Annotated in this window: 53 protein-coding genes, 1 pseudogene and 1 riboswitch; of the genes and pseudogenes, 26 read left to right on the forward strand and 28 right to left on the reverse strand. The window is 67.4% G+C overall.

What is annotated here, in order from left to right; all coding sequences use genetic code 11:
* On the forward strand, positions 1–208 hold a 208-nt coding region (locus tag ASE61_RS08135; RefSeq protein WP_156407021.1), incomplete at its 5' end, for a DNA translocase FtsK.
* Between the two features lie 17 nt (positions 209–225).
* Here ASE61_RS08135 and ASE61_RS08140 read toward each other — a convergent pair.
* The 18 genes from ASE61_RS08140 to ASE61_RS08225 form a co-directional block, all read right to left on the reverse strand.
* Positions 226–1,050, reverse strand: a complete 825-nt coding sequence (locus ASE61_RS08140; RefSeq protein WP_061966402.1) for an inositol monophosphatase family protein — start codon at positions 1,048–1,050, stop codon at positions 226–228.
* Positions 1,047–1,889: an endonuclease/exonuclease/phosphatase family protein gene (locus tag ASE61_RS08145; protein ID WP_061966403.1), complete on the reverse strand. Its 843-nt coding sequence runs from the start codon at positions 1,887–1,889 to the stop codon at positions 1,047–1,049. The genes ASE61_RS08140 and ASE61_RS08145 overlap by 4 nt, the downstream gene beginning before the upstream one ends.
* 14 nt (positions 1,890–1,903) lie before the next feature.
* A complete protein-coding gene (locus ASE61_RS08150; RefSeq protein ID WP_082617300.1) occupies positions 1,904–2,767 on the reverse strand; it encodes a carbohydrate ABC transporter permease in 864 nt (287 codons plus the stop codon).
* Complete coding sequence (locus ASE61_RS08155; protein WP_061966404.1) at positions 2,764–3,642, reverse strand: carbohydrate ABC transporter permease; 879 nt, start codon at positions 3,640–3,642, stop codon at positions 2,764–2,766. The genes ASE61_RS08150 and ASE61_RS08155 overlap by 4 nt, the downstream gene beginning before the upstream one ends.
* A 10-nt stretch (positions 3,643–3,652) precedes the next feature.
* On the reverse strand, positions 3,653–4,942 hold the full coding sequence (locus tag ASE61_RS08160; RefSeq protein WP_061966405.1) for an ABC transporter substrate-binding protein: 1,290 nt from the start codon (positions 4,940–4,942) through the stop codon (positions 3,653–3,655).
* A gap of 53 nt (positions 4,943–4,995) precedes the next feature.
* On the reverse strand, positions 4,996–6,033 hold the full coding sequence (locus ASE61_RS08165) for an ABC transporter ATP-binding protein (protein ID WP_061966406.1): 1,038 nt from the start codon (positions 6,031–6,033) through the stop codon (positions 4,996–4,998).
* A gap of 155 nt (positions 6,034–6,188) precedes the next feature.
* The gene (locus ASE61_RS08170; protein ID WP_061966407.1) at positions 6,189–7,475 is read right to left on the reverse strand and encodes an acyl-CoA thioester hydrolase/BAAT C-terminal domain-containing protein; all 1,287 of its coding nucleotides are present in this window, start codon (positions 7,473–7,475) and stop codon (positions 6,189–6,191) included.
* 10 nt (positions 7,476–7,485) lie between these two features.
* A complete protein-coding gene (locus tag ASE61_RS08175) occupies positions 7,486–9,057 on the reverse strand; it encodes an ABC transporter substrate-binding protein (RefSeq protein WP_061966408.1) in 1,572 nt (523 codons plus the stop codon).
* A complete protein-coding gene (locus ASE61_RS08180; protein ID WP_061966409.1) occupies positions 9,054–10,076 on the reverse strand; it encodes an ABC transporter ATP-binding protein in 1,023 nt (340 codons plus the stop codon). The genes ASE61_RS08175 and ASE61_RS08180 overlap by 4 nt, the downstream gene beginning before the upstream one ends.
* Positions 10,073–11,062 (reverse strand): ABC transporter ATP-binding protein, encoded by a 990-nt coding sequence (locus tag ASE61_RS08185; RefSeq protein WP_061966410.1) that lies wholly within the window; start codon positions 11,060–11,062, stop codon positions 10,073–10,075. Before ASE61_RS08185 ends, ASE61_RS08180 begins: the two co-directional genes overlap by 4 nt.
* A complete protein-coding gene (locus ASE61_RS08190; RefSeq protein WP_082617301.1) occupies positions 11,059–11,961 on the reverse strand; it encodes an ABC transporter permease in 903 nt (300 codons plus the stop codon). The genes ASE61_RS08185 and ASE61_RS08190 overlap by 4 nt, the downstream gene beginning before the upstream one ends.
* A complete protein-coding gene (locus ASE61_RS08195) occupies positions 11,958–12,932 on the reverse strand; it encodes an ABC transporter permease (protein WP_061966476.1) in 975 nt (324 codons plus the stop codon). The genes ASE61_RS08190 and ASE61_RS08195 overlap by 4 nt, the downstream gene beginning before the upstream one ends.
* On the reverse strand, positions 12,932–14,386 hold the full coding sequence (locus ASE61_RS08200) for a flavin-containing monooxygenase (protein WP_061966411.1): 1,455 nt from the start codon (positions 14,384–14,386) through the stop codon (positions 12,932–12,934). Before ASE61_RS08200 ends, ASE61_RS08195 begins: the two co-directional genes overlap by 1 nt.
* Positions 14,383–15,339, reverse strand: a complete 957-nt coding sequence (locus ASE61_RS08205) for a LysR family transcriptional regulator (protein ID WP_061966412.1) — start codon at positions 15,337–15,339, stop codon at positions 14,383–14,385. Before ASE61_RS08205 ends, ASE61_RS08200 begins: the two co-directional genes overlap by 4 nt.
* Before the next feature lies 1 nt (position 15,340).
* Positions 15,341–15,922 carry a peroxidase-related enzyme gene (locus ASE61_RS08210; protein ID WP_061966413.1) on the reverse strand — a complete coding sequence of 194 codons (582 nt, stop codon included), beginning with the start codon at positions 15,920–15,922 and terminating at the stop codon, positions 15,341–15,343.
* Positions 15,919–16,398 carry a hypothetical protein gene (locus ASE61_RS08215; RefSeq protein WP_061966414.1) on the reverse strand — a complete coding sequence of 160 codons (480 nt, stop codon included), beginning with the start codon at positions 16,396–16,398 and terminating at the stop codon, positions 15,919–15,921. The genes ASE61_RS08210 and ASE61_RS08215 overlap by 4 nt, the downstream gene beginning before the upstream one ends.
* Before the next feature lie 124 nt (positions 16,399–16,522).
* Positions 16,523–17,350, reverse strand: a complete 828-nt coding sequence (locus ASE61_RS08220) for a DUF2182 domain-containing protein (protein ID WP_156407022.1) — start codon at positions 17,348–17,350, stop codon at positions 16,523–16,525.
* Positions 17,347–18,126, reverse strand: a complete 780-nt coding sequence (locus tag ASE61_RS08225; RefSeq protein WP_061966416.1) for a DUF899 domain-containing protein — start codon at positions 18,124–18,126, stop codon at positions 17,347–17,349. Before ASE61_RS08225 ends, ASE61_RS08220 begins: the two co-directional genes overlap by 4 nt.
* Before the next feature lie 116 nt (positions 18,127–18,242).
* Here ASE61_RS08225 and ASE61_RS08230 point away from each other — a divergent pair, with 116 nt between their 5' ends.
* Together ASE61_RS08230 and ASE61_RS08235 are read left to right on the forward strand one after the other, a co-directional pair.
* Entirely contained in the window at positions 18,243–19,463 is a 1,221-nt protein-coding gene (locus ASE61_RS08230) for a hypothetical protein (protein WP_061966417.1), read from the forward strand.
* A 34-nt stretch (positions 19,464–19,497) separates the two neighbouring features.
* Positions 19,498–20,136 carry a glutaminyl-peptide cyclotransferase gene (locus tag ASE61_RS08235; RefSeq protein ID WP_061966418.1) on the forward strand — a complete coding sequence of 213 codons (639 nt, stop codon included), beginning with the start codon at positions 19,498–19,500 and terminating at the stop codon, positions 20,134–20,136.
* Between the two features lie 143 nt (positions 20,137–20,279).
* On the opposite strand, the gene ASE61_RS08240 is transcribed toward ASE61_RS08235, so the two are convergent.
* Positions 20,280–21,443 carry a M20 aminoacylase family protein gene (locus tag ASE61_RS08240; RefSeq protein ID WP_061966419.1) on the reverse strand — a complete coding sequence of 388 codons (1,164 nt, stop codon included), beginning with the start codon at positions 21,441–21,443 and terminating at the stop codon, positions 20,280–20,282.
* A 182-nt stretch (positions 21,444–21,625) separates the two neighbouring features.
* Between ASE61_RS08240 and ASE61_RS08245 the strand changes: the two genes are divergently transcribed.
* A complete protein-coding gene (locus ASE61_RS08245; protein WP_061966420.1) occupies positions 21,626–22,330 on the forward strand; it encodes an SDR family oxidoreductase in 705 nt (234 codons plus the stop codon).
* Between the two features lie 20 nt (positions 22,331–22,350).
* Here the strand turns inward: ASE61_RS08245 and ASE61_RS08250 are convergent, their stop codons facing one another.
* Genes ASE61_RS08250 through ASE61_RS08260 form a run of 3 tightly spaced genes read right to left on the reverse strand, consistent with a single transcriptional unit; the run spans position 22,351 to position 25,313 of the window.
* A complete protein-coding gene (locus ASE61_RS08250; RefSeq protein ID WP_061966421.1) occupies positions 22,351–23,868 on the reverse strand; it encodes a tripartite tricarboxylate transporter permease in 1,518 nt (505 codons plus the stop codon).
* Between the two features lies 1 nt (position 23,869).
* Complete coding sequence (locus tag ASE61_RS08255) at positions 23,870–24,295, reverse strand: tripartite tricarboxylate transporter TctB family protein (RefSeq protein WP_061966422.1); 426 nt, start codon at positions 24,293–24,295, stop codon at positions 23,870–23,872.
* Positions 24,296–24,341: 46 nt separating this feature from the next.
* The gene (locus ASE61_RS08260) at positions 24,342–25,313 is read right to left on the reverse strand and encodes a Bug family tripartite tricarboxylate transporter substrate binding protein (RefSeq protein WP_061966423.1); all 972 of its coding nucleotides are present in this window, start codon (positions 25,311–25,313) and stop codon (positions 24,342–24,344) included.
* A 209-nt stretch (positions 25,314–25,522) separates the two neighbouring features.
* Between ASE61_RS08260 and ASE61_RS08265 the strand changes: the two genes are divergently transcribed.
* From ASE61_RS08265 to ASE61_RS08285, 5 genes are all read left to right on the forward strand, one after another.
* Positions 25,523–26,974: a bifunctional 2-methylcitrate dehydratase/aconitate hydratase gene (locus tag ASE61_RS08265; protein WP_061966424.1), complete on the forward strand. Its 1,452-nt coding sequence runs from the start codon at positions 25,523–25,525 to the stop codon at positions 26,972–26,974.
* A gap of 6 nt (positions 26,975–26,980) precedes the next feature.
* Positions 26,981–27,913, forward strand: a complete 933-nt coding sequence (prpB, locus tag ASE61_RS08270; protein ID WP_061966425.1) for a methylisocitrate lyase — start codon at positions 26,981–26,983, stop codon at positions 27,911–27,913.
* Positions 27,914–28,017: 104 nt separating this feature from the next.
* Complete coding sequence (locus tag ASE61_RS08275) at positions 28,018–28,968, forward strand: Bug family tripartite tricarboxylate transporter substrate binding protein (RefSeq protein WP_061966426.1); 951 nt, start codon at positions 28,018–28,020, stop codon at positions 28,966–28,968.
* Positions 28,969–29,208: 240 nt separating this feature from the next.
* Positions 29,209–29,694: a tripartite tricarboxylate transporter TctB family protein gene (locus ASE61_RS08280; protein ID WP_082617313.1), complete on the forward strand. Its 486-nt coding sequence runs from the start codon at positions 29,209–29,211 to the stop codon at positions 29,692–29,694.
* 3 nt (positions 29,695–29,697) lie between these two features.
* The gene (locus tag ASE61_RS08285; RefSeq protein WP_061966428.1) at positions 29,698–31,227 is read left to right on the forward strand and encodes a tripartite tricarboxylate transporter permease; all 1,530 of its coding nucleotides are present in this window, start codon (positions 29,698–29,700) and stop codon (positions 31,225–31,227) included.
* On the opposite strand, the gene ASE61_RS08290 is transcribed toward ASE61_RS08285, so the two are convergent.
* A complete protein-coding gene (locus ASE61_RS08290) occupies positions 31,224–31,940 on the reverse strand; it encodes a GntR family transcriptional regulator (protein WP_061966429.1) in 717 nt (238 codons plus the stop codon). The genes ASE61_RS08285 and ASE61_RS08290 overlap by 4 nt on opposite strands.
* Positions 31,941–32,203: 263 nt before the next feature.
* Here ASE61_RS08290 and ASE61_RS08295 point away from each other — a divergent pair, with 263 nt between their 5' ends.
* The 10 genes and pseudogenes from ASE61_RS08295 (at position 32,204) to ASE61_RS08335 (ending at position 40,545) form a co-directional block, all read left to right on the forward strand.
* A complete protein-coding gene (locus ASE61_RS08295; RefSeq protein ID WP_082617303.1) occupies positions 32,204–32,941 on the forward strand; it encodes a 5-formyltetrahydrofolate cyclo-ligase in 738 nt (245 codons plus the stop codon).
* A riboswitch (cobalamin riboswitch) is annotated at positions 32,937–33,136 on the forward strand. It overlaps the preceding gene by 5 nt.
* 121 nt (positions 33,137–33,257) lie before the next feature.
* Positions 33,258–35,204 carry a TonB-dependent receptor plug domain-containing protein gene (locus tag ASE61_RS08300; RefSeq protein ID WP_244492760.1) on the forward strand — a complete coding sequence of 649 codons (1,947 nt, stop codon included), beginning with the start codon at positions 33,258–33,260 and terminating at the stop codon, positions 35,202–35,204.
* Complete coding sequence (locus ASE61_RS08305) at positions 35,201–36,058, forward strand: ABC transporter substrate-binding protein (RefSeq protein ID WP_082617305.1); 858 nt, start codon at positions 35,201–35,203, stop codon at positions 36,056–36,058. Before ASE61_RS08300 ends, ASE61_RS08305 begins: the two co-directional genes overlap by 4 nt.
* On the forward strand, positions 36,055–37,068 hold the full coding sequence (locus ASE61_RS08310; protein ID WP_061966431.1) for a FecCD family ABC transporter permease: 1,014 nt from the start codon (positions 36,055–36,057) through the stop codon (positions 37,066–37,068). The genes ASE61_RS08305 and ASE61_RS08310 overlap by 4 nt, the downstream gene beginning before the upstream one ends.
* Before the next feature lie 71 nt (positions 37,069–37,139).
* Positions 37,140–37,661: pseudogene (locus ASE61_RS08315) on the forward strand (ATP-binding cassette domain-containing protein); the annotation flags it as partial.
* The gene (locus ASE61_RS27475; protein WP_320409860.1) at positions 37,637–37,855 is read left to right on the forward strand and encodes a hypothetical protein; all 219 of its coding nucleotides are present in this window, start codon (positions 37,637–37,639) and stop codon (positions 37,853–37,855) included. The pseudogene ASE61_RS08315 and the gene ASE61_RS27475, both read left to right, overlap by 25 nt.
* Before the next feature lie 73 nt (positions 37,856–37,928).
* Positions 37,929–38,567: a lysophospholipid acyltransferase family protein gene (locus ASE61_RS08320; RefSeq protein WP_061966432.1), complete on the forward strand. Its 639-nt coding sequence runs from the start codon at positions 37,929–37,931 to the stop codon at positions 38,565–38,567.
* The gene (locus ASE61_RS08325) at positions 38,564–39,514 is read left to right on the forward strand and encodes a phosphatidate cytidylyltransferase (RefSeq protein WP_061966433.1); all 951 of its coding nucleotides are present in this window, start codon (positions 38,564–38,566) and stop codon (positions 39,512–39,514) included. Before ASE61_RS08320 ends, ASE61_RS08325 begins: the two co-directional genes overlap by 4 nt.
* Positions 39,511–39,900 carry a hypothetical protein gene (locus ASE61_RS08330; RefSeq protein WP_061966434.1) on the forward strand — a complete coding sequence of 130 codons (390 nt, stop codon included), beginning with the start codon at positions 39,511–39,513 and terminating at the stop codon, positions 39,898–39,900. The genes ASE61_RS08325 and ASE61_RS08330 overlap by 4 nt, the downstream gene beginning before the upstream one ends.
* A gap of 3 nt (positions 39,901–39,903) precedes the next feature.
* The gene (locus tag ASE61_RS08335; RefSeq protein WP_061966435.1) at positions 39,904–40,545 is read left to right on the forward strand and encodes a CDP-alcohol phosphatidyltransferase family protein; all 642 of its coding nucleotides are present in this window, start codon (positions 39,904–39,906) and stop codon (positions 40,543–40,545) included.
* 15 nt (positions 40,546–40,560) lie between these two features.
* Here ASE61_RS08335 and ASE61_RS08340 read toward each other — a convergent pair whose 3' ends face one another.
* From ASE61_RS08340 to ASE61_RS08360, 5 genes are all read right to left on the reverse strand, one after another.
* On the reverse strand, positions 40,561–41,706 hold the full coding sequence (locus tag ASE61_RS08340) for an iron-containing alcohol dehydrogenase (RefSeq protein WP_061966436.1): 1,146 nt from the start codon (positions 41,704–41,706) through the stop codon (positions 40,561–40,563).
* On the reverse strand, positions 41,706–43,088 hold the full coding sequence (locus ASE61_RS08345) for an aldehyde dehydrogenase family protein (RefSeq protein ID WP_061966437.1): 1,383 nt from the start codon (positions 43,086–43,088) through the stop codon (positions 41,706–41,708). Before ASE61_RS08345 ends, ASE61_RS08340 begins: the two co-directional genes overlap by 1 nt.
* A 46-nt stretch (positions 43,089–43,134) precedes the next feature.
* Positions 43,135–44,502: a glutamine synthetase family protein gene (locus ASE61_RS08350; protein WP_061966479.1), complete on the reverse strand. Its 1,368-nt coding sequence runs from the start codon at positions 44,500–44,502 to the stop codon at positions 43,135–43,137.
* A gap of 100 nt (positions 44,503–44,602) precedes the next feature.
* On the reverse strand, positions 44,603–46,213 hold the full coding sequence (locus tag ASE61_RS08355; RefSeq protein WP_061966480.1) for a GMC family oxidoreductase: 1,611 nt from the start codon (positions 46,211–46,213) through the stop codon (positions 44,603–44,605).
* Between the two features lie 32 nt (positions 46,214–46,245).
* Complete coding sequence (locus ASE61_RS08360) at positions 46,246–47,787, reverse strand: PLP-dependent aminotransferase family protein (protein WP_082617306.1); 1,542 nt, start codon at positions 47,785–47,787, stop codon at positions 46,246–46,248.
* A 133-nt stretch (positions 47,788–47,920) separates the two neighbouring features.
* Here ASE61_RS08360 and ASE61_RS08365 point away from each other — a divergent pair, with 133 nt between their 5' ends.
* The 7 genes from ASE61_RS08365 to ASE61_RS08395 all read left to right on the forward strand — a co-directional run bounded on the left by ASE61_RS08365 (position 47,921) and on the right by ASE61_RS08395 (position 55,910).
* Complete coding sequence (locus tag ASE61_RS08365; protein WP_061966438.1) at positions 47,921–49,027, forward strand: mandelate racemase/muconate lactonizing enzyme family protein; 1,107 nt, start codon at positions 47,921–47,923, stop codon at positions 49,025–49,027.
* Entirely contained in the window at positions 49,024–50,517 is a 1,494-nt protein-coding gene (locus ASE61_RS08370) for an aldehyde dehydrogenase family protein (protein ID WP_082617307.1), read from the forward strand. Before ASE61_RS08365 ends, ASE61_RS08370 begins: the two co-directional genes overlap by 4 nt.
* Positions 50,518–50,526: 9 nt before the next feature.
* Positions 50,527–51,837: an NAD(P)/FAD-dependent oxidoreductase gene (locus tag ASE61_RS08375; protein WP_061966439.1), complete on the forward strand. Its 1,311-nt coding sequence runs from the start codon at positions 50,527–50,529 to the stop codon at positions 51,835–51,837.
* Positions 51,838–51,984: 147 nt separating this feature from the next.
* The gene (locus tag ASE61_RS08380; RefSeq protein WP_061966440.1) at positions 51,985–53,046 is read left to right on the forward strand and encodes an ABC transporter substrate-binding protein; all 1,062 of its coding nucleotides are present in this window, start codon (positions 51,985–51,987) and stop codon (positions 53,044–53,046) included.
* Positions 53,043–54,182 (forward strand): ABC transporter ATP-binding protein, encoded by a 1,140-nt coding sequence (locus tag ASE61_RS08385; RefSeq protein WP_061966441.1) that lies wholly within the window; start codon positions 53,043–53,045, stop codon positions 54,180–54,182. The genes ASE61_RS08380 and ASE61_RS08385 overlap by 4 nt, the downstream gene beginning before the upstream one ends.
* On the forward strand, positions 54,179–55,093 hold the full coding sequence (locus ASE61_RS08390; protein ID WP_061966442.1) for an ABC transporter permease: 915 nt from the start codon (positions 54,179–54,181) through the stop codon (positions 55,091–55,093). The genes ASE61_RS08385 and ASE61_RS08390 overlap by 4 nt, the downstream gene beginning before the upstream one ends.
* Before the next feature lies 1 nt (position 55,094).
* Positions 55,095–55,910: an ABC transporter permease gene (locus ASE61_RS08395; protein WP_061966443.1), complete on the forward strand. Its 816-nt coding sequence runs from the start codon at positions 55,095–55,097 to the stop codon at positions 55,908–55,910.
* The last annotated feature ends 59 nt before the right edge of the window (positions 55,911–55,969 follow it).

The following is a 55,969-nucleotide window of genomic DNA, read 5'->3' on the forward strand; positions in this document are numbered from 1 at the left end:
CCCCTACGAGCAGGCTGTGGCGGTCGTGCTGCGGGACAAGAAGGCCTCGACCTCCTATATCCAGCGCCGCCTCCAGATCGGCTACAACCGCGCCGCCTCGATCATGGAGCGCATGGAGAACGAGGGCATCGTCGGACCCGCTAACCACGCCGGAAAGCGCGAAATCCTCGGGGAAAGCGCTCGCCCGCGCGACGAAGACGACGACTGAGCGGCGGCGGCTGCCACTCAGTCCAATAGGGTCGATCGAATTTCCTGCCAGCTCGCCTCGTCGGGCGCGCAGAGCAGCCCGGCCGAGCGCTCGGTCGGTGTATAGAGCCGGCCGTCGAGCAGGCGCGCATGGCCGCCGGATTCGCTGTAGAGCAGCACGCCCGGCGCATGGTCCCAGGGATTGAGGATGCCATAGAGCAGGAATTGCAGGCGCCCCGCCGCAGCCAAACGATATTCCTGCCCGCAGCAGCGCAGCGAACCGACTTCGAGGAAGGCGGGGAAGCGGCCGGGAAGCGTGCTGCGCAGCGGCTCGGGGAAATATTGCCAGCTCGCCATGCCGTTCATCTGCCGTATCGCGACGGGCGCTGCGACGCGCAGGTCACGGCTCGCGCCATCCGCGCGGCTGAGCCATGCGCCGCCGCCGCGCAGTGCCATGGCGCTGTCCTCGGCGGTGGGGTCATGGATCACGGCGGCGGCGATCTCGCCCCGGACGACGACCGCAGCCATCACGGCGAAGAGCGAGAGGTCGCTGGCATAGTTCAGCGTGCCGTCGATCGGGTCGATGACGAAGGCGAGCTCGGCTTCGGAAAGCTTCGAGAGCAGGGACGGGTCTTTCGTCACCGCCTCTTCGCCGATCAGCGCCGCGCCCGGAAAGGCCTTCGCCAGCTCGGCGCAGATGAAGCGTTCGGCTGCCTCGTCGGCTTCCGTGACGACATCGACCGGATTCTGCTTGGCGCGGATATCGCCATCCGCCAACCGGCGGAAACGCGGCATCACCTCGCGCCGCGCCGCCTCGCGCAGGATCGCGTCGAGCCGCTCGTGATCCTGCCGGGTGAAGATCATCCGAGATCGAACTCGACCAGGATCGGCTGGTGATCCGAGGCTCGCGTCTCGATGTCGTAGGTGATCGAACGAGCCCGCTGGGCGAGGTCCGGCGTCGCAAGCACGAAGTCGAGACAGCCCGGCGGGCCGTAGGTCTGGTCGCAGATGAAGGCGGAGGGCGGATGCGGTTCCGAGCCCTTCAGCACCGGCCAGAGATCGATCAGCGGCGGCACGTCGCCCTCGAACGGAGCGAGCAACTGCGCCAATCCGGCATCGTCCGGGCGCATGTTGAAATCGCCGGTCAGGATTGCGCTCGCCGCGTTCGGCGTCGGCGCATAGGTATGCGGGCCGGCTGCACGCGGCGTTACCTGCCGCGCGGCGGCCATGCGGTGGATCTGCCGGATGCCTTCGACCTGGGCGGCCCGCAATATGGGCGAAGAGTATTCCAGATGGGTCGTCATCACCCGGATCGGGCCGAAGGGCGTCTCGACCATCGCCTCGACCAGCACGCGTGGCATGTTGCGCGTCGCTGCCGCTTCCCAGGGAAGGACATGGCGCAGCGCCTGCGCCACGGGTAGCCGCGACAGGACGAGATTGCCGAAGCGCTTGCGGCCGCCGGCGCCATCCGGAACGTCGACGCCGATCGCCTCGATCGCGGTGAAGCCCGGCAGCAACTCGCTGAACAGGGCGAACTGGTCGGTGCGGTCATTGCCGTCGAGATCGGGGAAATTGGCTGCGACCTCCTGCAGGCAGAGCACGTCGAAATCCGCCATCTGCCTGGCGTGATCGATGATGCGGTGCGGGTCGACCTTCTCGTCGACGCCGCGGGCCCATTGGATGTTCCAGGTGATCAGTTTCATCGGCGTATCGGTCGTTACTTGATACCCGCGCGCATAAAACTCTGCACGAACTGGCGCTGGAACAGCAGGAAGCCGACGAGCAGCGGCGCCGAGGTCATCAATGTCGCTGCGCAGATCACAGCCCAATCGATGCCCTGGTCGGCCGAGGAGAACACCTGGAGGCCGACGGTCAGCGGGCGCGACTCGACCGAGTTCGTGACGAGCAGCGGCCAGAGGAAGTTGTTCCAGTGATAGCTGACCGAGACGAGGCCGTAGGCGATGTAGGTCGGCTTCGCCAGCGGGACATAGACCCGCATCAGCACTTGCAGCGGGCTCGCGCCCTCGACGCGGGCGGCGTCGTCGAGTTCCTTCGGCACGGTCTTGAAGGTCTGCCGCAGCAGGAAGATGCCGAAGGCCGAGGCGATATAGGGCAGGGCGATCGCCGGGATTGTGTCGATCAGGTTGAGCTTGGCGAGCGTGCGGTAGTTCTCGACGATCAGCGCGTCCGGCATGATCATGAGCTGCGCCAGGATCAGCACGAAGGCGATGTCGCGGCCCCAGAAATCCTGCCGTGCCAGCGCATAGGCGGCGAGCGTGCCCAGCACGATCTGGAAAACGAGGATCAGGGTGACCAGGATGAAGGTGTTGAGGAAATAGCGGGCGAAGGGCGCGGCTGCCCAGGCGCGGGTGAAATTGTCCAGCGTCAGCGGCGCGGTCAGCACGAAGCGGGTGGTGTATTCGGCCGGGTGGAACGCCGCCCAGACGGCATAGGCGAGCGGCAGCACCCAGAGCAGGGCGAGCAGGATCGCGCCGGTCGATTCCAGCGTGAGCGCGAGGCCCTTGGGCGCGTAAGGGTCAGCGCGCGCAGCCGTCGGAGCGGGGTGGGGCGCGGCGCTCATTGGTAATGCGTCCTGCGTTCGAGCCAGCCGTACTGGACGAAGGCGACGAGCGCGAGCAGAGCCAGCAGCACGCAGGTCAGCGTCGCCGCATAGGCCGTGTCCCAGAAGCCGAAGCCAACCTGGTAGATGTAGAACAGCAGCAGTGTCGTCGCGTTGTCCGGGCCGCCGCGCGTCATCACGAAGATATGGTCGACCATGCGGAAGGCGTTGATCACGGCATTGATCAGCACGAACAGCGTCGTCGGCATCAGGAGCGGGAACTGGATGCGCCGGAAGAAGGTCCAGCGCGAGGCGCCCTCGATCGCCGCCGCCTCGCCGAGGCTGGGCGGAATCGCCTGCAGCGCCGCGAGATAGAAGATCATGAAGAAGCCGGCTTCCTTCCAGATCGCGACGATGGTGATGGCGTAGAGCGCGGTGTCCTGCGAGCCCAGCCAGTTGGTCGAACGCGCGCCGAACAGGCCGGTGATCTGCTCCAGCAGCCCGTATTGCGGCGTGTAGAAGAACAGCCAGATATTGGCGACCGCGATCATCGGCAGGATCGTCGGTGTGAAGAAGGCCATGCGGACGAGCGTGCGCCCCGCGATCCTGTCGTTGACCCAGACCGCCATCAAGAGCGCCAGCGCGATCGATGTCGGGATCGTGCCGAGCGCGAACCAGAGATTGTTGCTCATCGCCTTCCAGAAGATCGGGTCGGCGAGCATCTGCTGGTAGTTATCGAGCCCGATGAAGCGCGCCGGGCGGCGCGCCTTCGGTGTCGAATGGAAGCTCTCGATGAAGCTCGCGACCGCGGGCCAATGCGTGAACAGGGCCAGGCACGCCATGGCCGGCAGCAGGAGCAGCCAGCCATGGAGCGTCGCGGTCGCGCGGTTCGTCATCTGGGCGGGATCAGCGATAGGCTTTGAGAATGCGCTCGGCCTCGGCCTGCGCCTCCTCCATTGCCTTCTGCGGCGCCTTGGTGCCGGTCAGTGCCGCCTGCAACCCGTCGTTCAGCGCCTTGGTGACGCGCTGGTTCTCATGGGTTGAGAGTTCGGCCACCGCGCTCGACAGCTGATCGCGTGCGACCAGCGCCGGCGGGAAATCGGCGACGTATTTCTTCATCGCCTCGGTCTCGTAGGCGGCCGGCGTGACGCCGACATAGCCGGTATTGATGCTCCACTGCGCCGCGCGTTCGGGCGTGGTGATCCAGCGCACGAACTTGAAGGCGGCTTCTTGCTCGGCCTTGGTCGCCTTCTTCGAGAGATAGAAATTGCCGCCGCCGGTGGGGCTGCCCGGCTTCTTGCCGGCCGGGAGAACCGCGACGCCGAAGGGGAACTTGGCGTTGGCGCGGACATTGGTGAGGTTGCCGGTGGTGGTCCACATCATCGCGACCTTCTTCTCGAAGAAGTCGCGCGGCGTGGTGCCCCATTCGACGATGCCGGGCGGATGGACCTTGTGCTTCTGCGCGAGGTCGACCCAGTACTGCAGGGCCTCGACCACACCCGGATTGGCGTAATCGGTCTTGTCGCCCGCGCTGTTGGCGAGGATCGCGCCGGCCTGGGTCGTGAGGCCCTGGAACAGCCAGTAGGGGAAGCCGGAGGAGGGGATCTGGATGCCCCATTGCGTGGTGTTGCCGGAGGCGTCGCGCTTGGTCAGTTTCTGCGCGAATTCGAGCTGTTCGGCCCAGGTCTTCGGCGGCTTCTCGGGATCGAGGCCCGCTTCCTTGAACAGTTCCTTGTTCCAGTACAGCACCACCGTGGAGCGCTGGAACGGGATGCCCCAGGTCTTGCCGCCGGTCTGGCTGTTCTCCATGAAGCCGGGGTAGAAGCCGGCAAGCCACTTCTTGTCCTCGTCGGTCTTGATGAAATCGTCGAAGGGCACGATCGCCTCTTCGTCGATCAGCGTGAACATGTCGGTCGAGAGCAGGACCGAGAGCACCGGCGGCGTGCCGCTCTTATGCGCGGTCAGCGCCTTGACGATGGTTTCCTGATAGGTGCCGGCATAGATCGGCTTCAGCTTGATGGACGGGTTGTCCTTCTCGAAGTCGGCGGCGTAGGTGTCGATCAGCTTGGTGATCGGGCCGCCGACGGCGACCGGATAGAAGAACGAGAGCTCGGTGCTCTGCGCCCGGGCGATGCCGGGTAGCGCAGTCGCGCCCGTAAGTGCGGCGGTGCCGCCAAGAAATTCACGCCTGTCCATGATGTCCTCTCTCCCTTGTTGGGATGGTCCGCTCGTCCGACGCTCCGGCCGGTTCAGTTGCGAACCACCTTCCGTTCCGACGCCAGGTCGAACCAGTGCAGCGCCGATTGTGACAACGTGATGTAGATCTGTTCGCCGGCTGTGATCCGGACCTTGCCGGGCCGCTTAACGATGAAGGAATGGCCGTCGATGCGGGTTTCCAGCAGCGTATCGGAGCCGAGATATTCGACCGCGACGACATCGGCGGCGACGCCGCTTGCGGTGATCTCCACCATCTCGGGGCGGATGCCGACGGCGAGGCTGGCGGGATCGAGACCATCGGGAGCGGTGATCGCGCCGCCGCGCGCCTGCACCGTCGCAAGCGGCAGCACGTTCATCGGCGGCGTGCCGACGAAGCGGGCCGCGAAGATCGTCGCCGGGTTCTCGTAGAGCACGTCCGGCGGGGCATCCTGCTCGATCCGGCCGTTGCGCATCAGCACGACCTGGTCGGCCATGGTCATCGCCTCGACCTGATCGTGAGTGACATAGACCATGGTCATGCCGAGCCGCTGCTGCAATTCGCGGATCTCGCGGCGCATCTCGACGCGCAACTGGGCGTCGAGATTGGAGAGCGGCTCGTCCATCAGACAGACCGGCGCCTCGGCGACTATGGCGCGGCCGAGCGCGACGCGCTGCTGCTGGCCGCCGGAGAGCTGCGAGGGCTTGCGCTCCAGCAGGGCGGAGAGCCCTAGGATCGAGGCGGCGCGGGCGAGGCGTTCATCGCGCTCGGCGCGCCCGACCTTGCGGACCTTGAGGCCGAACATGATGTTCTCCGCGACGCTCAGATGCGGGAACAGCGCGTAGTTCTGGAAGACCATGGCGATGCCGCGCTGCGAGGGCGAGGCATGGGTGACGTCGCGCCCGCCGATCGCGATCGTGCCGCTGCTGGTCTCCTCGAGCCCGGCGATCAGCCTGAGCGTGGTCGACTTTCCGCAGCCGGACGGGCCGAGCAATGCGACGAGATTGCCGCCCTCGACGGTGAAGCTGATGGCATCGACGGCGGCAGCACCACCCCAGCTCTTCGAAACCGTCTTCAGCGCTACAGAAACCATTCGTGATCCGGTGAGCCGAGGTCATGTTGAGCCGGCACAGCAGCGCTGCGCCGGCATGGCGTCAGCGGAGATGACGTGAAAATGCTTCCCCGCACAAGAGGTCGTGGCCCGCCGATGGGGTGGTGCACAGGTTCGCTCGTGCCGTGCGGGGACTGTCAGCCGGCTTGCTCGCGATGGCGCCTGAGGAAGGCAAGCGCTGCCTCCCAGGCACCGGCATTAGCCGCGGCATTCGCCGCCGGCGTGCCGCCCATCGTGGTCGCGATGCCGCTGACCGGGTGGCGATGGGCGATGCGCGTCGCGGGCACATGGGGAAACAGGATGGAATGGCCGGCCGCCGGCCAATTCTTCCAGAGAACCTCATGCGGATGCCCGGCCGCGAGCAGGCTCGACTGCACGATCAGCGAATAGAGATCGGAAGGCCACGCCCCGTCATCGCCGCCAGAGATGAGCAGCACCGGCCCGGCGATCCGCTCCACCGGGATGCGGGCGCGGGCCATTGCGGCGGGATCACTGAGCGCGGTCCGCATCGCATCGGCATTGCGGCGCATTTCGGTCGCCTCGTCATAGGGCTTCCAGCTTGCCGTGGCGTTGTCCTGCCATTGATGGACGAGCGGCTTGCCGTCGAGCGTCCAGCAGGGACCATCACGACCGAGGCCTGGAGCCGGGTCGGCGGCCGCCTGCCCGCCATGAACGAAGGCGCTCGGCACATAGCCCAGCACGGCCGAGACCTTGTCGGGGAAGGTTGCGCCGAGCAGGAGCGCCAGTTCGCCACCGCGCGATTGTCCGGCGACGGCGACGAAATCGTTTTTCGGGCGAACGCGGGCGCGCAGCCAGTCGAGCCCCCGCGCGAAATACTCCAGCGGCGTGTTCGAGATATATTTCGGCAGGCCGGGTGCGCCGAAATAGCCGAGCGCCAGCGCCGCGACGCCGCGCGAGGCCCAGAGCGCGGCGCGCGGCTCGTTGATGCCGCCGCCCGAGCCGTTGAGGATCATGATCGCCGGATGCGGGCCTTCGTCGGCCGGCAGGAACAGCGTGCCGACGAGTCCGTCTTCGGCGAGCGGATGCCGCGTCACGCCCTCGGCCATGAGAACTTGATTGAACTGTCCCGAAGCCATCGTCTCGCCGCCGATACGGGCGGTGAGCGTGGTTTCGAGCGGGCGAGACAGGTCGGCCGGGAACAGCTCGCCGGTGCCGGTCTGCGCCCAGACCAGCCCCATCGCCGCGACGCCTTCGTAATCGCCGCGCACCGGCGCGTCGCGTCCGAGGTGGATGCTGCCATCGGCCCCGGCAACGAACACCGCCTCAGCCCGCCAGACATGGCCATCGCGCGGGGTCTCCGCGGCGATGGTCACCTCCGCGCCCGCCGGCAGTCCCGTCAGGACAATCCGGCGGGATACGTCGATCAGGTCGATGGCGGGGCTGATCGCGAAGGCGGCGGGCATGGCGACGTCCTTACTTGGCCTTGCTGACCTGCATGGCGACGGTGCGGTCGCTGTGCCAGGGCACGACCTTCAGATCCGGCCGGCTCGCCCAGATGTTCTTGTAATGGTAGAGCGGCATGATCCCGACATCGTCCATCACGACCTTGACCGCGTCCTTGATGATCGCCTCGCGCTTGGCGTCGTCGAATTCCGCGCTGGCCTTGGCGAGGGCCTCGTCCAGCTTCGGGTTGCTGTAACGACCCCAGTTCGAGGCACCGAGGCCTTTCGAGGCGTTGGCGGTCGCGAGGATCGCGGTCATCGCATAGGTGCCTTCGCCGGTGCCGTTGCCCCAGCCGATCATGCTCATCGCATATTCGTTCTTGTTGGCTGCGCCGGAATAGACCGAGAAGGGCACGACCTCGACCTGCGTCTCGACGCCGATGCGGGTCCAGAACTGCGCGATCGCCTGCGCGGTCTCGGGCGCCAGCGGATAGCGCTCGCCCGGCACATGCATGGTCAGCTTGAAGCCATCGGGATAGCCGGCCTCGGTGAGCAGGGCCTTGGCCTTGTTGGGGTCGAGATCGATCTTGGCGCGGTCCGGATCGTAGCCGAAGCTCCCGGCCGGCATCCACTGCGATGCCACGGTCACGCCGCCGCGGGCGACGCGATCCGCGATCGCGTCGCGGTTGATCGCGATGGTGAGCGCCTTGCGGACACGGACATCGAGCAGCGGGTTCTTGTCGAGCGGCTTGCCGGCCTTGTCGGTGATGAATTTCGACGGGTTCGGGTTGAAGCTCGGCTGCATGATCAGGGCGCGCAGGCCCGGATAGGACCAGACCTTGACCTTGGGGTTCTTCTCGAGCTTCTCGATGTCGGAGAACGAGACCTTGTCGATGACGTCGACATCGCCCGAGAGCAGGGCGGCCGTGCGCGCCGCCGGATTGGCGATATAGCGGTAGTTGACCTTCTCCCACTCGGGCTTAGGCCCCCAGAAGCTGTCATTGCGCTTCATCTCGATGCGGTCGCCCGGCGTGTAGCTGACGAAGGCATAGGGGCCGTCGATCACCATCGCCTTGCCGCTGTTGTAGTCGTCCGTCGTCGCGGTCTGGCCGACATGCTTGCTGACGACATAGATGCTGGAGATGTTGATCGGCAGCAGCGGATCGGGCGCGCGGCTGGTGATCACCAGCGTGTGCGGGTCCTTGATCTCGACCTTGGCGACATTGCGCAGGAAGCCCTTGTAGCTCGCCACGCTGCCCGGCACGGCCTGGGCGCGCTCATAGGAGAAGGCGACGTCCTCGGCCGTGACCGGCTTGCCGTCGGTCCAGACCGCGTTCTCGCGCAGCTTGAACTCCCAGGTATTGGGCGCGAGGTTCTTCCAGGAGGCCGCGAGGTCGGGGACCACGCCGCCCTCGGTCTTCTGCGCGACGAGGCGCGACCAGAAATGCTGCGAGACCGAATGATCGCCGGCATGGTTGTTGAGCTGCGGGTCGATCGCCGAGACCGGGTCGCCGAAGGCGATGCGCAGGTCTTCCGCGTTGGCGGCGCCTGCGGCGGCGATCAGTGCCGCCGAAAGGGCGAAGGTGCTCAGTCTGGTCGTCATGCGATCTCTCCTGTTTGCGCGCGGGCCGGGGCCGCTGCGACGTCGTTGAGGTGGCAGGCAGAACGGTGGCCCGGCACGATCTCGCGCAGGGCGGGTCTTTCGACGCGGCAGCGGTCGAAGGCGGCCGGGCAGCGCGGGTGGAAATGGCAGCCGGGCGGCGGGGCGGCCGGGCTCGGGATCTCGCCCTTCACCGGCGCATAGACGCGCCGCCGCTGCTTCAGGTCGGGGATCTCCGCCAGCAGGCCCTGCGTATAGGGATGGTTCGGATGGGCGAAGAACCGGGCGGCCGGCGCATCCTCGACGATGCGGCCGAGATACATGATCACGACGCGGTCGGCGATGTGCTGCACGACGCGCAGGTCGTGGCTGATGAACAGATAGGTCAGGTCGAGATCGCGGCGCAGCTCCATGAACAGGTTGAGGATCTGCGCCTGGATCGAGACGTCGAGCGAGGCGACGGATTCGTCGCAGACCAGGAAACGCGGCTGCAGGGCGAGAGCCCGCGCGATCGAGATGCGCTGGCGCTGGCCGCCGGAGAACTGGTGCGGGAAGCGTTGGCGATAGGCCGGGTCGAGCCCGGCCCGACGCATCTGCGCGCAGACATACTCGTCGATCTCGGACCGCGAGGCGATGCCATGGACCAGCGGCGCCTCGCCGATCGCCTCCGCGACGCGCATGCGCGGGTTGAGGCTCGCCTGCGGGTCCTGGAAGATCAGTTGCACGTCGCGATGGACCGAGCGGTCGCCCTGCGGGGCGCGGCCGAAGACCTCGACCGTGCCGCTGCTCGGCGGCAGGAGGCCTGCGGCAATGCGCCCAAGCGTCGACTTGCCTGAGCCGGATTCGCCGACGAGCCCGACGAATTCGCCGGTCGGAATTGTCAGGTCGATGCCGTCGAGCGCGTGGATAACGGGCTGCCGCCTGGCGAGATGCAGCTTGACCGCGAGCCCGTCCGCACGGCCGAAGCGGCGGCTCAGATCGTGCGTCTCCAGCGCCGGAACGGAGGCGGGTTTCGTCGTCATGCCGCCACCTCGGCCGATGAAGCGGGGCCGGACAGGGGATGGAAGCAGCGCAGGCGATGCGCGCCCTCGGTGAAGGCTGGCTGACGCTCGCAGGCGTCGTCGCGGCGCGAGCAGCGCGGACCGAAGGCGCAGCCCTGGGGCGGGTCGACCATGTCGGGCGTCGTGCCGGGAATCTGCACCAGCATCGAGCCCGGCGCACTCGCCCCCGGCAGGCTGCCGATCAGCCCGGCCGTATAGGGATGGCTCGGCCGGTCTAGCACGGCATCGATTCCGCCATGCTCCACGATGCGCCCGGCATACATCACCGCGATCTCGTCGGCGATGCCGGCGATCACCGAGAGGTCATGGGTGATCCAGAGCAGGGCGGTGCCGCTTTCGCGGGTGAGCTGCTGGACCTCGGCCAGGATCTGCGCCTGGATGGAGACGTCGAGCGCGGTGGTCGGTTCGTCCGCGATGATCAGGTCAGGCTTGTTGATCAGCGCGATGGCGATGGCGACGCGCTGCCGCATGCCGCCGGAGAGCTGGTGCGGATAGGCGTCGAGCCGTGCCTCCGGGCTCGGGATGCCCATGGTGCCGAGCAGGTCGCGGGCACGGATGCGCGCCGAAGCGTCGTCGATCGTCTCATGCGCCCGGATCGTCTCGATCATCTGCGTGCTGATCCGGAGCACCGGGTTCAGTGTCATCATCGGGTCCTGGAAGACCATGGCGATGCGGTTGCCGCGCAGGCAACGCATAGCCTCCTCGTCGAGCCTGGTCAGATCCTGTCCGCGAAACAGGATCTCGCCGCCGACGACCTGGCCGGGCGGGTCGATCAGCCCCATGATCGAGAAGCCGGTGACCGACTTGCCCGAGCCGCTCTCGCCGACGAGGCCGAGCGTCTCGCCGGCCCGTAGGGTGAAGGAGACGTCGCGCACGGCGTCGAGGTCGCCGCGATCGGTGCGGAAGCGGGTGCGCAGGTTGCGGAGTTCGAGCAGCGGCGCGGTCATTTCAGCGCCCTCGGATCGAGCACTTCGCGCAGGCGGTCGCCGACGAGGTTGATCGCGACGATGGCCGTCAGCAGCGTCAGGCCGGGGAAGAAGCTGATCCAGTATTCGCCCGAGAGCATGAACTGGAAGCCGTTGGCGATGAGCAGGCCGAGCGAGGGCTGCGTCACCGGCGCGCCCAGGCCGAGGAAGGACAGCGTCGCCTCCAGCGTGATGGCGCGCGCGACCTGAAGCGCGCCGATGACGAGCAGTGGCGGTAAACAATTCGGCAGGACATGGCGCAGCAGGATGCGCGAGGTCGGCAGGCCGAGGCCGCGCGCGGCCTCGAAATAATCGCGCTTGCGCTCGACCAGCGCCTGGGCGCGGGCGGTGCGGGCATAATAGGCCCATTCCAGCAGCACCAGGGTCAGCACGACATTGCCGATGCCCTTGCCGAGCAGCGCCAGCATCAGGAGCGCGATCAGGATCGAGGGCAGCGACATCAGGAGGTCGACGAGCCGCATGATCAGCGCATCGATGAAGCCGCCGCTCCAGGCCGCGATCAATCCGAGCAGGATGCCGATGATGCCGGCGAGCACGGCCGAGCCGACGCCGACGGTCAGGCTTGTCCTGAGCCCGTAGAGGATCGCGGAGAACAGGTCGCGGCCCTGGCCGTCGGTGCCGAGCAGATAGGTGATGTCGCCGGTCGACGACACGGAGCCCGGCGTCATCCGGGCGTCGAGCACGTCGATCGCCGCGAGGTCGAACGGGTTCTGCGGTGCGATCTGCGGCGCGAACACGGCACCGATGACGAGCAACGTCATCAGGCCGAGCCCGATCCAGGCGGAGGGCGCGCGCAGGAAGCGGCGGAGCGCGCTGCTCGACGGGCGGCGGGCGGAAGCGGCGGCTGGAACCGTGGTCATGCCGAGGCCTCCTCGCGGACGCGCGGATCGAGGAAGCGATAGAGGATGTCGACGACGAGGTTGATGATGACGAAGAGCGTCACCACGACCAGCAGATAGGCCATCACCACCGGCCGATCGAGCGCGTTGATGCTGTCGAGGATGAGCTTGCCCGAGCCCGGCCAGGCGAAGATGCTCTCGGTCACCACGGCAAAGGCGATGGTCGAGCCGAGCTCGAGGCCAAGCACGGTGACCAGCGGGATCATGATGTTGCGCAGGATATGCATTATTACGATCCGGCCGCGGCGCAGGCCCTTGGCCCGTGCGAAGCGGACATAGTCGAGCGGCAGCACCTCGCGCACGCCGGCCCGCGTCAGGCGGATCACCAGCGAGACCTTGAACAGCGACAGGTTGATCGCCGGCAACAGCAGGTGGCGCCAGCCGTTGAGCGTCAGGAACGACCATTCGACGCCGAAGACGCGCACGGTTTCGCCGCGCCCGCTCGCCGGCAGCCAGCCGAGCGAGACGCTGAAGGTCATGATCAGCAGGAGCCCGACCCAGAAGGTCGGCAGCGAGAAGCCGAGGATGCTGCCGGTCTGGATCAGCTTCGACAGCAGGCGCTCGGGATAGAGCCCGGCATAGAGACCGAGCGGTACGCCGATGATGACCGCGAAGACCATCGCGGCGAAGGCGAGCTCCAGCGTCGCCGGCAGGCGCTGCAGGATCAGCGTCACCGCCGGCACGTTGTAGACGAAGCTGCGGCCGAGATCGCCCTGCAGGGCGCTGCCCGCAAAGTTGAGGTACTGCTGCCAGAGCGGGCGGTCGAGGCCGAGCCGGGCCACGAGCTCCGCCCGGTCGATCTGGGTCGCGTCAGGTGCCAGCAGGAGGTCGGCGGGGTTGCCGACGGCGTGCAGCCCGAGGAAGACCACGAGCGACATCGCGAAGATCACGAGAAGCGCCTGCGCGACGCGCTGGAGCAGCCACCCGAGCATCAGGCCGACACCTTCGTCGGTTCGGGCAGGATCGGTACCCATTCGTCGCCGAAGATCTCCGGCTCCGAATACGCCTGGCCGCGCTGGAAATGCACCTCGATATCCTCGCGGAACAGGCTCGACGCGATCGCCTGCGACAATCGCTCGGCACCGTCGCTGATCGCCGGGATGTCGCCGGAGACCGTGCCGTGAGACATCATCGCCGGGTAGCAGAAGCAGTGGATGCGCTCGAGTCCGGGGCAGGTGCCGGGTACTTTCGGCTGGAATTCGAAAGCAGGGCCGAGGTCGGGCATGGCGCCGAGGCTTGGCTCGGCATCATCGGGCATGCCGCGGTCGACCCAGTTGCGGGCGCTGGCCGCGATCTCCCTGAGGAAGGGCCTGCTGCCCCAATCGACCTTGAAGCCTGTCGAGAAGATCATGAAGTCGAAGCGCATCGTGCCGGCGCTGGTCTCGACGACGATCTCGTCGCCCTCCATCCGCGCCGAGATCAGCGCGGTGCCCTGCCGGAAGGAAGCGTGGGGATGGCGCGAGACGCGCAGCACGCTGGCGCGCGGCGGCGGCACCTGCTCGCGGGCGATATAGCTGTTGATCCGCCATTTCCAGGCATCGGGCAGATGGCGATAGCCGGCGATCGAGCCGGGATGGCCCATGCCCTTGCCGCGGTTGATGCGGGGGATGTCGCGGCGGCGGATCAGCAGGTCGACGCTGGCCGCGCCGGCTTCGAGCGCCGTGCCGGCGCTGTCCATCGCCGACGCGCCGGCGCCGATGACGGCGACGCGCTTGCCGCGGAGTTGCGCATAGTCGTTCTCATCCGAGGAATGCGCCCAGCGTGCGCGCGGCAGGCTCTCGGCGATCTCCGGCACGGCCGGGCCGCCGAGCCCGTCGCGGCCGGTCGCGAGCACGACATGGCGGGCGAGCACGCGCCGGCGGGTGCCAGCGGCGTCGATCTCCAGCGTCGCATGCTCGGGGCCGGGATGGATCATCGCGATCTCATGGCCGTTGCGGACATCGAGAGCGAGAACCTCGCGGAACCAGCGCAGATAGTCCATCCACATCAGCCGCGGGATCTTGTCGAGCGCCTCCCAGTCGGCAGCTTCGAACTGCGCCTCGAACCAGGCGCGGAAGGTCAGCGAGGGGATGCCGAGCGCCGGTCCCGTCAGGGTTTTCGGCGAGCGCAGCGTCTCCATCCGCGCCGTCGTCGCCCAGGGGCCTTCGAAGCCCTGCGGCCGGCGGTCGAAATTGACGGCACGCAGGCCGATATTCCGGAACGCCGCAGCCGCGGCGAGCCCGGCCATGCCGGCGCCGATGATCGCGACATCGAGCACAGGCTCGCCATCGACGCTGCGTTCCGGCACCCAAGGGGCAGCCGGCAGGGTCAGCAGTTCGAGCTCGCGGGCGACGCGGCGGTTCAGCGCTTCCAGCCCTTCAGGTGCAGCGGCCTGGTTTGTCGTCACAGCCGCGTCTCCTGTTTGGTCAGCGAGGCGAGCAGCGCCTGATGCTCTTCGGGGGGGATCAGGGCGAAATCGGCAATCCGCTTCTGCGCGCTCGTCTTGAGCGCGGCGATCAGGTCGCGGGCCTTGTCGGAGAGGGTGACGCCGCGCGCGGTGACGACGCCGAAGCAATAGGGGATCGAAGTCGCCAGCGGCAGGACGCGGATGCCGGGCGTCGGATTGCCGGTCAGCGTCAGCGGCTCGACGATGGCGATGCCGGCACCGGCCCGGATGAAGGACAGCACGTTCATGGTCGAGGTCGTGCGGATTCTCACCCGGACATCAACGCCGGCCGCGTGGAGCGCCGCGCGGATGCGCGCCGGAAAGCCGCGGCGCAGCGACATCCCGACAAGGTCGCGTCCGGCGAGGGCATGAAGATCGATCGGCCCTTCGATCTGGGCGAGCGGGTCGGTCTCGGGCACGGCGAGCACGCAAGGCGCCGTGCCCAGCCATTCCAGCGAGAGGTCGCGATGCAGCAGCGGCGCGCTGGTGGCGCCGAGCTGCGCATTGCCGGAGATCACCGCGTTCTGGACGCGGTCGGGATTCTCGACCTCGATCGCAAGCCTTGGCGCATCCGCCCCGTTCCAGGCATCGGTGAGCAGGCCGAAGGCGAGCGATGAGACCGCCGATATCCGGATCGGTGGCTCGGCCTCGCCGATCACCTCGCGGGCACGCTCCCACAGATTGACGAAGCCGGCCAGCGCCCGCTCGACATCGTCGCGCAGCACCATGCCCTTCTGCGTCAGCACCAGCCGCTGGCCGACACGCTCGAACAGAGGCTGGCCGAGATCGCGCTCCAGCTCCTGGATCATGCGGCTGACCGAAGGCTGGGACACGCCCAGATGCTTCGCCGCCGCCGTTACGCTGCCGAGCGAGGCGACCTGCAGATAGGCCTCGAGGATCTTGAGACGGCTCATCTCACCCGTCTTTGCGGACGGGGTCGCCGAGGATGTGCATCAGCCGGTTGGCCCAGCCGAACAGCGCCGTGGACAGGATGAGGTCGACGATCTCGGCCTCGTCCAGCCCGGCCTCGCGCAGGCGGGCGGTGTCGGCCTCGGTCACGGCCGGCGGCGATTGCGAGAGCTTCACCGAATAGTCGAAGATCGCCTGGTCGCGCGGGCCGAGCTTGGCCTTCTCGCCATTGGCGAAGAGTTCATCGGTGACGGCGGTGTCCTTGCTGAGCTGCGCATGGCGGGCGGCATGCACGGCGGCGCAGTAGATGCAACGGTTGACCACCGAGGCGCCGATCGCCCCGAGCTCGCGCTCGGCCCGGCTCAGGCCGCCCGGATCGTACATGATGCCGTTGAACAGCGGCGAGCGCACGTTGAGCGTCTCCGGATCATGCGCCAGCACCAGCACGTAATCCGAGACCTTGGTGTTGGACGGCGTGACCTTCAGCGCGTCGAGCTGTTCGGGGCTCGCCTTGGCGAGGTCGACGGGTGTCACCCGCGGCTGCCAGTCCGGCACATTGCGGGTGAAGCGATGCACGACCCGACTCATGCGGAGGCTCCCTTGAGAACGGCGAGCCCGGCGAGAACGCGACACTGATAGCTCATGAAGGCGTTGAGTTCGCAGAGCCGCACGATATCGGCCTCGGCCACGCCGGCCGCCTTGAGCCCCTCGATCTCTTCGGCCTGCACGGCGCGCGGCTGCGTCGCGACCCGGTCCATGAAGCTGATGACGCTGCGCTCACGGGGCTCGCGCCCGGTCTCAGCGGGGTCGGCGAGACCACGCAAGGCCGGATCGGTCACGCTGCCGAGATAATGCGCGGCCAGCTCCGGCAGCGCGTTCAGGGTCGCGATCCGGGCGGCAACGGCGCGGCGCCAGCCGGAGGGAAAGCCGCCGGCATCACGCGGATCGATGACGGCGCTTTCGGCCTGCCGGCTCATTTCGAAAATGGCACTGCGGGATTGCGCGGCGGCCGATGCGGCGGCGCCGATCCAGGGAGAGGCCTCAGGGTTGGCGGGTTGAGCCATGGCAATCCCTTTCATGCATCAACTTCGCTGCTTGATGCTTTCTGCGAATGAAGCAGCGAATTTGCGCCCCGTCAATGAGCTTTGCCGGCGTCATGCTAAACTGGCCCGGTTTGCGGGGAGCCGTTCATCCGAGCACCTGCACGAGCAGAAGCAGTCCGGCGGCGCTCATGATGACGCCGATGGCGTCCGCGATGCGTGTTTCCGCCGGCAAGAGGCGCTCGGCCGTGATGGCGATCGTCACGCCGGCCATCAGGCGCAGATCCATCAGGCCGCCCGCAGTCAGCGCCGCCATCGGGCCGAGACAGGACAGGCAGCAGCGCAGGCCGAGAATGGCGCCGGCCTCTACCGCCGCCATCGCGTTGGAATGGGTCCACGATGCGGGATGAGCCCCATGGCAATCAGCCAGAAGCCGGGCCTTCCAGCGCGAGGCTTGCGCAAGCCCGGCGATCAGGATCATCAGGGCACCCGCTGGCGGGCCGAGGCGCCCGAGCGAGGGAGACTGGAGCGCTGCCTGGGCCAGGCTCGCGCCGAGCAGGAAGGAGAGCAGGCCGAAGCCGATCCAGACGGCGAAATAGCTGGCGCCGATCAGCGCGGCGAGCCCGCCGGGCCGGGTGGCTCCAGCCGCGAGCATCGCCTTCCGATAGCGCCACAGCACTGGTGTCAGCGACGGCAGCATCATCGCGATCGTCATCACGAGCCACATGCCGAGGAAGCAGGCCGCGGTTTCGAACCACGACTGGCCGCAGAGCGGCAGCCAGATCCCCGAGAGCAGCCAGCCGCCGGCCATCGGCACCGCGCCCATCGTTTCCATCGCCGCGCAGGACAGGGCTGTGGCGACGAGCGCGGCGGCGAAGAGCAGGGCTGCGCTTCCAACGAAGACGAGCGGAGCCCCGCGCCCGGCCTCTCGACCGGACGCGGGGCTCGTCTCGCAACCTGTCCGGGTCGCGCTCACGACACGGCTTGGCGGGCCGCGTAGCGGTCGCGATGGAGCCACCACGGCCCCTGCGCCTCGTTGCGGCCCTTCGGCGCCCGATCGAGCCAGGCATACATGCCCCAGACGCCGTCCACGCCGCGCGAATAGCTGGAATAGGTGTGGTAGATCGCGCCGTCCTCGCGGATGAAGGCGCTCAGGCCCGGCCGGTCGCGGTGATAGGTGGGGACGTCGACCCCGGACATCCCGGCGAGCGAGCGCTCGATCGCGTTGCCGTCGGTCCGCCACTCGAATTTCGGCTGGTGGCGGAAATTGTAGTCGATGCCCTGCGTCCGCTCCTGCATCTCGGTGAAGGAGACGTTGTAGTCGAAATTGAAGTCGCTCTCGCCGGACGAGGCCCAGGGGAAGCTCCAGCCCATGCGCTCGCGGAAGGCGAGGAGCTTGTCGATCGGCGCCCGCGAGACCGCCCAGAGCATCACGTCGTGATGGGCGAGATGCGTCGCCGAGCCGTTGAACCCGTCGGCGATCGCCGAGCAGGACGGGCAGCCGGCCTTGTAGTCCGGTCCGAACATGAAATGATAGACGAGGAGCTGCGAGCGCCCCTGGAAGAGCTCGGCCAGCGAGGCGTCGCCCTGCTCGGTCTGGAAGACGTAGTCTTTCTCGACCTTGACCCAGGGCAGCGCCTGCCGCCGCTCGGCGAGCGCATCGCCCTGCCGCGTATACGCCTTCTCGGCCTCGAGCAGTTCGAGCCTTGCGGCAAGCCATTCTTCGCGCGTTCCGATCGCATGACTGGTCATGATGTCTCACTCCTGTCGCCAGATGTTCGCGCCGCCTCGACACTCGATGCGGCGTCACGATCGGTGGTAAGGCGGAGACGACAGGCGGTGGGAGTGACAAGTTTGGCGGGATTCCGATGGACTCGCTGATCACGGCGGCGGCGCAGGCCTTGGCGAAGGGCGACCCGCTGGGGGCGCTGAACCGCGTCGCCTTGCGGGATGACGCGCCCGCCTTGGCGCTGCGCGGCATCGCGATGGCGCAGCTTGGCGATTTCGCCCGCGCCAAGCTTTTGCTGCGCCGTGCCGGCCGCGCCTTTGGGGTGAGGGAAGCGGTCGCCCGCGCTCGTTGCACGGTCGCCGAGGCGGAGGTCGCCCTCGCGGCGCGCGATCTCGGCTGGGCTCCCGGCAGGCTCGATGAAGCCGGCGCGGTGCTCGAAGCCCATGGCGATCGCGCGAACGCCGACCATGCACGCCTGCTCGACATCCGCCGCCTGCTGCTGATCGGCCGGCTTGGCCATGCGGGCGAACGGCTCGCCGGTATCGATCCCGCGCAGTTGCCGGCACCGTTGCGGGCTGTCCACGGATTGGCAAGCGCCGGCATCGCTTTGCGCCAGATGGAAGCGCGAAACGCACGGGCCGCGCTGGTGGAAGCGCGCGAGGCCGCCGGTCGCGCCGGAATCCCGGCGCTGATCGCCGAAGTCGAAACTGCAAGCCGCCTGCTCGAAGAGCCGGCCGCGCGCCTGATCGCGGATGGTGTCGAGCGCTCCTTGTTGCTCGACGAGGTCGAAGATTTGCAGGCATCGCAGGCGCTGATCGTCGATGCCTGCCGCCATGGCGCGCGCGACCGGGCCAGCTTCGTGTCGCTGGCGACGCGCCCCGTGCTCTTCGCCCTGTTGCGGACGCTGGCCGAGGCCTGGCCCAAGGATGCGCCGCGCGACGTGCTGATTGCCGGCGCCTTCGGCTCGCGCTTCACCGATGAATCGCACCGGGCAAGGCTACGCGTCGAGATCGGCCGCCTGCGCGCGGCGTTGCGGCCGCTGGCGCGGATCAGCGCGACGGAAGCCGGCTTCATCATAGCGCCGCGTCGCGCGGGCGGGATCGTGGTGCTGGCGCGCCCGGTCGAGGAGAAGCATGCCACGCTGCTCGCCCTCATGACTGACGGCGAGGCATGGTCGAGCTCCGCCTTGGCGCTGGCGCTTGGATCGAGCCAGCGCAGCGTCCAGCGCGCGCTCGATGCCCTCGCCGAAGCTGGCAAGATCCAGTCTTTCGGGCAGGCACGGGCGCGCCGCTGGGTGATGCCGCCGATGCCGGGTTTCGCGACGAGTTTGTTACTCACAGCGTCCTGGCCGGCTGGCTAGGGTCCAGCATCGCAACAGACGCAGGAGCCAGGCTATGACGATCACAAACGCCGATATCACCCGTACCTACGGCCCGTTTCCAGGTGTCGAGAAGGTTCATGGCGTCAGTTTCGACGGCGCCAATGTCTGGTTCGCCTCCGGCGACAGGCTGAACCAGCTCGATACCGTCAAGGGTGAGATCATTCGCACCATCGACGTGCCCGCCCATGCCGGCACGGCCTTCGACGGCACGCATCTCTTCCAGATCGCCGAGGACCGTATCCAGAAGATCGATCCGCAGACGGGCTCCGTGCTCGGCACGATCCCCGCACCCGGCAAGGGCGGCGATTCCGGGCTCGCCTGGGCCGAGGGCTCGCTCTGGGTCGGCCATTACCGCGAGCGGAAGATCCACCAGATCGACCCGGCCACGGGCAAGGTGCTGCGCAGCATCGAGACCAACCGCTTCGTCACTGGCGTGACCTGGGTCGACGGGGAGTTGTGGCACGGCACCTGGGAAGAGGGCGAAAGCGAATTGCGCCGGATCGACCCCGCGACCGGCAAGGTCCTTGACGCGCTCGCCATGCCGCCCGGGGGCGGCCTCTCCGGGCTGGAATCGGATGGCGCCGGGCTGTTCTATTGCGGCGACGGCGACAAGAGCACGCTGCGGGCCGTACGGCGGCCGAAGCGCGCCTGAGTATTGGGACATGAGCCTGTTTGACACAGGCTCATGTCTACGCCGGCCGGAATAGGGTTTGGCTCCATAGATCAGGGGATGTTTGCAAGGCTCTTCCCCGGGAGTGCTGCCGCGGAAAAGATTTCTCCTTGTGCAGCCGAAGCTCAGCCCTCAGGCAGCCTGTGCCTGATGATCCCGGCATGGAACCGCGCGCCGTGGATCAGGCCGCGATCATCGAAATCATAGGACGGGTTGTGCAGCGGCGCCGAAGCCTCGCCGTTGCCGACATAGGCGAAACAGCCGGGCACATGGTCGAGGAAGCGGGCGAAATCCTCCGAGCCCGTCATCGGCTCGGATGCGATCGCGACATTGTCGTCGCCGAGCACGATCCGGGCGGCGGCCAGCGCTTCCTGCGAGAGCGCTTCGTCATTCACCAGCGGCACGAATTCGCGCGTATAGGTCAGCTCGTGGCTGAGGTTGTAGCTATCAGCCGTGCCGCGCGCGATGATGCCCATCTGGCGCTCGATCGCGGCGCTGACCTCAGGCCGGAAGCTGCGGGCGTCGCCGAGGATGCGCGCGGTCCCCGGCAGCACGTTGCGGGTGCCGTCGGTCAGCAGCTCGGTCACCGAGACCACGGCGATATCGGCAGGGCTCAGGCGGCGCGAGACGATGGTCTGGAGCTGCATCACGAGCGCGCAGGCGGCGACCAGAACCTCGCTGCCGGCATGGGGCTTTGCCGCATGGCCGCCGACGCCCTTCAGCACGATCTCGAAATTATCCTCGGCCGACATGAAGGAGCCGGCGCGCGTCTGGAACTGCCCGACGGCGAGGCCGGGCATGTTGTGCAGGCCGTAGATTTCCTCGAACGGGAAACGCTCCATCAGCCCGTCGTCGAGCATGGCGAGCGCGCCGCGCCCCCATTCCTCGGCCGGCTGGAACAGGAAGCGCACGGTGCCGTCGAAGCCGCCTTCCTCCGCCAGCAGCCTGGCCGCGCCGAGCAGCATCGCTGTATGGCCGTCATGGCCGCAGGCATGCATCACGCCGAGTGTCTGCGAGCGATAGGGCTGTCCGCCCTGTTCGGTGATCCGCAATGCATCCATGTCGGCGCGGAGCGCGATGGCGCGGTTGCCGCTCCCGCGCTTGAGCGTGCCGACGACGCCGGTGCCGCCGACGCCCTCGACGACCTCGTCCAGGCCGAATTCACGCAGCTTCGCGGCGACGAAGGCGGCTGTCCGCTTCTCCTCGAAGCCGAATTCGGGATGGTTATGCAGGTGGCGGCGCCACGCTGTCATCTGCGACTGGAGATCGTCGAGATCGAGCTTGGGCATCGGAGCAGCCTCGCTTCACAGGGATGCGAAGGGATAATGCAGATGCGCCGAAAGAAGCGCTGCAATCCTGTCGGCCGGATGCAAATTTCTTTCACCGAGTGGCAGGAGACGCGTTCGTCACGACCTGGCCGGAATGCTAGGAACGTCGCAGGATTTCGAGTCGGTGGATGCAGGAGGATGGAATGGCAGCGGAAAAGGTAGCCCTGATCACGGCGGGCGGCAGCGGCATGGGCGCTGCGGCGGCGAGGCGCCTGGCGGAGGACGGTTTCGCCGTCGCCATCCTCTCCTCCTCCGGCAAGGGCGAGGCATTGGCGGCAGAGCTCGGCGGCATCGGCGTCACCGGCTCCAACCAGTCGAACGACGACCTGAAGCGCCTCGTCGATCTCGCCATGGAGCGCTGGGGGCGCGTCGACGTCCTGGTCAACAGCGCCGGCCACGGCCCGCGCGCGCCGATCCTCGACATCACCGACGAGGACTGGCACCGCGGCATGGATACCTATCTGCTCAACGTCATCCGGCCGGTCCGGCTGGTGACGCCGATCATGCAGCGTCAGAAGGCCGGCTCGATCGTCAACATCTCGACAGCCTGGGCCTTCGAGCCGAGCGCGATGTTCCCGACCTCGGCGGTGTTCCGGGCGGGGTTGGCCTCCTTCACCAAGATCTTCGTCGATGCCTATGCGGCCGACAATATCCGCATGAACAACGTGCTGCCCGGCTGGATCGACAGCCTGCCGGCGACCGAGGAGCGGCGGCAGGGCGTGCCGATGCAGCGTTACGGCACCAGCGCCGAGATCGCCGGCACCATTGCCTTCCTGGCCTCGAAGGACGCCGCCTACATCACCGGCCAGAACCTCCGCGTCGACGGCGGCGTCACCCGCTCGATCTAAACCTTATTTCCGGGCGCCGTTCAGGCGCCCGGCTTTCCGGCCTCGGCCACCGGCACGGCCGGATGAAGCTTCGGCTTGCGGATCAATGGCAGGCCGATGGCGACGATCGCCAGGAGCCAGAGAATGACGCTGGTCGGTGTCGAGAACAGGATCTCGTAGCCGCCATCTGACAAGGACAGCGCCCGGCGGAAATTGTCCTCCAGCAATCGCGCCAGCACGAAGGCCAGCATCAGCGGGATCAGCGGAATGCCGACCTTGCGCAAGGCATAGGCGAGGATGCCGATCCCGGTGGTAATGAGCAGCTCGAAAGCGGAATTCGAGACGGCGTAGACCCCGGCATAGGACAGGGCGAGGATGCCGGGATAGAGGATCCAGGCCGGCACCAGCAGCAGGCGTGCGAACAGCCCGACCAGCGGTAGGTTGAGCACCAGCAGCATCAGATTGCCGATATACATCGAGGCGATCAGGCCCCAGGCGACCTCAGGCCGCTGGGTGAAGAGCAGTGGGCCGGGCGTGATCGAATACATCATGAAGGCGCCGAGCATCACCGCAGTCGTGCCCGAGCCTGGAATACCGAGCGCCAGCATCGGCACCATCGAAGCGGTCTGCGCGGCGTTATCCGCAGTTTCGGGCGCTGCCAGGCCGCGCATGTCGCCCTTGCCGAAGCTGCCCTTGTCGGAGACGCGCTTCTCGGCGGTATAGGCCATGGCGGAGGCGACCGAGGCGCCGGTGCCGGGCAGCACGCCGAGGAAGAAGCCGATGCCCGTCGCGCGCAGCATCGCCGGCGTGCAGAACAGGATTTCCCGGAACGTCAGGCGTGCCCCGTCTCCGGTGCGCGAGACGGTGCCGCTGATCATCCCCTCCGCCAGCATCAGGATTTCGGCGACCGCGAAGAGGCCGATGGTCAGGCTGGTGAAGTCGATGCCGCCCAGGAGCTCGAGCGAGCCGAAGGTGAAACGTTCGACGCCGGTGCCGCCATCGATTCCGACCATGGCGAGCAGGAGCCCGAGCGCGACGGCGATCCAGGTCTTCACCGCCTTGCCCTCGCTCATCGTGCCGAGCAGCGCGAAGGACAGGACCATCAGCGCGACATAGTCGGCCGGGCCGAAGGACAACGCGAGCCGCGCCAGCGGCACGGCCAGGAAGGTCATCAGGACGACGGCGCTGGTGCCGCCGACGAAGCTGCCGATGCCACTGATGGCGAGCGCCGCCGCACCGCGCCCGGATTTGGCCAGCGGATAGCCGTCGAGCGTCGTCATCACCAGGCCGGGATCGCCGGGTATGTTGAGCAGGATCGAGGAGATGCGGCCGCCATAGCCGCTGCCGTAATAGAGCCCGGCGAGCAGGATCAATGCCGTCTCCGGCGGCAATTTCAGCGCGAAGCAGAGCGGCAGCAGCAGGGCGACGGCATTGATCGGACCGATGCCGGGCAGTGCGCCGATTGCGGTGCCGAGCGCCACGCCGGCAAAGGCGACGGCAAGGTTGAGCGGGGTGAGCGCGACCTCGAAGCCGGTGATGAGGGCGGCGAATGCGTCCATCTCAGATCCCCAGCGGCCCGCGCGGCAATGGCAGGTCGAGCACCTTGTCGAGCAGCACGAAGAAGACGATCGCGGTGGCGACGGCGGATGCGGCGGCCGGCAGTGGCCGCGCGTGGAAGGCCAGCGCGGCCACGAAGCAGAGCAGAGCCGTAGCCGCGATGAAGCCGATTGGCGGCAGGAGCAGCGGGTAGATCAGGCTGGCGACGAGCACGGCGAGCGCGCGCGGCCATGTCCCGAACTCCAGCGCGACCGTTCCGGGGCGCAGCAACAGGATGGCTCCGCCCAGGATCAGGACGGCGCCGGTGATCGTCGGGAACATGCGCGGCCCGACGGGATCGGCCGCGAAGGGCACATGCAGGGTCTGCGCGTGCCAGATCGCGCCCGCGCCGAGCAACGCACAGATCAACCCGACCAGGCGATCGATCATGATCTCCTCCCGTCCTGTTCCCTTGGCTTGGCGAAAGGCTTCTGCCTTACTTGGCGAGGCCGACCTCGGCCGCCAGCGTCCGGAAATCGGCGGTCCGCTTCTTGGCGAAGGCGTCGAACTCGGCGCCGACCATGCTGAACTCGAACAGCCCCTGCTCGCCGCGCGCCTTCTGCCAGCGCGGATCGGCGTTGAGCTTGGTCAGAATGCCGGTCCAGTAGGCATAGGACGCTTCCGGTGCCTTCGGCGGCGCATAGAAGCCGCGCACGATCGGCCATTGCACGTCGTAGCCCTGCTCCTTGGCCGTCGGCACCTGCGCGAAGGCGCCGGGCAGTCGCTTCTCCGAGAAGGTCGCGAGCAGCCGAATCTCGCCGGCCTCGAGCTGGCCGCGCACCTCGGAGGCGTCGCCGGGGAAGAGGTCGATATGGCCGCCGATCAGGGCGCCGATCGCTTCGCCGCCGCCCTCATAGGCGAGATAGCGCATCTTGCGCGGATCGACGCCGGCCGCCTTCAGGACGAGCGCCGGCTTCATCCAGTCCTGGCTGCCGACGGTGCCGCCGGCACCGACCTTGACCGAAGTCGGGTCCTTTTTCAGGGCCTCGACCACGTCGGCCAGCGTCTTGAAGCGGCTATCCTTGCGCACGGCGAGCACGCCATAGTCGGCGCCGATTGCGCCGAGCCAGCGCACATCGGATTCGCTGAAGCGGCCGAACTTGCCCTGGGCGAGGTTGACCCATGAGCCGGTCGAGACCGCGACGATGACATTGGGATCGGCGGCGCGCTGCGCCTGGATGTTGTTGTAGGCGACGGCGCCGATGCCGCCCGGCATGTTGGTGGTGCGGATCGACGGGCCGACCAGCCCGGTCTCGTTGAGCACGCGGCTGGTCAAACGGCAGGTCAGGTCGAAGCCGCCGCCGGGCGCGGCAGGGGCGATGCATTCCGGGTTCTGCGGCTGGAAGTCCTGCGCGTGGACGGTTGCCGAGAGCAGCAGCGCGCAGCAGGTGGCGATCGTTGTTCTCATGGCGTTCCTCCCAAATTCTTGTCGTTTCCGCCTGCGGTGGCGGGTTGGCGTCGCTATCCGGGCTCTTGCCAGCCCTGTTCGATTGTCGACAATTTTTAGATTAGCGAACCGGAACCGCTTGTCAAACGGGCGGGTCGATGTAATTTGTGTCGACAATAGACGCTGGCCAGAACGAAAAGGCGGGCGATCGATGCGAGGAACGGCCGAAAATGGCGACATTCAACAACAATGAGCGTCCGGCTCCGGACGGCGTGCTGGTCGATATCGCCGACTACGTGCTGAACTATCGCGTCGACAGCAGCCTCGCCTACGAGACCGCCCGCAACTGCCTGATCGACACGATGGGCTGTGGCATGGAGGCGCTCGAATATCCCGCCTGCACCAAGCTGCTCGGCCCCGTCGTGCCGGGCACGGTCGTGCCGAACGGCGCCCGCGTGCCCGGCACGCCCTACCAGCTCGATCCGATCCAGGCGGCCTTCAATTTCGGCACGATGATCCGCTGGCTCGACTTCAACGATTGCTGGCTCGCCGCCGAATGGGGCCATCCGTCCGACAATCTCGGCGGCATCCTCGCGGTCGCCGACTGGCTCTCGCGCAGCGCGGTCGCGGCCGGCAAGGCGCCGTTGACGATGCGCGACGTGCTCACCGCGATGATCAAGGCGCACGAGATCCAGGGCTGCCTGGCGCTGGAGAACGCCTTCAACAAGGTCGGCATCGACCATGTCATCCTGGTCAAGGTCGCCTCGACCGCGGTGGTCGCCGGCATGCTCGGGCTTAGCCGCGACGAGATCGTCAACGCGCTCTCGCTCGCTTTCGTCGACGGCCAGGCGCTGCGCACCTATCGCCACGCTCCCAATGCCGGCTCGCGCAAGAGCTGGGCGGCGGGCGATGCCACCAGCCGCGCCGTCAGGCTCGCCCTGATCGCCCGCACCGGCGAGATGGGCTATCCCTCGGTTCTCACCGCCAAGACCTGGGGCTTCTACGATGCCTCGTTCCGCGGCCAGAGCTTCAAGTTCCAGCGCCCTTACGGCTCCTATGTGATGGAGCACGTGCTGTTCAAGATTTCCTACCCGGCCGAGTTCCACTCGCAGACCGCGGTCGAGGCCGCGATGACGCTGCACGATCAGCTCAAGGCGATGGGTCGCAGCAGCGACGACATCGCCTCGATCAAAATCCGCACGCACGAAGCCTGCATCCGCATCATCGACAAGCGTGGGCCCCTGCATAACCCGGCCGATCGCGACCACACCATCCAGTACATGGTCGCCGTGCCCTTCATCTTCGGGCGCCTCACCGCCGCCGATTACGAGGACGATATCGCCGCCGATCCGCGCATCGATGCGCTGCGCGACAAGATCGAATGCGTCGAGGACCCCGCCTTCACCAGGGACTATCACGACCCCGAGAAGCGCTCGATCGCCAACGGCATGACGGTGACGCTGAAGGACGGCACGGTATTGCCCGAGCTCGTGGTCGAATACCCGATCGGCCACAAGCGCCGCCGCGCCGACGGCATCCCGCTGCTGGAAGCCAAGTTCCGCACCAATCTCGCTCGTCGTTTCGTCGAGAAGCGCCAGCGCCAGATCCTCGACGTCTCCCTGGATCAGGCCAGGCTCGAAGCGATCTCGGTCAACGATTACGTCGATCTCTACTGCAGCTGAGTGCCCATGCCCTATCTCGTCGCCTCCGATCTTCCGTCCGAGCCGGCCGGCCAGCGCTTCCGGGCACTGGTCGAGCGCGGCGGCATCGCGCGCCTCCCCGGCGCCCATAACGGCATGGCCGCGATTCAGGCCAGGAACGCCGGCTTCGAGGGCTTGTATCTGTCGGGTGCGGCGATGACTGCCTCGATGGGCATCCCCGATCTCGGCATGATCACCGTCGACGAGGTCGCCTTCTTCATCCGCCAGATCGCGCGGGCCTCCGGCCTGCCGCTGCTGGTCGATGGCGATACCGGCTATGGCGAGGCGCTCAACGTGATGCACATGGTGCGTGTCTTCGAGGATGCGGGCGCCGGCGCGGTCCATATCGAGGACCAGCTCCTGCCGAAGAAATGCGGCCATCTCAACGACAAGAAGCTCGCCGACGCCCATGACATGGCGGCAAAGGTCGCTGCCGCCGCCAAGGCGCGCCGGCATCTCTACGTGATCGCCCGCACCGATGCCGCCGCGAGCGAGGGCATCGACGGCGCGGTCGCCCGTGCGAAGCTCTATCTCGAGGCCGGTGCGGACGCGATCTTCCCGGAGGCGCTGACAACGGCCGAGATGTTCCGCGAGTTCGCCAGCCGCGTGCCCGGTGTGCCGCTACTCGCCAACATGACCGAGTTCGGCCGCACGCCCTTCTTCACCGCTTCGGAGTTCGAGGCGATGGGCTATCGCATGGTGATCTGGCCGGTTTCCTCGCTGCGCGTCGCCAACAAGGCGCAGGAGAAACTCTACGCCGCGCTTGCCCGCGACGGCAGCACTCATGCCATGGTCGAGCAGATGCAGACGCGGGTCGAGCTCTACAAGACGATCGGCCTCGCCGATTACGAAGCGCTCGACGCCTCGATCGTCGCGACCATCGCGCCGGAAGGCATGCCGCAGCGCGAGCGCAGCGCATGAGGATACCAGGGCGCCGGAATGATCCGGCATCCGAACCGCGGATGACGCGGCAAGAGAACGACCAGCCGAAAACGGCGGCGTAACGACCACGGGAGGAAATGGAAATGCTGAAGCGTTTGACGATGGCCGGCGTTCTGGCTTTGGGGCTCGGCGCTGGTACGGCCCTGGCCGAACCGGCGAAAGTGATGATCCCCGCCAATCCGGGCGGCGGCTGGGACGGGGCCGGGCGCCACACCATGGCGGCCTTTGCCCAGTCCAAGGTTTTCACGGACGGGGCGTCCTTCACCAACAAGGGCGGTGCTGCCGGCACGATCGGCCTCGCCGAATTCGTCCGCACCGCCAAGGGCGATGACAACGCCCTGCTGGTCACCGGCGTCATCATGGTCGGCGGTGTCATCACCAACCAGACGCCGGTCTCGCTCAAGGACACGACGCCGCTCTTGCGCTTGACCAACGAGTACAACGCCATCGCCGTGCCCGCGAACTCGCCGATCAAGACGCCGGCGGACTTCATCGCCGCGCTCAAGGCCGATCCCGGCGCGCTCTCCGTCGGCGGCGGCTCGGCCGGCGGTGCCGATCACGTCATGCTGGCGCTGCTGGCCAAGCATGCCGGTGCGCCGGTCGGGAAGATCAACTTCGTCGCCTTCTCCGGGGGCGAGATCCTGGCTGCGCTCGGCGGCGGCAAGATCAAGGCGGCGATCTCCGGTGCCTCGGAATTCCGCGCCTTCGCCGAATCCGGTCGTATCCGCATCATCGCGACCTCCGGCCCGACGCGGGTCGAAGGCCTCAACGCCCCGACACTGAAGGAAGCCGGTATCCCGGTTGAGGTCGGCAACTGGCGCGGCTTCGTCGGCGCGCCAGGCATGAGCGACGCCGCCAAGAAGACCTGGCTCGACCGTTTCGCCAAGCTCCATGCCACCAAGGAGTGGAAGGAGACGCTCAAGACCCAGGGCTGGGAGGACGCCTATCTGCCGGGTGACGCCTTCGACGCCTTCCTCAAGAGCGAGGACGCCAACTGGACGAGCGCGCTCAAGGAAGTCGGCATCCTGAAATAGCCTTCGACGAAGCCAGGCGGCGTGCATGAGCGCGCCGCCTGGCTTCGATCGCTCGGAGCCCGTTTGGAAACACAGCCCTCATCCTGAGGAGCCGCGATAGCGGCGTCTCGAAGGATGTTCCAGCGGGCTTCCGAACCTCCTGAAGCATCCTTCGAGACGCCATTCCCAAAGGAATGGCTCCTCAGGATGAGGGCTCAGGGAGTTGCTGAACAGATGCGAAGGGCAAGGCAGATGTCGTCGATGAAGAACGGTTCGGCTGCGGCTGGCGGCGGGCGGCCCTGGTGGCTGGGGCTCGCCATCCTCGTGATGGGCGCGGTTTGGCTCAACGGTGCGCGCAGCATCGCCTCGACGACCAACTATGTCGGCCTCGGGCCGTCCGCGATCGTGCTCGCGGTCGGGCTCGGCCTCGTCCTGCTCGGCTTCCTGCTGATCGTGCAGGCGCTGAAAGGACAGTTGGCGCCGCCCAGTGAGGACGAGGAGGAGGCGCCGTTCTCGCGCCCCGCCTTCCTGATGGCGCTGGCCGGCGTCGGCGTGCCGCTGCTGACGATCCGCTGGTTCGGCTTTCCGTTCAGCGCGATGCTGGCCTTCACGCTCGTGACCCATGCCTTCGGCTCGCGCCGCACCTTGCTCGATCTCGGCATCGGCGCGCTGATCGCCAGTCTCGCCTGGCTCGGCTTCTCCCGCCTCGGCATCAGCCTTGGCCCGTTCTTTCCGCTCTTGGGCTGAGCCATGGATATCCTGAACCAGTTGCTCGGCGGGTTCGCGGTTGCCTTGCAGCCGATGAACCTGTTCTGGGCTTTCGTCGGCTGCGGGCTCGGCACGGCGGTCGGTGTCCTGCCGGGCATCGGCCCGGCACTGACGATCGCGCTGCTCCTGCCGGTCACCGCGCAGGTCAATCCGGCCTCCGCCTTCATCATGTTCGCCGGCATTCTCTACGGCGCGCTCTATGGCGGCTCGACCACCTCGATCCTGCTGAACACGCCGGGCGAGAGCGGCTCGGTGATGACGGCGCTCGAAGGCAACCGCATGGCAAGGCGCGGCCGTGGCGCGGCGGCGCTGGCGACGGCGGCGATCGGCTCCTTCGTCGCCGGCACGATCGGCACGCTGGCGCTGACCTTCCTCGCGCCGGCCATCGCCGAGCTCGCCTTCGTCTTCGGGCCGGAGGATTACTTCGCCCTGATGATACTGTCCTTCACCTCGGTCGCCGTGGTGATGGGGCGTTCGATGGTGCGGGGTTTCGCTGCGCTGTTCTTCGGGCTCGCGCTCGGGACGATCGGCATCGACACCCAGACCGGCCAGACCCGTATGGTCTTCGGCACGCTCGAGCTGCTCGACGGCATCCCCTTCACCGTCGTGCTGGTCTCGCTCTTCGCGATCGGCGAGACGCTCTATGTCGCGAGCCGCAGCGGCGCTGCGCCGGCCGCGATCAACCCGCTCTCCGGCGGCAGCTGGATGACGAAGCAGGACTGGAAGCGCTCCTGGAAGCCCTGGCTGCGCGGCAGCGTCATCGGCTTTCCGATCGGTGCGCTGCCGGCGGGCGGCACGGAAATCCCGACCTTCCTCTCCTATGCGCTGGAGCGCCGCCTGACCCCGCATCCGGAGGAGTTCGGTCAGGGCGCGATCGAAGGCGTCGCCGGGCCGGAGGCCGCCAATAATGCGGCCGCGGCCGGCATCCTCGTGCCGCTCCTGACGCTCGGCCTACCCTCCACCGCGACGGCTGCCGTGCTGCTCGCTGCCTTCCAGAATTACGGGCTTCAGCCCGGCCCGCTGCTGTTCGCCACCAACCCGGACCTGCTCTGGGGCCTGATCGCCTCGCTCTATATCGGCAACGTCATCCTGCTGATCCTGAACCTGCCGCTGGTCGGCATCTGGGTCCGGCTGCTGCTGATCCCCCGGCAATACATCTATGGCGGCATCGTCGTCTTCGCGATGGTCGGCGTCTGGGGCCTGTCGACCTCCTGGATGGACCTGGCGTTGATGTGCGGCCTCGGCCTCGTCGGCTATGTCGCGCGCGTGCATGATTTCCCGATCGCGCCGGCCCTGATCGGGCTGATCCTCGGCCCACAGGCGGAAATCCAGCTCCGGCGTGCGCTCGCCGTCAGCCAGAACGACTGGAGCGTGCTGGTCGGCACGCCGATCGCGGCGACATTGCTTGCGGTCGCAGCGCTGGTGCTGATCCTACCGCCCGTGCTCGCGCGCCTGCGCCGACGCGCCAGTGCAGAAGAAGAGCCGGCGACCTCTGCGGGCGGAGCAGGTTAGCGCCTCGCTCCGGTCCGGCGCTTGCCCGGTTTGGTGCCGACATTCGCGGCCAGCGCGGCTTGCAGCGCCATGCGGGCGGCACGGATATGGCGCCGCATCAGGATTTCCGCGAGTTCGCCGTCGCGATGACTGATCGCTTCGGTGATCCGCATATGCTCGCCCCAGGCCTCGCGACCGCGTCCCGGCACGGTGGAGTGCAGGCGCCGGCACAGGCGCAGCCGCGGATAGAACTGCTCGCAGAGCAGTTCGGCGAGGATCGGGTTGCCGCTGCCCTTGGCGATCCGGCGGTGAAAATCCGCCTCGGGCTCGTCCTGGAGATAGGCGCCCATCGGATTGCGCTCGATATCGCCGCGATGGCCCCTCACCAGCGCGTCCAGCGCCGCGATCTCGGCCTCGCTCATGCTCTCGGCCGCGAGGCGGGCGGCCATGCCCTCTGTCGCCTCGCGCACGTCGAGCAGGGCGAGGAACTCGGCGGCGCTCGGCTCGGCGACGCGCGCGCCCTGGTTGGCGACATAGGTGACGAGCCCGCGTTCCTGCAGCCGCCGGATGGCTTCGCGGACCGGTGCGCGGCTGACTCCGAAGCGGCGGGCGATGGCCGGTTCGCTCAGTTTCTCGCCGGGCGCGATCTCCCCGGAAATGATGGCCGAGGAGAGATCGTCGTAGAGTTTTACGGTGACGCCCACGCTCGCGGGGGGCGGTGTCTCGGCCAGCATCGAGCGGGTGCCTATCTGCTTCTGATCACGGCAGCATAGAGCATTTCCGTTTCCGATGGGTACCGGAGGTGCCGGCGAATTCGGTGGTCATGCGCGGCCTTCATCGAAGGTTGCCGTATTCCATCAACCCTGAATTCGGTTGATTGCATGACCTGTCTGCGCAGAATGCTCATGCGCCGCGGCTCCGATGTCCGGACCTTCGCGCGTCGCCTCGCTCGCGCCGAGGGTGGCTGGCGCGTCGTGGCGACGGAGGCCGGAAACCGATGGGCAAGGGCGACGACGATCTGAATGACTATGCCTCGCCGGCCTGCCTGCTGCATGAGGTCGATCCGGCCTATTCCGGGCTGACGCCGCCGTCGCGAAATGTCGGGCAGAACCTGCCCGAGCCGAGCCTGATGGAATGGCGGCGGTCCGAGCGAGCGCGCATGATTGCAGCCCGCCTGGCGATGTCGGCGCGCACGCGAAACGCGCTTGCGCGTCGGATCGCCGGCCATCTCGACGCGCTGATCGGCGATCCCGCCGGCGTCCTCGTCAGCGGCTACTGGCCGTTCCGCGGCGAGCCGGATCTGCGCGACTGGTTCCGCGATCTGCGCGAGCGCCGCGGTCTGGCCGCCTTGCCGGTCGTGGTCGAGCGCGGCAAGCCCCTGCTGTTCCGGCTCTGGCGCAAGGGCGAGAAGCTGGAGCGCGGCGTCTGGAACATCCCCGTGCCGGCAGCGGGCGATCCGGTCTTTCCGCGGATCGTCATCGCGCCCCTGGTCGGCTTCGACGCGCAGGGCTACCGGCTGGGCTATGGCGGCGGCTTCTTCGACCGCACGCTCGCCGCCCTGCCGTCCTCCACGATCGCGGTCGGGATCGGCTACGAGATGGCGGAGATGCCGACGATCCGCCCGCATGGTTTCGACATCCCGATGCACCATATCGTGACGGAAAACGGCATCAGGTCCCACGGCGGAAAGCGGGATCGAGAGCCTCCGTTTGACGCCGGCCCGATCTCCCCATAAGCCTGAGCGCGACGGTTCCCTCACGGGATCAAAAGGGAACGCGGTGCGGGTGGCGAGCCACCCCATGCCGCGGCTGCCCCCGCAACTGTAAGCGGCGAGCCTTTCGCCATACGCCACTGGGGCCTCGGACCTGGGAAGGCGGCGAAAGGCAACGACCCGCGAGCCAGGAGACCTGCCGTCAGCCGTGGTCACACGCGGACACGTTCGGCCGGGGTGCGCCGATCGCTGATTCGACCGTTCGCCGTCTTTCGCACGGCAGATGGGAGATCGCGTTCGCGGTGACGTGCCACTGACGTCAACGCCCGAGGTCTCCATCGTGAACGTCTTCCTTCCGGCCGCCGGACGCGGCCGCCTGCTGCTCTCCGTGTCCTGTCTGACCATTGCCGGCGCTGCAGCCCCGGCTTTCGCCCAGAACGCTCCCGCCACGATGGCGCTCGACGAGATCGTCGTAAGCGCCACGGGAACGCCGACGCCTGCCCGCGAAGTCGCGAGCGCCGTCACCGTCATCACCGCCAGGGATATCGAACAGCAGCAGCGCCGCACCTTGCCGCAGGCGCTCGCCGCCGTGCCCGGCCTCAACATCGTGCAGACCGGCGGGCCGGGCGGCCTGACCTCGGTTTTCATGCGCGGCACCAACTCGAACCACGTCAAGGTGCTGATCGACGGCATCGAGGCCAACGACCCTTCAGCCCCGAACCGCTCTTTCGATTTCGGCTCGATGCTGACCGAGGATATCGAGCGCATCGAGGTTTTGCGCGGTCCCCAGAGCGGCCTCTATGGCGCGAATGCGCTGGGCGGCGTGATCTCCGTCACCACGAAGCGCGGCGAGGGACCACCGAAGATGACGGCGCGCGTCGAAGGCGGCTCGCACGGCAGCTTCAACCAGTCCCTCGGCTTCGGCGGCGGTGATGCGCGCTTCAACTATGCCTTCAATGCCAGCCATTTCCGCGCCGACGGAACCGAGGTGACGCCGCCGAACCTCGTGCCGCCCGGCCGCCGGATCAACCCGAACATCTTCGACAATTACAGCTATTCAGGACGCCTCGGCTTTGCGCTCACCGACACGCTGACGCTGAACTGGGTTGGCCGCTATCAGGACGGCCAGTTGCGCTATACCGGCGACACCGGCTTCCCGAGCAAGCCCTCGCCCTATCGTTCCCTGCAGAACTACGCGCAGGCCTTTACCCGTGGCGAGGTGGTCTGGGACCCGTTTGGCGGGCGATTCGTCAACACCTTCGGCGTGTCCTATTCGCGGCAGGACAGGGGGACGCGCACGGCTTCCGCGATGACGGGGCTGCTCGGCCTGCCCAATCAGAGCCTCGGCGAGCGCACCAAGCTCGACTGGCGCGGCAATCTCCAGATCATCAAGGGCCACAACCTGATCATGGGTCTGCAATATGAGCGCGAGCGTCTGGACACGACGAGCCTCATCGCCTCGAACGGCAACAAGGCCGCCTGGCTCGAATACCAGGGCAATATCGAGGATCGCTATTTCCTGGCGGCCAATATCCGCCGCGACCATGACGACAGCTATGGCGGCCATACGACGTACCGCATCGCGCCGGCCGTCATCATTCCCGGCACGGAAACCAAGCTGAAGGCGAGCTACGGCACCGGCTTCAAGGCGCCGACGCTGAGCGAGCTCTTCATCGATTACCGCCCCGGCTACAACTTCTTCGGCAATCCGAACCTGAAGCCGGAGGAAAGCCGCGGCTGGGATATCGGCTTCGAGCAGCCGCTCTTCGACAAGCGCCTGCAATTCGGCGCTACCTGGTTCCAGAACGATATCGAGAACCTGATCGTCACCAATGTCAGGCGCGATTCCTACGCCAATATTGGCAAGGCGAAGACGAAGGGCGTCGAGGCCTTCGCCGCGCTGGAAATCTCGCCCCAGTTCCGCATCCGCGCCGACTACACCTTCACCCTCGCCAAGGATGAGATCGCCCGGCAGGAACTGCTGCGCCGGCCGCGCCACAAGGCGAGCGCGACCGCGACCTGGACGCCGACCGACAGGCTCAGCCTCTCGGCGACGCTGATCCATATCGGCTCCTGGGTCGACGGCAACCGCGACTTCTCGGTCCCGCGCATGCGCGCGAAGGGGGCGACGCTGGTCAACCTCGCCGCTGAGTACAAGGCGACCGACAAGGTGACGGTGTTCGGGCGGGTCGATAACCTCTTCGACAAGCGTTGGGAGAATCCGGTCGGCTTCCTCGTGCCGGGCCTCGGCGTCTTCGGCGGTATCAAGGTGGCCATCGGCGGATGAACCGGCCTCTCGTCCTGCGTCGTCTATGCGGCGTGTGCCTCTCCATCGCGCTCTCGGGCGCGGTGGTATCGGCCGCATCTGCGGTCGAGCGCCCGGCCCGCATCGTCTCGCTCAATATGTGCACGGACGAGCTCGTCCTGCGCCTTGCCGATCCCGAGCGCATCGCCTCGGTGACATGGCTGTCGCAGGACCCGCGCAACGCCAACATGGCGGACGCCGCCCGCCTGATACCGGCCAATCACGGGCTTGCCGAGGAAGTCCTGGGTTTCCGCCCTGATCTCGTCGTCGCCGGCGCCTATACGTCGCGCGCTACGGTTTCGCTGCTCGGGCGGGTCGGCATCGCCGCGCGGGAATTCGGCGTTCCCCGCAATCTCGCGGAGATGAAGGCGCAGATCACCGAGATGGCCGATGTTCTCGGCGAGCCCGCCCGCGGGCAAGCCTTGCTCGCCGAGATCGAGCGGCGCCTCGAAGCTCTGGCCGCCCGTCGCGTCGACAGGCCGTTGCGGGCGATCGTGCTCCGTCCCAGCGGCTTCACGGTCGGCCGCGGCTCGCTCGTCGACGAGATTCTGACCCGCGCCGGCCTCGTCAACATCGCGGCCGAGCTGGGCGTCGAGAGCTATGGCCAGATCGCGCTCGAAACCGTGGCGCTGGGCGGTGCCGAAATCCTGATCCTGAACGAGACGCCGGACGGCCCGCCGTCTCTGGCGCACGAGATCCTGCACCATCCGGTGATCGACCGGCTTGGCGACCGGCTGAAGCTCGTCGCCCTGCCGTCGCGGCTCTGGACCTGCGCCGGCCCGAGCGTGCTCGACGCGATCGAATTGCTGGTGCGTGCCGTGGAGGAGAAGCCATGACGCCGGACGCTTCACCCGGCATCAGGCCGGCGCCGCTGCTGGGATTGCTTGCCCTCGCCACTCTGGCGATGACCGCGATCTCCATGGCCGTCGGCTATGCACCATTGGCGCTCGGCCCGGCGGTGACGGACCTTCTCGCGGGGCAAAAGAGCCTGCCGGCGCTCGTGCTCTATGAACTGCGTCTGCCGCGCGCCCTGCTCGGCGCCCTCGTCGGTTTCAGCCTCGGCATGGCCGGCGCGGCGATGCAGGGATTGTTGCGCAATCCGCTGGCCGAGCCGGGCGTGATCGGCATCTCCAGTGCGGCGGCCTTCGGTGCCGTCCTCGTCTTCTATAGCGGGCTCTCCGCCAGCCTTGCGCTCGCTCTGCCGCTCGGAGGGATCGCGGGCGCGCTGCTGGCAACCGTGATCCTCTTCATCCTGCTCGGCCGTGGCGCCAGCACGACCACGCTGATCCTCGCCGGCGTGGCGCTCAACAGCTTCGCTGGCGCGGCGACGGCGCTCGCGCTCAATCTCGCACCGAACCCTTATGCAGCGCTGGAGATCGTGTTCTGGCTGATGGGCTCGCTGGCCGACCGGAGCATGAACCATGTCGCCCTCGTCCTGCCCCTGATGTTGCTCGGCTGGGCCCTGATCGTCTCGACGGCGCCCGCCCTCGATGCGCTCAGCCTCGGCGAGGATACGGCCGCGAGCCTCGGCTTCGACCTTGCCTGGCTGCGCGCGCGCTTGATCGGGGGCGCGGCTCTCGCCGTCGGCAGCGCTGTCGCCGTGACGGGCGCGATCGGCTTCGTCGGCCTCGTCGTGCCGCATCTATTGCGCCCGCTGGTCGGGCACCGGCCGGGCCGATTGCTCATCGCCAGCGGTTTCGGTGGCGCCATTCTCGTGCTGGCGGCCGATATCGGCGTCCGGCTCATGCCGGTCCGACCGGAACTCAAGCTCGGCGTGGTCACCGCGTTGATCGGTGCGCCCTTCCTCTTCGCTTTGGTGCAGCGCCTGCGCCGGGAGGCCTTGTGATGGCGATCACGGCTTCCGGCATCACGGTTTCGCTCGGCGGCAAGCCGATCCTGCACGAGGTCGATGCCCAAGTCCGGCCGGGCGAGGTGCTCGGCCTGATCGGTCCCAACGGTGCCGGCAAGACGACCTTGCTGCGGGTGCTGGCCACACTGCTCACGCCGGACTGTGGCAGCGTCGATTACGACGGCGCCTCGGCGCGCGCGCTGGGGCGAGCGGCACTGGCGCGCCGCATCGCTTTTCTGGCCCAAGGCGGTGAGGCGCCGGGGGCGCTCTCCGTCGAGGCTTTGGTCGGGCTCGGCCGCTTGCCGCATCGCCGCCCCTTCGCCGACTCGGGGGATGCGGATCGACAGGCGATCGCGCGGGCATTGGCGCTTTGCGACGTCACCGGCTTTGCCGGTCGCGCTGTCGGCACGCTCTCGGGCGGGGAGCGTCGTCGCGTCCTGCTGGCGCGGCGCTCGCGGTGGAGGCGCCTTATCTCCTCGCGGACGAGCCTCTGGCAGGGCTCGACCCTCAGCACCAGCTCGACACCTTGCAACTGCTGCGCCGGATCAGCCGTGAGGGCACCGGAGTGGTCGTCGTGCTGCACGATCTGACGCTCGCGGGCCGCTTCTGCGACCGGCTCCTGCTGCTCGATCACGGTCGCCGGGTCGCCGACGGAGCGCCGGCGGACGTCCTCGACGATGATCGGCTCGCACAGGTCTTCGGCATTCACGCCTTGCGCAGCTCCCAGGCCGGCGAGTCCTTCCTGCTGCCCTGGCGGACGCTCAACAATGAAAATGCGCCCTGAAGGGTGCCGATATCGACAGGACTCCAAACAGGCGCTACCTCCACTGCACGGCTAACGGGGGCGGGACCGGGGAATGCGTGGGGCAGGGGCAGGACTGGCTGGCGCGCTCATTCTCTTCTTCGCCCGCTTCATCACGGCCGTGCGCGGCCGTTGGGCGGGCGTCGAACCCACCGACGAGCAGCGGATCTACTTCGCCAACCATGCCAGCCATGGCGATTTCGTCCTGATCTGGACCGTGCTGCCGCGGCGCATGCGCTTCACGACCCGGCCGGTCGCCGGGAGCGACTACTGGCTGAAAGGCAGGTTGCGACGCTTCATCGGGTGCGACGTCTTCAATGCCGTGCTGATCGATCGCGATCGCGGCAGCCGCACGAGCGACCCGGTCGCGCAGATGACCGAGGCGCTCGACGCCGGCTCCTCGCTGATCGTCTTCCCGGAAGGCACGCGCAACACCACCGATGCCCGCCTGCTGCCGTTCAAGAGCGGCCTGTTCCATCTGGCGCGGGCGCGGCCGGGCGTGGCGCTCGTGCCGGCCTGGATCGACAATCTCAACCGCGTCATGCCCAAGGGCGAATTCGTGCCGATCCCGCTGATCTGCACCGTCACCTTCGGCGCGCCGCTGCGCCTCGCTGAGGGCGAGACCAAGCAGGATTTCCTGGCGCGGGCCGAAGCCGCTTTGCTCGCCCTGTCCCCGAAGGCGAACGCGCCATGACGATGCCGCATTCCGATCTCGTGGCCGTGCTCGCCGGCATCCTCGGCGTCCTCGTCCTCGCCTCGACCATCGGCTTCGTGCTGCAGCGCAAGCTCTCGCCAGACGGTTCCAATGCCGTCGTCGAGAACCTGAACGACCGCATCCGGGCCTGGTGGATCATGGTCGTGCTGATGGGGCTCGCCCTCATCGGCGGCAAGACCGGCGTGACCCTGCTCTTCGGCTTCTGTTCCTTCGCGGCCTTGCGCGAATTCATCACATTGACTGATACGCGCCGGGCCGACCACTGGGCGCTGGCCGCGGCTTTCTTCGTCGTGCTGCCGGTGCAGTACTACCTGATCTGGATCGAGTGGTACGGGCTCTACTCGATCTTCATCCCCGTCTACGCCTTCCTGCTGATGCCGATCATCGCCGCGGCGCGCGGCGACACCGACCATTTCCTCGTGCGCATCGCCGAGGTGCAATGGGCGCTGATGATCTGCGTCTTCGCCACCTCGCATGTGCCGGCGCTGCTCAGCCTCGATATCGCTGGATATGAGGGGCGCAATGTCCTTCTGATCGCCTTCCTCGTCATCGTCGTGCAGATCAGCGACGTCCTGCAATATGTCTGGGGCAAGCTCATCGGCCGCACCAAGATCGCGCCGAAGCTCTCGCCCTCGAAGACGGTCGAAGGCTTCGTCGGTGGGGCGCTCAGCGCGACCGCGGTCGGCGCCGGCCTGTCCTGGATGACGCCGTTCACAGCCCTGCAGGCCGCCTTCCTCTCGCTGGTCATCGTCCTGCTGGGCTTCTTCGGCGGACTCGTCATGTCGGCGATCAAGCGCGACCGCGGCGTCAAGGACTGGGGCCATCTGATCGCCGGCCATGGCGGCTTCATCGACCGGCTCGACTCGGTCGTCTTCTCGGCGCCGATCTTCTTCCATCTCGTCCGCTACGGCTGGTCCGCCGTATGAGTGCGCCGCTCGCGCGCCTGATGCGGAGCAGCATCGTCCATGTCGGCTTCGCCTTCCTCGCCATGGGCGGCTGGGCCGCCTTCGCCAACCGCGCCCATCCGATGCCGGCGCCGCTTTATGCCGGCCTGCTGCAGGGCGCGATCTCGGCCACGATCACGCTGGTCCTGAAACGCGCGATCGAATATCTCGCCAGCCGCTTCGCTGGCCTCACCGCCTTGCTGGCGCCGCCGGTGATCGCCGGCCTCGTCTCCGCGAGCCTGCTGACGATCCTCCACACGCTGGGCGGCACGCCTGAGATCGCGAAGACGATCGCCGTGCCGCTGACCGTCGCGACGAGCTATGCGGCGCTCTACAATTATTCGCTCTGGCGCATCCGGAAGGCCTGAACCATGGCGCAGGACGAGAACCGCCGCCCGCTCGCCAGCCGCGATTCCGGCTGGGCCCGCACGATCGCCCGTCGCTTGAGCACGGCTTCGGTGACGCCGAACCAGATCTCGATGGCGAGCATGGTCATGGCGGCCGGCGCAGGCATCGCCTTCTGGCAGGCGGGCGCAGCTAGCGGCGGTTCCCGCGTCGCTCTGTTGCTGGCAGCCGCGCTGTTCTGCCAGTTCCGATTGCTCTGCAACCTCTTCGACGGGATGGTGGCGATCGAGGGCGGCAAGCAGGAGCCTGACGGGCCATTCTGGAACGAGTTCCCGGATCGCGTCGCCGATATCCTGATCTTCGTCGGCGTCGGTTACGGCGCAGGCGTTCCGACGCTGGGCTGGGCGGCGGCAGCCTTTGCAGTGCTGACCGCCTATACCCGCGAGCTCGGCCGCAATTGCGGCCTGCCGGCCGATTTCTCTGGGCCGATGGCCAAGCAGCATCGCATGGCGGTGATCACGGCGGCGGCCGTGCTGTCGCTGGCCGAGCCGCTCTGGAGCGGCCACAACCAGATCCTCGGCGGAGCGCTCTGGCTGATCGCGATCGGTGCTGCCATCACCGCGATCCGGCGCGCCGCGAACATCGTCCGCAAATTGCGCGCCGGCTGACGTATCCCGCCGATCTCAGATCGACTCGATCAGCAGCTTGCGCGCCGCATCGACCGTGAGCTCCACCGGGTTGCCGCCGGTCGAGGGGTCCGCCACGGCCGCCTCGGCCAGTTCGTCGATCCGGTCGGTGCCGACGCCGAGCGCGCCGAGCTTGTCGGGGATGCCGAGATCGGCCCGCAGCTTCAGCACGAAATCATAGAAGTCGTCGAAGCCGCCGGGAATGCCGAGATAGGCGGCGGCGGCCGCGATCCTCTCCTCGATCGCCGGGCGGTTGAAGCGCAGCACTGGCGGCATCACCACCGCGTTCGTGGTGCCGTGATGGGTGTGGTAGACCGCGCCGACCGGGTGGGAGAGCGAGTGGATCGCGCCCAGCCCCTTCTGGAAGGCGACGGCGCCCATCGCAGCCGCCGCCATCATCTGCGTGCGGGCCTCGATATCCGCGCCATCCGCGTAAGCGCGGGGCAGATAGGTCTTCACCAATCGCATCCCTTCGAGCGCGATGCCCTGGCTCATCGGGTGGAAGAACGGCGAGGAATAGGCTTCCAGGCAATGCGCGAAGGCGTCCATGCCAGTGCCGGCGGTGATCGCCTTGGGCATGCCGACGGTGAGTTCGGGATCGCAGATCGTCACGCCCGGCAGGAATTTCGGGTGGAAGATGATCTTCTTGGTATGGGTCTGCGAATTGGTGATGACCGAGGCGCGGCCGACCTCTGAGCCGGTGCCCGCCGTGGTCGGCACCGCGACGATCGGCGCGATGCCCTCGATCGAGGCGCGTGTCCACCAGTCGCCGACATCCTCGAAATCCCAGACCGGACGCGTCTGGCCGGCCATGAAGGCCACGCATTTGCCGAGGTCGAGGCCGGAGCCGCCGCCGAAGGCGACGACGCCGTCATGCCCGCCGGCCTTGAAGGCGCGGACGCCGTCGTCGAGATTGCGCTCGTTCGGGTTGGGATCGACACCGGCGAAGATCGCCCGGCCGAGCCCGCCGGCCTCGAGGATGTCGAGCGCGTTGGCGGTGATCGACATGCTCGCCAGTCCGCGATCGGTGACCAGCAGCGGCCGCTTCATGCCGAGCGCCTTGCAGTGATCGGCCAGTTCCCTGATCCGCCCCGCGCCCAGCTTGACGGCGGTCGGATAGCTCCAGTTCGCGGTGATCGGCATCAGCCAGCTCTCTTCAGATGGTAGGATTTCGGGCGGGTGAGGTTGTGGAAGCCGATGACCGAGAGCGAGCCGCCGCGCCCGGTCTCCTTGACGCCGGTCCAGCACAGGGCCGGATCGAGATAATCGGCGCGGTTCATGAAGACGGTGCCGGTTTCGAGTTCCGCACCCAAACGGGCGGCGCGCTCGGCATCGCCGGTCCAGAGCGAGACGGTGAGGCCGTATTTGGAATCGTTCATCAGCGCGACCGCTTCGGCGTCGCTGCGCACCTTCATGATGCCGACGGCCGGGCCGAAGGTTTCCTCGCGCATGATCGTCATGGAATGGTCGACATCGACCAGGACCTGCGGCGCGAGATAGGCGCCGCCATCGTCCTGCGGGAAGAGTTTCGGATCGACCAGTGCCCGCGCGCCCTTCGCGGTCGCTTCGGCGATCTGCTCGCGTACCACCTGCGCGAAGCGCTTGTGCGCCATCGGGCCGAGCGAGGTCTCGGGATCGAGCGGATTGCCGAGCCGGTAGTTCGAGACCCAGCCGACCGATTTCTCGATGAAGGCGTCGTAGAGGCTCTCATGCACATAGATGCGCTCGATGCCGCAGCAGCACTGCCCGGAGTTGAAGGTCGCGCCGTCCATCAGCGTATCGACCGCCTTGTCGAGATCGGCGTCCTCCATGACATAGCCGGGATCCTTGCCGCCGAGCTCCAGCCCGATCCCGGTGAAGGTGCCGGCGGCGGCGCGCTCGATCGCCTGCCCGCCCGCGACCGAGCCGGTGAAGTTGATGAAGTCGAACTGCCCGTCGGCGATCAGGCGCGACGAGATCTCATGGTCGAGGAAGACATTGGCGAAGACATCCTCCGGCACGCCCGCCTCGTGGAAGGCGCGCGCCAATCGCTCGCCGGTGAGCAGCGTCTGGCTCGCATGCTTGAGGATGACCGCATTGCCGGCGATCAGCGCCGGCGCGACCGAATTGATCGCGGTCATGTAGGGATAGTTCCATGGCGCGATCACGAAGACGACGCCATGCGGCTCGCGCGCGATGAAGCGCTTGAAGGCGGCGTTGTCCTCGATCACGAGAGGCGCCAACGCCTCGTTCGCGATCGAGGCCATGTAGTTCGAACGCTCGTTGAAGCCCTTGAACTCGCCACCATACTTGATCGGCCGGCCCATCTGCCAGGCGAGTTCGCTCACCACCTCCTGGCCCATCTCGTTGAGCCGCGCGACACCCTTGAGCACCAGCGCGATGCGCTCGTCGAGCGGGCGCTTCGCCCAGGTCTTCTGCGCCTTGCGGGCGCGGGCGACCACGGCCTTGGCCTCGTCGAGGCTGAGAGCCGGCCGCTCGGCATAGACCGAGCCGTCCACCGGCGACACGCATCGGATCATCGTCATTGTCACTGTCCGTCTGGCTGAAACAAGTTGATGGGAGGGAGCCGGGTCAGGCGCGTTCAAAACCGCGCTTCACTTCCCAATCGGTGATCCGGCGATCGTACTCCTCCTGCTCCCATTCGGCGGCGCGGACGTAGTGGTCGATGACGTCGTCGCCGAAGGCCTTGCGCAGCATGGCCGAGCCCTTCAGCGCCACGGTCGCGTCACGCAGGGTCTTCGGGATCTCGCGGATATCCCGGCCGCCATAGGCATCGCCGACGAAGGCCTCCTCCAGCTCCATCTTCTTCTCGATGCCGTCGATGCCGGCGGCGAGCAGAGCCGCCATGGCGAGATAGGGATTGAGGTCCGAGCCGCCGACCCGGCATTCGATGCGGATGCCCTTGGTGCCAGCGCCGCAGAGCCGGTAGCCGGCGGTGCGGTTGTCGGCGCTCCAGATCGCCTTGGTCGGTGCGAAAGTGCCGGCGACGAAGCGCTTGTAGGAATTGATATAGGGCGCGAGGAAGCCGGTGATGTCGGAGGCATGGGCGAGAAGCCCCGCCACATAGTTCCGCATCAGCGGCGACATGCCGTGTTTTGCCTGCGCTTCGAGGAAATGCGGGGTCTTGCCGTCGGCGCTCCAGAGCGACTGGTGGATATGCGAGGAGGAGCCGGCATGCGCATTGCTCCATTTCGCGAGGAAGGTGATCGACTTGCCCTGCGCCCAGGCGATCTCCTTGCAGGCGTTCTTGATGATCGCGTGCCGGTCCGCCATGGTCAGCGCGTCGGCATAGCGGACATTGATCTCTTCCTGCCCGGCCGAAGCCTCGCCCTTGGAGTTCTCGACCGGGATGCCGGCGCCCTGCAATCCGTTGCGGATCGCGCGCATCACCGCCTCTTCCTTGGTGGTCTGGAAGATGTGGTAGTCCTCGTTGTAGCTGCTCGCGGTCTTGAGGTCGCGATAGCCGCTGGCGCAGGCGTTCTCGTAGCTCTGGTCGAACAGGAAGAATTCGAGCTCGGTCGCCATATAGGCCTTGAGCCCCATCGCCTCGAGCCGCTTGACCTGCTTCTTCAGCACGGCGCGCGGCGAATGCGGGATGTCATGGCCGTGATGGTCCATCACGTCGCAGAGCACGAGCGCCGTTCCTTCGAGCCAGGGCACGCGGCACAAGGTCGAAAGGTCCGGCTTCATCGTATAGTCGCCATAGCCGGCGGCCCAGCTCGTCGCCGCATAGCCGGCTACGGTTTCCATCTCCATGTCGGTGGCGAGCAGGTAGTTGCAGCTATGGGTCTCGTGATGCCCGCTCTCCAGGAAGAAAGCGGCATGGAAGCGCTTGCCCATCAGGCGCCCCTGCATGTCGACGAGACAGGCGAGCACGGTATCGATGCGACCGGCGGTGACGTCCTCTCTCAGGGCGTCGAGCGTGTAGGCTTGCGTCATGCCGATCATCCATCTCCGATGCGCGATCTTCACACGGGAATGCGCCCGGCGGAATAGCCGGCTCGCATCCTGCCGCCTGAATATTCAAAGAGATTTGGCTTCACCCGCCGGCCATCAATTCCGCGGCGCGCTCTCCGACCATCATGGCCGGGGCGTTGATGTTGCCAGAGGGTATCGTCGGGAAAATCGAGGCATCGACGACGCGCAAGTGCTCGATCCCGTGCACCCGCAATGTGGCGTCGACGACGGCGTCGCTGGCGTCAGGCCCCATCCGGCAGGTCCCGCAAGGGTGGAAGACGGAATAGGCATTTGCCCGGATCGCGGCGACATTGGCCGCATCGTTGACGGCTTCCGGCCCCGGCCGGATTGCGGCATCGATCACGGCGGAGAGCGTCGGCGTTGCGGCCAAGCGGTGCAGGAAGCGCGCGCCCTCCAGCAGGATGCGGAGGTCCTCGGGCTCGGAGAGGTAGTTCGGCGCGATCCCCGGCGCGACAAGCGGATCGGGCGAGCGGATCGCGACATGGCCACGGCTGAGCGGGCGGCAGGGCGAGACGCTCAGGCTGAAGCCGGGGAACGGATCGGGCTTCATCAGGGCGCGTACGCCGGGCACGGCGCGTTCATAGCTCAAGGGCGAGAAATAGAGCTGCATATCCGGCCGCGTCAGTTCGGGCCTTGTGCGGTAGAAACCGCCGCCCTGGTTGACGCTGAGCGCAAGCGGCCCGCGGCGGCGCATCAGATAATTCGCGGCCATGCCGATACGGGCGGGCCAGGACAGCAGCGCATCGTTCAGGCTCGGTCGCTTCGAACGGTAGACATGATCGTAGCAGAGATGGTCCTGCAGGTTCTGCCCGACGGCGGGGAGGTTGAGCAGCGGCGCGATGCCGTGCTTCGACAGGAGCCCCGCCGGGCCGATGCCGGAGAGCTGGAGCAATTGCGGTGTGTTGAAGGCCCCGCCGGACAGGACGACCTCCCTCCGGGCGCGAAAACGTAAGGTCTCGCCACCGCGCTTCGCCTCGACGCCGATCGCGCGCCGCCCGTCGAACAGAATGCGCGTGACCTGCATGTCGGTTTCGAGCTTCACGCGCCCGCGCCGCCGGGCCGGATGCAGGAAGGCTCGGGCCGCTGACTCGCGTCGCCCGCCGCGCGTGGTGATCTGGTAGAAGCCGGCGCCCTCGCTGGTCGCGCCGTTCAGGTCCGGATTGAAGCGCAGGCCTGCTTCGCCGGCCGCCCGGACGAAAAGCGGCGTCAGCGGATGGACTTCAGCGGCGACGTTCTCGACATGGAGAGGCCCCCCAGCGCCATGCCAGAGGGACGCGCCCAGTGCGTGGTCCTCCATGCGCCTGTAGGCGGCTAGCACCTCGGCCCAGCCCCAACCGGGATTGCCGAGCCGCTGCCACTCGTCGAAATCCTCGGCCTGGCCACGGGCATAGACCATCGCGTTGATCGCACTGGAGCCGCCGACGACCTTGCCGCGCGGCTGGTAGATTTCCCGCCCGTCCAGCTCGGCTTGCGGCGTGGTCCGGTACATCCAGTTCATGCGGCGATGGTAGAAGGTCTTGCCGTAACCGATCGGCAGATGCACCCAGGGGCTGAGATCGCGCGGCCCGGCCTCGATCACAAGGATCGAGCCTTGGCCCGCTTCGGCAAGCCGCCCGGCCAGCACGCAGCCGGCCGAACCAGCGCCGACGATGATCACGTCCCATTCGCTCAAGATGCTCTCACCCAGCCAGCCCACCACGAGTTCTAGGGAGAATTGGGCTTCCCGCTAAGGGCCATTCCCGCCGAAGCGCCAGTCCATTCGCCGCTCGCCATGAGGTCGTCGACGGCGCGGCGCAGATCGAGCACGCCGGTCTTGATCTCAGCCGGCGTGAAGCCGCTGAAGCCAAGCACGAGCCCGTCCCGCGCGATGGGTTCGAGGCAGAAGCGGCTGATCGGCGCGACTGTGACGCCGCGCCTTGCTGCCGCCTGCGTCAGCGCGACGGCATCGAGCCCGTCGCGGAGATAGGCGATGGTGTGCATGCCGGTCTGGGTCGGAACCACCTCCAGATCAGGCGCCAGATGCTCCCGCGCCGCATCCTCCAGTGCCTGATAACGCTCCTGGTAGAGCTTGCGCATGCGGCGGACATGCGTCGCGAAATGCCCCTCGACGATGAAATCGGCGACGATCCCCTGCAACGCCGTCGGCACACCCGGCGAAAAGGCTTCGAGGCAGATGCCGATCTGCTCGACCAGATGCGGCGGCGCGACGAGAAAGCCCAACCGCAGCGACGGGAACAGCGTCTTCGAGAAGGTCCCGACATAGATGACCCGACCGCTGCGATCGATGCTGGTCAGCGTCGCCATCGGTGCGCCCTGGAAGCAGAATTCGCCGTCCCAATCGTCCTCGATGATCCAGGCGCCGCTGGCCTCGGCCGCCTCCAGCAAAGCGAGCCGGCGCTCCAGGCTCATCTTGGCGCCGAGCGGCTGCTGGTGCGCCGGCGTCACGAAAGCGAGCCGGAATTCGGGCGCGCGGCGCAGGCCTTCTTCGACCACGAGCCCGGCCTCGTCCACCGGGACCGGCACGATGTCGACGCCCGACTGGATCATGCTGTTGCGCGCGCCGATCGCGCCGGGATCCTCGAACCAGACCTTGTCGCCGGGGTCGAGCAACGTCGCGGCGATGAGCTGGAAGGCCTGCTGCGCGCCGGCCACCACGAAGACCTGCTGCCATTCGCAGGCGATGCCGCGATTGAGCCTGAGATGCGCGGCAATGGCCTGGCGCAGCGCCCGCTCGCCATGCGGGTCGGGATAGCCGAGCACCTGATGGCGCGGCTTGCGCCAGTGCTTGCCCGAGAGCCTGGCCCACTGTGCCATCGGGAAGGCATCGAAGGCCGGCATCGCCGTGGTGAAGGCGCGGGGTTGGTGCGGCAGGCGCGTGCCGAACAGCTTTGACGCCGTGTTCATCGCCTGCGCCAGCTTGACCCGCGCCGTTGGTGCGGCGGTGGCCGCGGCAGCCGGCGCCGGCCGCTCATTCGCCAGCGCCTGGCTGATATAGGTGCCGGAGCCGACCCGTGTCTCGATCAGCCCTTCCGCCGCAAGCCGCTCGAAGCTCTCGACGATGGTGGTGCGGGCGACCTTGAATTCCTGCGCCAATGTCCGCGTCGCCGGCAGGCGCTCGCCGACCTTGAGCGTGCCCCCGAGGATCAACTCGCGCAGGCCCGCGCAGATCTGGACGCTGAGCCCATGCTCGCCCTCGCGATCCAGCACGATCGACTGGAGCAGGGCGCCTTCCTCGCGTTTGACCATGATGCCTTGAGGGAGAGTGGACTGTCGATTTGGTGAGAATGGACCTTGGGATCAGGCCAATTCAAGCCCCTTCTTGCGCCGAAGCTGCCCGCGGTTCTGTCGGGTGGCGCTCCCGAAACGGATAGCGGCAGCGATGAAGATCACCCGGCTCGAAAGCTTCTCGACGCAGGACGTCGGCTTCGTCCGCGCCACGTGCGAGGATGGCAGCCAGGGCTGGGGCCAGTTCTCGCCCTATAACGCCGACATCACCGCGACCGTTTTTCACCGGCAGGTCGCGCGCTGGGCGCTCAGTGAGAACGCCTTAGCCATCGACGAACTGATCGCGACGATCGGCGAGCGCGAGCACAAATTCCCCGGCTCCTATCTCTGCCGCGCCATGACCGGGCTCGACACGGCGCTGTGGGACCTGCGCGGGCGGATCGAAAAGAAAAGCGTCTGCGAATTGCTCGGCGGCTCGCCGCGGCCCTTCCCGGTCTATGCCTCCAGCATGAAGCGCGGCGAGATCACGCCAGAGGCGGAAGCCGAGCGTTTCCTGCGCCTGCGTGACGCTCACGGCTATAGCGCCTTCAAGTTCCGCGTCGGGCGCGAATGCGGCCGTGACATCGACGAATGGCCGGGCCGAACGGAGGCGATCGTGCCGCAGATCAGGCGGGCGCTCGGCCCTGAGGCGACGCTGCTCGTCGATGGCAACAGCGCCTATTCGCCGGCCAAGGCCATCGCGGTCGGCAGGATGTTGCAGGATCACGGCATCGTCCATTTCGAGGAGCCCTGTCCTTATTGGGAGCATGCCTGGACGCGCGAGGTCCGCGAGGCGCTCGATCTCGACGTGACCGGCGGTGAACAGGACTGCGACCTCGCCGTCTGGCGCGCCATGATCGATGGCCGCGTGGTTGACGTCGTGCAGCCGGATGTCTGCTATATCGGTGGCGTCGGGCGCCTGCTGAAAGTCGCGCGCTGGGCAGAGGCCGCCGGCCTGCCGGTGACGCCGCATTCGGCCAACCAGTCGCTGGTGACCGTGTTCACGCTGCACATCATGGGCGCGCTCGCCAATGCCGGCCCCTATGTCGAATTCTCGATCGAGGGGCCTGATTATTATCCATGGGAGCAGGGCCTGCTGCGCAACCCGCCGCAGGCGCGCGACGGTATGGTCGCGATCCCCGACGGGCCGGGCTGGGGTGTCGAGATCGAGCCGTCCTGGCTCGCCAAGGCCGCCTATCAGGTCACGGAGATCGGCGCGTGATCGTGGACCGCGCCGAGCTTGTCGCCGAAGCCTTGCGGACGGGAACGCTCGCCGGCCTGCCGGGCGGGCATTTCATCGACGGGCGCTTCGTCGAGTCCGCGTCCGGACGGTGCATGGAGAGCTTCGATCCCGGCCGGGGCAAGGCCTTCGCCACGGTCGCGGCCGGTGACGGCGCGGATATCGATCGCGCGGTCGCAGCCGCCCGTGCCGCCTTGTCCGGCCCATGGTCGCGCCTGAGCCCGGCCGCGCGCGGCGAGATCCTGATGCGGGCGAGCCGCCTGATCGCCGAGCGCGCGGCTCGTTTCGCCGTGGTCGAGACCCTCGATTCCGGCAAGCGCCTCGCGGAAGCGGAGGGCGATGTCGGTGGCGTCGTGAAGGCCTTCGCCTATTATGCCGGCGCGGCCGACAAGCTGCATGGCGACAGCATGCCGCTCGGCCCCGACCACATCGGCTTGACGATCGAGGAGCCGGTCGGCGTCGCGGCCCAGATCGTGCCGTGGAACTACCCGCTCTCGACGGCGGCGCGCGGCATCGCGCCGGCCCTCGCCGCCGGCTGCACGCTGGTCATCAAGCCGGCCGAGCAGACGCCCTTCACGACACTCATGCTGGCGGAACTGCTGCATGAAGCCGGCCTGCCCGCAGGCGTGCTCAATGTCGTCGCCGGCACCGGTGCCGAGGCTGGCGCGGCGCTGGTCGCCCATCCCGGCATCGACCACATCACCTTCACCGGCTCGCTCGCGACCGGACAGCGCGTGATGCGCGCGGCGGCCGAGCACGTCACCCGGCTCGTGCTGGAGCTCGGCGGCAAGTCCCCCCTCGTCGTGCTCGCCGATTGCGATCTCGACGCGGCCGTAGCTGGTATTATGGAAGCGATCTTCGAGAATGCCGGGCAGATCTGCTCGGCCGGCTCGCGCCTGATCGTTGAGGAGGCGATTGCCGAGCCGCTGCTGAAGCGTCTCGTCGCCAGCGCACACGGGCTACAGCCCGGCCATGGCCTCAGCGATACCGGCATCGGGCCGATCAATTCGCCGACACAGCTCGCGCGCGTTGCGGCCCATGTCGACCGCGCCCGCGCCGCCGGCAATCGCATCCTGACCGGTGGCGCGATCGTCCCGCCAGAGGATTGCGGCGGCGGCTGGTTCTACCAGCCGACCATCGTGCTGGCTGATGGTCCGGACGACCCGTTGGTGCAGGAGGAAATCTTCGGCCCGGTGCTGACGGTGCAGGTCGTCGCCGATTTCGAGGCGGCGGTCGCGGCGGCGAATGCCACCGCCTACGCGCTCGTCGCTGGCATCTACACGCGCGATCACGCCAAGGCCTGGCGCTTTGCGCGGGCCGTCGATGCGGGGCAGGTCTATATCAACGAGTTCTTTGCCGGCGGCATCGCGATGCCCTTCGGCGGCAACCGCAAATCCGGTTTCGGCCGCGCCAAGGGCATGGCGGGCTTGCGCTCCTACTGCAAGCTCAAGAGTGTGGTGGCGCGAATCTGATCCGGGGGGATGACGAAGACGATGCCGAGCGATCTGTTCGCCAGTGATTTCAAGGCCGCGCCCTATTGGTGGGACGAGGTGCCCCGGCCGGACCTGCCGCGCGTTGACCCGCCTGCGCAGGCCGAGGTCGTCATTGTCGGCTCCGGCTATACCGGCCTGCAGGCGGCGCTCCAGACGGCGCGCGGCGGGCGCCACACCGTCGTCCTCGATGCCGAGGCGGCGGGCTTCGGCTGCAGCACCCGCAATGGCGGCCAGATCTCGACCAGCGTGAAGCCGGGCTTCGACGAACTCGCCCGCCGCCATGGCCGAGAGCGCGCCTTCGCGATCATGCAGGAGGGCCGGAACTCGCTGCGCTATATCGGCGATTTCGTCCGCGACGAGCAGATCGATTGCGATTTCGGCGTCGTCGGCCGCTTCCATGCGGCCCATGCGCCCGGCCGATACGAAGAACTGGCCCGCAGCGTCGGCACGCAGCCGAAGGGGCTGGAGGTCGCCTGCCATGTCGTGCCGCGCGCCGAGCAGCGCAGCGAGATCGGCTCCGATCTCTACCATGGCGGCGTCGTCTACGAGAGCCATGCCTCGATCAATCCGGCCCGCTACCATCAGGGCCTGTTACAGCGCGTCGTCGCGGCCGGCGCCGAACTCGTCCCGCATTGCCCGGCGACGGGGATCGAGCGCATCGGGCAGGATTTCCTCGTCCAGACGCCGCGCGGCACGATCCGCACCCGCGAGGTCGTCATCGCCACCAACGGCTATACGGGGCCGCTGACCGGCTGGCTGCGGCGCCGTGTCATCCCGATCGGCAGCTATGTCATCGCGACCGAGGCGCTGGAGCCGGAACTGGTCGACAAACTGATCCCGAAAAACCGCATCGTCAGCGACACCCGCAAGGTGGTCTACTACTACCGCGCTTCGCCCGACCGGCGGCACATCCTGTTCGGTGGCCGCGTATCCCTCAGCGAGATCGATCCGCGCCGCAGCGGCCCGCTGCTGCATGGCGCGATGAGCCGGATCTTCCCGGAACTCGCAGGCCGCAAGATCAGCCATTCCTGGTGCGGCTTCGTAGCCTACAGCTTCGATGAACTGATGCATATCGGCCGCCATGAGGGCATGCACTACGCCATGGGCTATTGCGGCTCCGGCGTCGGCATGGCGAGCTATCTCGGCATGCGCCTCGGTCAGCAGGTGCTCGGCCTCGCCGAGGGCAAGACGGCTTTCGACGGGCTGCCCTTCCAGACCCGGCCCTTCTACAGCGGCAATCCCTGGTTCCTCGCGCCGTCGGTCCTCTACTACAGCTGGCGCGATCGTCTCGCGCGCTAAGTGGTCGTCCCGAATTCTCAGAGTGGACCTTATGGCCAGACCAATTTCGCCGGACCCTGCATGAGGCGAGACGTGCGGATGCCGTTGATCGGCGAACCGCGCGCTCATCTTTGGGGAACGCATCGTTCAAACGGGGAGAACAGAGACATGTCGCACCAGCCGATCACGCCGACGAGAACGGCCCTTGCCCTCGTCCTGGGCCTTGGCCTGTCGAGCGCTGCGCCCGCCCTAGCGCAGGAATTGACCGTCGTCTCCTTCGGCGGCTCCTATCAGGAGGGCCAGAGCAAGGCACTCTTCCAGCCCGCCGCCAAGGCCCTGGGCATCAAGATCAAGGAGGAGACCTATACCAGCATCGCGGACCTGCGCCTCAAGGTGAAGGCCGGCGCGGTGACCTGGGACGTGGTCGCCAGCGGCTCGGGCAGCGCGGCCCGCGCCGGTGCCGAAGGCATCCTGGAGAAGCTCGACTACAAGGTGATCGACACCTCGAACTTCCTGCCCGGCACGGCGCAGGATTATTGCGTCGGCGGCGACGTTTTCTCGACCGTGCTCGCCTGGAACACCAAGACCTATGGCCAGAACGGTCCGCAGAGCTGGGCCGATTTCTGGGACGTGAAGAAGTTTCCCGGCAAGCGCTCCTATCGCAAGGGCGTGGCCGGCGCGCTGGAGCCGGCCCTGATGGCCGACGGCGTTCCCGCCAACAAGGTCTACGAGGTGCTCTCGCAGCCCGGCGGCATCGAGCGCGCGATCAAGAAGATCCGTGAATTGAAGCCGCATATCGCGGTCTGGTGGAGCTCGGGCGCGCAGCACGCCCAGCTCATGAAGGATGGCGAGGTCGACATGATCACCGGCTGGAACGGCCGGTTCGACGTCGCCGCCAAGGACGGTGCCAAGGTCGCCTATACCTTCAACCAGGGCCTGCTCGACTATGACTGCTTCGCGATCGCCAAGGGCGCGCCGAACAAGGATCTGGCGATGAAGTTCCTCGCCGAGATCAGCAAGCCGCAATACCAGGCCGAGTTCACGAAATACATCACCTACGGCCCGACCAACAAGAAGGCCTATGAGGGCGGCGCAATCGATGCGGCCTATGCCAAGACCTTGCCGTCCCATCCCGACAATGCCGGCAAGCAGCTGACGATCGACCTCGACTGGTACATCAAGTACGAGGCCCTGGCCTCCTCCGCCTACCAGAACATGCTGACCGAATGAGGCAGGCCGGCGATCACGAGCGGCCGCGCGATGCGGCTGCTTCGGCCTCGGATTCCGCGACGGCCTTAGCCATCGCAGTCCGGCGGCTGAGCAAGGCCTATGGCGCGGTGCCCGTGCTGGACGAGATCGATCTCGATGTCCGGCCGGGCGAGTTCCTGACCCTGCTCGGCCCTTCCGGCTCGGGCAAGACGACGCTCTTGATGGCGATCGCCGGTTTTCTCAGGCCCGACAAAGGCTCGATCCGCTTCGGCGAGCGCGAGGTCGTCCGCCTCGCGCCGCACAAGCGCGAGATCGGCATGGTCTTCCAGAACTACGCGCTGTTTCCGCATATGGATGTCGCCCGCAATGTCGGCTTTCCCCTGCGGTTGCGGCGCGTACCGGCGGCCGAGACCGCCCAGCGGGTGGAGGCCGCGCTGGAGATGTTCCAGCTCGGTGGCTTCGGCAGCCGCCGCATCGATCAGCTCTCCGGCGGCCAGCGCCAGCGCGTCGCGCTCGCCCGCGCCATCGTCTTCGAGCCGCGCATCATCCTGATGGACGAGCCGCTCTCGGCGCTGGACAAGCAATTGCGCGAGCGCATGCAGATCGAGTTGCGCCAACTCCACGAGCGCCTGGGCACCACCACCGTCTATGTCACGCATGACCAGCGTGAGGCGCTGACCATGTCGGACCGCGTCGCCATCCTCGATCGCGGCCGCATCGCCCGCATCGATACGCCGCGCGCGATCTATGACGATCCCGGCAGCCGTTTCGTCGCCGAGTTCATCGGCGAATCCTCCTTCCTCGACGTAGCGATCGCGAATGGCATCGCTCGCGCCGCGGGCTCGACCATCCGCGCCAGCCATCTGCCAGCGCAGCAGGGGCGCTGCACGATGGTGCTGCGGCCGGAGCGCCTGCATCTGCTCGGGCCGGATGAAGGGGAGGGAATGAACTGCTTCGAAGGTCGCGTGACGGGCGCGGTCTACCAAGGCGACACGCTGCTGCTGCAGACGGTCTTGAACGGCGGCAGCCCGGTTGCGCTGCGCCTGACGACGCGCGGTGGCGAGGGCCCGCCGCCCGCACCGGGTACGCCTGTCCGCATCGGCATTGCCGTGTCCGATACCGTGCTGCTGCCCGACGAGGCGCGGGGCGCGCCGTGACGACCGTCAGCGCCCTCGATGCAGCCGGTCCGGCCGGCGACGATCACGCCGCCGGCCTGCGGCGCGACCAGTGGCGCGAGCGCATGGGGCTGGCCAGCCTCGCGGCGCCGGCGCTCCTGCTCGTCACCGTCACCATGCTCGTGCCGGTCGGCTGGCTCTTCGGCCTGTCCTTCCTCGACGACAATGGCGCGCTGAGCCTCGAACACTATCGGCGCATGCTGGCCGAGCCCTCCTATGGCCGGACCTTCCGCACCACCTTCGAGATCAGCTTCGTCACCACGCTGATCTGCATCCTGCTCGGCTATCCCCTGGCCTATTTCCTGTCGCAACTGCCAAGGCGGGCCGCCAATCTCTGCATGATCGCGGTGCTCTTGCCGTTCTGGACCTCGCTGCTGGTGCGCACCTATGCCTGGCTCGTGCTGCTGCAGCGCAGTGGCCTCATCAACACATGGGGCATGAAGCTCGGCCTCTGGAGCGAGCCCTTGCAGCTCGTCCACAACATGGGCGGCACACTGATCGGCATGGTCCATATCATGCTGCCCTTCATGGTGCTGCCGCTCTACGGCACGATGCGCGCGATCGACCGCAACCTGCTGCGCGCCGCCGCCAGCCTCGGCTCGACGCCGGTCCACGGTTTCTGGTCCGTGTTCTTCCCGCTCTCGCTGCCGGGGCTCGCGGCCGGCGCCGCGCTCGTCTTCGTGCTCTGCCTGGGCTTCTACGTGACGCCGGCCATGCTCGGCGGCGGCAAGGTGACGATGGTCTCGAACCGCATCGCCAACGATATCGAATTGTTCTTCAACTGGGGCGCGGCGAGTGCGCTCGGCGTCGTGCTGCTGGTGATCACGCTCGTCGTGCTCGTGCTGGCGGCGCGGCTGTCGCGCGGCGCCGGCCTGTTCGGGGCGGGGCACTGAGATGAGCTGGCTCGACCGTCCCGCCAGCGACACGCAGATCAGCCACGGCGCGCGGCTCTGGCTCTATGCGGTCGGCGCGCTGGTGCTGGCCTTCCTAGCCATACCCACGCTGATCGTCATTCCGATGTCCTTCTCCCAATCGCAATATCTGGAATTCCCGCCGCGGGAATGGTCGCTGCGCTGGTACGAGGCCTATTTTGCCTCGTCGAGCTGGATGGCGGCGACCGCGACCTCGTTCAAGGCGGGCTTCTGCACGGCATTGCTGGCGACGCCGATGGGAACGCTCGCAGCCTATGGCCTGCACAGCGCGCGCCTGCGCTTCGCAGGGCTTGCGATCCTCGCCCTGCTGACGCCGACGATCGTGCCGGTCATCCTCGTCGGCATCGCGCTGTTCTACGCTTATGTGCAGCTCAAGATGGTCAATTCCTTCCTCGGCATCGTTCTGGCGCATACGATGCTCGCTGTGCCGATCGTGATGATGATCGTCGGCTCGGCCCTGAAGAGCTTCGATCTCGATCAGGAGCGCGTGGCGCGCAGCCTCGGCGCGACACGGACGCAGGCCTTCCTGCAAGTGACGGCGCCGCAGATCGGCTTTGCCCTCGTCACCTCGGCGGTGCTGTCCTTCCTGACCTCCTTCGACGAGGTCGTGATCGCGCTTTTCGTCTCCGGCGGCGACAATGCGACCCTGACGCGGATGATGTTCCTGGCGCTGCGCGACCAGATCGACCCGACCATCGCCGCGATCTCGACGATCATGATCGTGATGACGTCGCTGCTGCTGGCGGTGTCGCAGCTCTTCGGCAAAAGCGAGACCTGAGGGGTCGCAGGCCATCAACAAGACGCCGGCCGTGGGAGCGGCCGGCGTCGTGAATATTC

The organism is Allobosea sp. Root670, assembly GCF_001429415.1.
In the GTDB taxonomy this organism is placed as follows: Bacteria; Pseudomonadota; Alphaproteobacteria; order Rhizobiales; family Beijerinckiaceae; genus Allobosea; species Allobosea robiniae.

Bases quoted from the DNA above. Each gene is read 5' to 3' on its own strand.
- ASE61_RS08260 (WP_061966423.1), bottom strand. From the start codon at position 25,313: ATGAGAACAACGATCGCCACCTGCTGCGCGCTGCTGCTCTCGGCAACC.
- ASE61_RS08155 (WP_061966404.1), bottom strand. From the start codon at position 3,642: ATGACGAACCGCGCGACCGCGACGCTCCATGGCTGGCTGCTCCTGCTG.
- ASE61_RS08160 (WP_061966405.1), bottom strand. From the start codon at position 4,942: ATGGACAGGCGTGAATTTCTTGGCGGCACCGCCGCACTTACGGGCGCG.
- ASE61_RS08250 (WP_061966421.1), bottom strand. From the start codon at position 23,868: ATGGACGCATTCGCCGCCCTCATCACCGGCTTCGAGGTCGCGCTCACC.
- ASE61_RS08210 (WP_061966413.1), bottom strand. From the start codon at position 15,922: ATGAGTCGGGTCGTGCATCGCTTCACCCGCAATGTGCCGGACTGGCAG.
- ASE61_RS08255 (WP_061966422.1), bottom strand. From the start codon at position 24,295: ATGATCGATCGCCTGGTCGGGTTGATCTGTGCGTTGCTCGGCGCGGGC.
- ASE61_RS08365 (WP_061966438.1), top strand. From the start codon at position 47,921: ATGAAGATCACCCGGCTCGAAAGCTTCTCGACGCAGGACGTCGGCTTC.
- ASE61_RS08240 (WP_061966419.1), bottom strand. From the start codon at position 21,443: ATGCCCAAGCTCGATCTCGACGATCTCCAGTCGCAGATGACAGCGTGG.
- ASE61_RS08360 (WP_082617306.1), bottom strand. From the start codon at position 47,787: ATGGTCAAACGCGAGGAAGGCGCCCTGCTCCAGTCGATCGTGCTGGAT.
- ASE61_RS08380 (WP_061966440.1), top strand. From the start codon at position 51,985: ATGTCGCACCAGCCGATCACGCCGACGAGAACGGCCCTTGCCCTCGTC.
- ASE61_RS08145 (WP_061966403.1), bottom strand. From the start codon at position 1,889: ATGAAACTGATCACCTGGAACATCCAATGGGCCCGCGGCGTCGACGAG.
- ASE61_RS08375 (WP_061966439.1), top strand. From the start codon at position 50,527: ATGACGAAGACGATGCCGAGCGATCTGTTCGCCAGTGATTTCAAGGCC.
- ASE61_RS08185 (WP_061966410.1), bottom strand. From the start codon at position 11,062: ATGACCGCGCCGCTGCTCGAACTCCGCAACCTGCGCACCCGCTTCCGC.
- ASE61_RS08170 (WP_061966407.1), bottom strand. From the start codon at position 7,475: ATGCCCGCCGCCTTCGCGATCAGCCCCGCCATCGACCTGATCGACGTA.
- ASE61_RS08265 (WP_061966424.1), top strand. From the start codon at position 25,523: ATGGCGACATTCAACAACAATGAGCGTCCGGCTCCGGACGGCGTGCTG.
- ASE61_RS08230 (WP_061966417.1), top strand. From the start codon at position 18,243: ATGGACTCGCTGATCACGGCGGCGGCGCAGGCCTTGGCGAAGGGCGAC.
- ASE61_RS08165 (WP_061966406.1), bottom strand. From the start codon at position 6,033: ATGGTTTCTGTAGCGCTGAAGACGGTTTCGAAGAGCTGGGGTGGTGCT.
- ASE61_RS08345 (WP_061966437.1), bottom strand. From the start codon at position 43,088: ATGACGATGATCCGATGCGTGTCGCCGGTGGACGGCTCGGTCTATGCC.
- ASE61_RS08325 (WP_061966433.1), top strand. From the start codon at position 38,564: ATGACGATGCCGCATTCCGATCTCGTGGCCGTGCTCGCCGGCATCCTC.
- ASE61_RS08275 (WP_061966426.1), top strand. From the start codon at position 28,018: ATGCTGAAGCGTTTGACGATGGCCGGCGTTCTGGCTTTGGGGCTCGGC.
- ASE61_RS08310 (WP_061966431.1), top strand. From the start codon at position 36,055: ATGACGCCGGACGCTTCACCCGGCATCAGGCCGGCGCCGCTGCTGGGA.
- ASE61_RS08175 (WP_061966408.1), bottom strand. From the start codon at position 9,057: ATGACGACCAGACTGAGCACCTTCGCCCTTTCGGCGGCACTGATCGCC.
- ASE61_RS08215 (WP_061966414.1), bottom strand. From the start codon at position 16,398: ATGGCTCAACCCGCCAACCCTGAGGCCTCTCCCTGGATCGGCGCCGCC.
- ASE61_RS08285 (WP_061966428.1), top strand. From the start codon at position 29,698: ATGGATATCCTGAACCAGTTGCTCGGCGGGTTCGCGGTTGCCTTGCAG.
- ASE61_RS08140 (WP_061966402.1), bottom strand. From the start codon at position 1,050: ATGATCTTCACCCGGCAGGATCACGAGCGGCTCGACGCGATCCTGCGC.
- ASE61_RS08350 (WP_061966479.1), bottom strand. From the start codon at position 44,502: ATGACGCAAGCCTACACGCTCGACGCCCTGAGAGAGGACGTCACCGCC.
- ASE61_RS08335 (WP_061966435.1), top strand. From the start codon at position 39,904: ATGGCGCAGGACGAGAACCGCCGCCCGCTCGCCAGCCGCGATTCCGGC.
- prpB (WP_061966425.1), top strand. From the start codon at position 26,981: ATGCCCTATCTCGTCGCCTCCGATCTTCCGTCCGAGCCGGCCGGCCAG.
- ASE61_RS08395 (WP_061966443.1), top strand. From the start codon at position 55,095: ATGAGCTGGCTCGACCGTCCCGCCAGCGACACGCAGATCAGCCACGGC.
- ASE61_RS08295 (WP_082617303.1), top strand. From the start codon at position 32,204: ATGGGCAAGGGCGACGACGATCTGAATGACTATGCCTCGCCGGCCTGC.
- ASE61_RS08385 (WP_061966441.1), top strand. From the start codon at position 53,043: ATGAGGCAGGCCGGCGATCACGAGCGGCCGCGCGATGCGGCTGCTTCG.
- ASE61_RS08340 (WP_061966436.1), bottom strand. From the start codon at position 41,706: ATGCCGATCACCGCGAACTGGAGCTATCCGACCGCCGTCAAGCTGGGC.
- ASE61_RS08320 (WP_061966432.1), top strand. From the start codon at position 37,929: ATGCGTGGGGCAGGGGCAGGACTGGCTGGCGCGCTCATTCTCTTCTTC.
- ASE61_RS08330 (WP_061966434.1), top strand. From the start codon at position 39,511: ATGAGTGCGCCGCTCGCGCGCCTGATGCGGAGCAGCATCGTCCATGTC.
- ASE61_RS08195 (WP_061966476.1), bottom strand. From the start codon at position 12,932: ATGCTCGGGTGGCTGCTCCAGCGCGTCGCGCAGGCGCTTCTCGTGATC.
- ASE61_RS08280 (WP_082617313.1), top strand. From the start codon at position 29,209: ATGAAGAACGGTTCGGCTGCGGCTGGCGGCGGGCGGCCCTGGTGGCTG.
- ASE61_RS08245 (WP_061966420.1), top strand. From the start codon at position 21,626: ATGGCAGCGGAAAAGGTAGCCCTGATCACGGCGGGCGGCAGCGGCATG.
- ASE61_RS08180 (WP_061966409.1), bottom strand. From the start codon at position 10,076: ATGACGACGAAACCCGCCTCCGTTCCGGCGCTGGAGACGCACGATCTG.
- ASE61_RS08305 (WP_082617305.1), top strand. From the start codon at position 35,201: ATGAACCGGCCTCTCGTCCTGCGTCGTCTATGCGGCGTGTGCCTCTCC.
- ASE61_RS08225 (WP_061966416.1), bottom strand. From the start codon at position 18,126: ATGACCAGTCATGCGATCGGAACGCGCGAAGAATGGCTTGCCGCAAGG.
- ASE61_RS08205 (WP_061966412.1), bottom strand. From the start codon at position 15,339: ATGAGCCGTCTCAAGATCCTCGAGGCCTATCTGCAGGTCGCCTCGCTC.
- ASE61_RS08235 (WP_061966418.1), top strand. From the start codon at position 19,498: ATGACGATCACAAACGCCGATATCACCCGTACCTACGGCCCGTTTCCA.
- ASE61_RS08150 (WP_082617300.1), bottom strand. From the start codon at position 2,767: ATGAGCGCCGCGCCCCACCCCGCTCCGACGGCTGCGCGCGCTGACCCT.
- ASE61_RS08190 (WP_082617301.1), bottom strand. From the start codon at position 11,961: ATGACCACGGTTCCAGCCGCCGCTTCCGCCCGCCGCCCGTCGAGCAGC.
- ASE61_RS08290 (WP_061966429.1), bottom strand. From the start codon at position 31,940: ATGCTGGCCGAGACACCGCCCCCCGCGAGCGTGGGCGTCACCGTAAAA.